At 70.7% G+C, this 55,966-nt stretch carries 53 protein-coding genes and 1 tRNA gene (2 of these 54 running past the window's edge); 24 read left to right on the top strand and 30 right to left on the bottom strand.

The features are described from left to right. From CK500_RS09690 to serB, 3 genes are all read right to left on the bottom strand, one after another. Window positions 1-555 carry the 5' portion of a Brp/Blh family beta-carotene 15,15'-dioxygenase gene (locus CK500_RS09690; RefSeq protein WP_095637024.1) on the bottom strand. It extends 549 nt beyond the left edge of the window, so 555 of the gene's 1,104 nt are visible here — the first part of the coding sequence; its start codon is at window positions 553-555; the stop codon falls past the left edge of the window. Next, on the bottom strand, window positions 548-1,390 hold the full coding sequence (locus CK500_RS09685; RefSeq protein WP_095637023.1) for a lycopene cyclase domain-containing protein: 843 nt from the start codon (window positions 1,388-1,390) through the stop codon (window positions 548-550). The genes CK500_RS09690 and CK500_RS09685 overlap by 8 nt, the downstream gene beginning before the upstream one ends. Before the next feature lie 116 nt (window positions 1,391-1,506). Continuing rightward, window positions 1,507-2,151, bottom strand: a complete 645-nt coding sequence (gene serB, locus CK500_RS09680; RefSeq protein WP_095637022.1) for a phosphoserine phosphatase SerB — start codon at window positions 2,149-2,151, stop codon at window positions 1,507-1,509. A gap of 98 nt (window positions 2,152-2,249) precedes the next feature. On the opposite strand from serB, the gene CK500_RS09675 reads away from it, so the two are divergent. Then, complete coding sequence (locus CK500_RS09675; RefSeq protein ID WP_095637021.1) at window positions 2,250-2,453, top strand: DUF7554 family protein; 204 nt, start codon at window positions 2,250-2,252, stop codon at window positions 2,451-2,453. Window positions 2,454-2,456: 3 nt separating this feature from the next. Continuing rightward, on the top strand, window positions 2,457-3,062 hold the full coding sequence (locus CK500_RS09670; protein ID WP_095637020.1) for a 2'-5' RNA ligase family protein: 606 nt from the start codon (window positions 2,457-2,459) through the stop codon (window positions 3,060-3,062). Between the two features lie 508 nt (window positions 3,063-3,570). Here the strand turns inward: CK500_RS09670 and CK500_RS09665 are convergent. From CK500_RS09665 to CK500_RS09655, 3 genes are all read right to left on the bottom strand, one after another. After that, window positions 3,571-3,783: a hypothetical protein gene (locus CK500_RS09665; protein WP_095637019.1), complete on the bottom strand. Its 213-nt coding sequence runs from the start codon at window positions 3,781-3,783 to the stop codon at window positions 3,571-3,573. Window positions 3,784-3,786: 3 nt separating this feature from the next. After that, a complete protein-coding gene (locus CK500_RS09660; protein WP_095637018.1) occupies window positions 3,787-5,214 on the bottom strand; it encodes a cytochrome P450 in 1,428 nt (475 codons plus the stop codon). A gap of 77 nt (window positions 5,215-5,291) precedes the next feature. Then, window positions 5,292-6,908 carry a methyl-accepting chemotaxis protein gene (locus CK500_RS09655; RefSeq protein ID WP_095637017.1) on the bottom strand — a complete coding sequence of 539 codons (1,617 nt, stop codon included), beginning with the start codon at window positions 6,906-6,908 and terminating at the stop codon, window positions 5,292-5,294. Between the two features lie 181 nt (window positions 6,909-7,089). Here CK500_RS09655 and CK500_RS09650 point away from each other — a divergent pair, with 181 nt between their 5' ends. The 4 genes from CK500_RS09650 to CK500_RS09635 all read left to right on the top strand — a co-directional run bounded on the left by CK500_RS09650 (window position 7,090) and on the right by CK500_RS09635 (window position 11,700). Next, complete coding sequence (locus CK500_RS09650) at window positions 7,090-8,865, top strand: excinuclease ABC subunit C (protein ID WP_095637016.1); 1,776 nt, start codon at window positions 7,090-7,092, stop codon at window positions 8,863-8,865. An 80-nt stretch (window positions 8,866-8,945) separates the two neighbouring features. Then, complete coding sequence (locus tag CK500_RS09645; RefSeq protein WP_198951539.1) at window positions 8,946-9,539, top strand: hypothetical protein; 594 nt, start codon at window positions 8,946-8,948, stop codon at window positions 9,537-9,539. A gap of 100 nt (window positions 9,540-9,639) precedes the next feature. After that, complete coding sequence (gene thpR / locus CK500_RS09640) at window positions 9,640-10,218, top strand: RNA 2',3'-cyclic phosphodiesterase (protein WP_095637014.1); 579 nt, start codon at window positions 9,640-9,642, stop codon at window positions 10,216-10,218. 183 nt (window positions 10,219-10,401) lie between these two features. Further along, window positions 10,402-11,700, top strand: coding sequence for a HEAT repeat domain-containing protein (locus CK500_RS09635; protein ID WP_095637013.1), 1,299 nt, complete (start codon window positions 10,402-10,404; stop codon window positions 11,698-11,700). Between the two features lie 48 nt (window positions 11,701-11,748). On the opposite strand, the gene CK500_RS09630 is transcribed toward CK500_RS09635, so the two are convergent. Both CK500_RS09630 and CK500_RS09625 read right to left on the bottom strand, forming a co-directional pair. Continuing rightward, entirely contained in the window at window positions 11,749-12,579 is an 831-nt protein-coding gene (locus CK500_RS09630) for a DUF7504 family protein (protein ID WP_095637012.1), read from the bottom strand. Between the two features lie 77 nt (window positions 12,580-12,656). After that, window positions 12,657-13,976: a hemolysin family protein gene (locus CK500_RS09625; RefSeq protein ID WP_095637011.1), complete on the bottom strand. Its 1,320-nt coding sequence runs from the start codon at window positions 13,974-13,976 to the stop codon at window positions 12,657-12,659. A gap of 291 nt (window positions 13,977-14,267) precedes the next feature. Here CK500_RS09625 and serA point away from each other — a divergent pair, with 291 nt between their 5' ends. From serA to CK500_RS09610, 3 genes are all read left to right on the top strand, one after another. Then, window positions 14,268-15,872 (top strand): phosphoglycerate dehydrogenase, encoded by a 1,605-nt coding sequence (gene serA, locus CK500_RS09620; protein ID WP_095637010.1) that lies wholly within the window; start codon window positions 14,268-14,270, stop codon window positions 15,870-15,872. A gap of 159 nt (window positions 15,873-16,031) precedes the next feature. Next, on the top strand, window positions 16,032-16,838 hold the full coding sequence (locus CK500_RS09615) for an N-acyl homoserine lactonase family protein (protein WP_095637009.1): 807 nt from the start codon (window positions 16,032-16,034) through the stop codon (window positions 16,836-16,838). Beyond that, the gene (locus tag CK500_RS09610; protein WP_095637008.1) at window positions 16,835-18,148 is read left to right on the top strand and encodes a hydroxyacid-oxoacid transhydrogenase; all 1,314 of its coding nucleotides are present in this window, start codon (window positions 16,835-16,837) and stop codon (window positions 18,146-18,148) included. Before CK500_RS09615 ends, CK500_RS09610 begins: the two co-directional genes overlap by 4 nt. An 84-nt stretch (window positions 18,149-18,232) precedes the next feature. Here the strand turns inward: CK500_RS09610 and CK500_RS09605 are convergent, their stop codons facing one another. The 6 genes from CK500_RS09605 to CK500_RS09580 form a co-directional block, all read right to left on the bottom strand. After that, window positions 18,233-19,999 (bottom strand): sensor histidine kinase, encoded by a 1,767-nt coding sequence (locus CK500_RS09605; RefSeq protein ID WP_095637007.1) that lies wholly within the window; start codon window positions 19,997-19,999, stop codon window positions 18,233-18,235. Between the two features lie 108 nt (window positions 20,000-20,107). Continuing rightward, on the bottom strand, window positions 20,108-21,391 hold the full coding sequence (thrC, locus tag CK500_RS09600) for a threonine synthase (RefSeq protein WP_095637006.1): 1,284 nt from the start codon (window positions 21,389-21,391) through the stop codon (window positions 20,108-20,110). A gap of 104 nt (window positions 21,392-21,495) precedes the next feature. Further along, entirely contained in the window at window positions 21,496-21,714 is a 219-nt protein-coding gene (locus tag CK500_RS09595; protein WP_095637005.1) for a DUF7569 family protein, read from the bottom strand. 44 nt (window positions 21,715-21,758) lie between these two features. After that, a complete protein-coding gene (locus CK500_RS09590) occupies window positions 21,759-23,516 on the bottom strand; it encodes a Na+/H+ antiporter NhaC family protein (protein ID WP_233139020.1) in 1,758 nt (585 codons plus the stop codon). Between the two features lie 149 nt (window positions 23,517-23,665). Beyond that, window positions 23,666-24,343: a uracil phosphoribosyltransferase gene (upp, locus tag CK500_RS09585; protein WP_095637004.1), complete on the bottom strand. Its 678-nt coding sequence runs from the start codon at window positions 24,341-24,343 to the stop codon at window positions 23,666-23,668. 132 nt (window positions 24,344-24,475) lie between these two features. Next, on the bottom strand, window positions 24,476-24,709 hold the full coding sequence (locus CK500_RS09580; RefSeq protein WP_095637003.1) for a hypothetical protein: 234 nt from the start codon (window positions 24,707-24,709) through the stop codon (window positions 24,476-24,478). Between the two features lie 58 nt (window positions 24,710-24,767). Here CK500_RS09580 and CK500_RS09575 point away from each other — a divergent pair, with 58 nt between their 5' ends. Together CK500_RS09575 and CK500_RS09570 are read left to right on the top strand one after the other, a co-directional pair. Beyond that, the gene (locus tag CK500_RS09575) at window positions 24,768-25,094 is read left to right on the top strand and encodes a hypothetical protein (protein ID WP_095637002.1); all 327 of its coding nucleotides are present in this window, start codon (window positions 24,768-24,770) and stop codon (window positions 25,092-25,094) included. A 129-nt stretch (window positions 25,095-25,223) separates the two neighbouring features. Continuing rightward, window positions 25,224-25,463: a hypothetical protein gene (locus CK500_RS09570; protein WP_095637001.1), complete on the top strand. Its 240-nt coding sequence runs from the start codon at window positions 25,224-25,226 to the stop codon at window positions 25,461-25,463. An 83-nt stretch (window positions 25,464-25,546) separates the two neighbouring features. Here CK500_RS09570 and CK500_RS09565 read toward each other — a convergent pair whose 3' ends face one another. Then, window positions 25,547-26,866, bottom strand: a complete 1,320-nt coding sequence (locus CK500_RS09565) for a CobW family GTP-binding protein (RefSeq protein ID WP_095637000.1) — start codon at window positions 26,864-26,866, stop codon at window positions 25,547-25,549. Window positions 26,867-26,985: 119 nt separating this feature from the next. On the opposite strand from CK500_RS09565, the gene CK500_RS09560 reads away from it, so the two are divergent. The 4 genes from CK500_RS09560 (at window position 26,986) to CK500_RS09545 (ending at window position 30,873) form a co-directional block, all read left to right on the top strand. Beyond that, window positions 26,986-27,192, top strand: coding sequence for a hypothetical protein (locus CK500_RS09560; RefSeq protein WP_095636999.1), 207 nt, complete (start codon window positions 26,986-26,988; stop codon window positions 27,190-27,192). 197 nt (window positions 27,193-27,389) lie between these two features. Further along, entirely contained in the window at window positions 27,390-27,686 is a 297-nt protein-coding gene (locus tag CK500_RS09555; protein WP_095636998.1) for a hypothetical protein, read from the top strand. A gap of 28 nt (window positions 27,687-27,714) precedes the next feature. Beyond that, window positions 27,715-28,722: an ArsA family ATPase gene (locus CK500_RS09550; protein WP_095636997.1), complete on the top strand. Its 1,008-nt coding sequence runs from the start codon at window positions 27,715-27,717 to the stop codon at window positions 28,720-28,722. 294 nt (window positions 28,723-29,016) lie between these two features. Then, window positions 29,017-30,873, top strand: coding sequence for a carbon starvation CstA family protein (locus CK500_RS09545; protein ID WP_095636996.1), 1,857 nt, complete (start codon window positions 29,017-29,019; stop codon window positions 30,871-30,873). A 71-nt stretch (window positions 30,874-30,944) separates the two neighbouring features. On the opposite strand, the gene CK500_RS09540 is transcribed toward CK500_RS09545, so the two are convergent. After that, window positions 30,945-31,613 carry a hypothetical protein gene (locus CK500_RS09540; RefSeq protein WP_095636995.1) on the bottom strand — a complete coding sequence of 223 codons (669 nt, stop codon included), beginning with the start codon at window positions 31,611-31,613 and terminating at the stop codon, window positions 30,945-30,947. Then, window positions 31,606-32,016, bottom strand: a complete 411-nt coding sequence (locus CK500_RS09535; protein WP_095636994.1) for a cupin domain-containing protein — start codon at window positions 32,014-32,016, stop codon at window positions 31,606-31,608. Before CK500_RS09535 ends, CK500_RS09540 begins: the two co-directional genes overlap by 8 nt. 139 nt (window positions 32,017-32,155) lie before the next feature. Between CK500_RS09535 and CK500_RS09530 the strand changes: the two genes are divergently transcribed. From CK500_RS09530 to CK500_RS09515, 4 genes are all read left to right on the top strand, one after another. Next, window positions 32,156-32,416 (top strand): hypothetical protein, encoded by a 261-nt coding sequence (locus CK500_RS09530; protein WP_095636993.1) that lies wholly within the window; start codon window positions 32,156-32,158, stop codon window positions 32,414-32,416. 115 nt (window positions 32,417-32,531) lie between these two features. Continuing rightward, window positions 32,532-33,218, top strand: coding sequence for a DUF5828 family protein (locus CK500_RS09525; RefSeq protein ID WP_095636992.1), 687 nt, complete (start codon window positions 32,532-32,534; stop codon window positions 33,216-33,218). Window positions 33,219-33,294: 76 nt separating this feature from the next. Then, window positions 33,295-33,537, top strand: a complete 243-nt coding sequence (locus CK500_RS09520; protein ID WP_095636991.1) for a hypothetical protein — start codon at window positions 33,295-33,297, stop codon at window positions 33,535-33,537. A 114-nt stretch (window positions 33,538-33,651) separates the two neighbouring features. Next, a complete protein-coding gene (locus tag CK500_RS09515; RefSeq protein ID WP_095636990.1) occupies window positions 33,652-34,029 on the top strand; it encodes a helix-turn-helix domain-containing protein in 378 nt (125 codons plus the stop codon). A 4-nt stretch (window positions 34,030-34,033) separates the two neighbouring features. On the opposite strand, the gene CK500_RS09510 is transcribed toward CK500_RS09515, so the two are convergent. Continuing rightward, window positions 34,034-36,175, bottom strand: a complete 2,142-nt coding sequence (locus tag CK500_RS09510; protein ID WP_095636989.1) for a S9 family peptidase — start codon at window positions 36,173-36,175, stop codon at window positions 34,034-34,036. Window positions 36,176-36,273: 98 nt separating this feature from the next. Then, window positions 36,274-36,882 carry an IMP cyclohydrolase gene (locus CK500_RS09505; protein ID WP_095636988.1) on the bottom strand — a complete coding sequence of 203 codons (609 nt, stop codon included), beginning with the start codon at window positions 36,880-36,882 and terminating at the stop codon, window positions 36,274-36,276. A gap of 207 nt (window positions 36,883-37,089) precedes the next feature. Here CK500_RS09505 and CK500_RS09500 point away from each other — a divergent pair. Further along, window positions 37,090-37,162 (top strand) — tRNA-Gln (locus CK500_RS09500). Between the two features lie 173 nt (window positions 37,163-37,335). Here the strand turns inward: CK500_RS09500 and cgi121 are convergent. The 3 genes from cgi121 to hisB all read right to left on the bottom strand — a co-directional run bounded on the left by cgi121 (window position 37,336) and on the right by hisB (window position 41,106). Beyond that, entirely contained in the window at window positions 37,336-37,938 is a 603-nt protein-coding gene (gene cgi121 / locus CK500_RS09495; protein ID WP_095636987.1) for a KEOPS complex subunit Cgi121, read from the bottom strand. Next, a complete protein-coding gene (locus CK500_RS09490) occupies window positions 37,935-40,418 on the bottom strand; it encodes an ATP-dependent DNA helicase (protein WP_095636986.1) in 2,484 nt (827 codons plus the stop codon). Before CK500_RS09490 ends, cgi121 begins: the two co-directional genes overlap by 4 nt. Before the next feature lie 91 nt (window positions 40,419-40,509). After that, the gene (gene hisB / locus CK500_RS09485) at window positions 40,510-41,106 is read right to left on the bottom strand and encodes an imidazoleglycerol-phosphate dehydratase HisB (RefSeq protein ID WP_095636985.1); all 597 of its coding nucleotides are present in this window, start codon (window positions 41,104-41,106) and stop codon (window positions 40,510-40,512) included. Between the two features lie 514 nt (window positions 41,107-41,620). On the opposite strand from hisB, the gene CK500_RS09480 reads away from it, so the two are divergent. Further along, entirely contained in the window at window positions 41,621-41,878 is a 258-nt protein-coding gene (locus CK500_RS09480; protein WP_095636984.1) for a DUF7561 family protein, read from the top strand. Window positions 41,879-42,281: 403 nt separating this feature from the next. On the opposite strand, the gene CK500_RS09475 is transcribed toward CK500_RS09480, so the two are convergent. From CK500_RS09475 to CK500_RS09465, 3 genes are read right to left on the bottom strand one after another with little or no spacing between them, the layout of a single operon-like run. Beyond that, the gene (locus tag CK500_RS09475) at window positions 42,282-43,424 is read right to left on the bottom strand and encodes an ABC transporter ATP-binding protein (protein WP_394338254.1); all 1,143 of its coding nucleotides are present in this window, start codon (window positions 43,422-43,424) and stop codon (window positions 42,282-42,284) included. Continuing rightward, the gene (locus tag CK500_RS09470) at window positions 43,414-45,255 is read right to left on the bottom strand and encodes an ABC transporter permease (protein WP_095636982.1); all 1,842 of its coding nucleotides are present in this window, start codon (window positions 45,253-45,255) and stop codon (window positions 43,414-43,416) included. Before CK500_RS09470 ends, CK500_RS09475 begins: the two co-directional genes overlap by 11 nt. 7 nt (window positions 45,256-45,262) lie before the next feature. Continuing rightward, window positions 45,263-46,570, bottom strand: a complete 1,308-nt coding sequence (locus CK500_RS09465) for a thiamine ABC transporter substrate-binding protein (protein ID WP_095636981.1) — start codon at window positions 46,568-46,570, stop codon at window positions 45,263-45,265. Between the two features lie 170 nt (window positions 46,571-46,740). Here CK500_RS09465 and CK500_RS09460 point away from each other — a divergent pair, with 170 nt between their 5' ends. After that, window positions 46,741-47,646 carry a hypothetical protein gene (locus tag CK500_RS09460; RefSeq protein ID WP_233139013.1) on the top strand — a complete coding sequence of 302 codons (906 nt, stop codon included), beginning with the start codon at window positions 46,741-46,743 and terminating at the stop codon, window positions 47,644-47,646. A gap of 60 nt (window positions 47,647-47,706) precedes the next feature. Beyond that, on the top strand, window positions 47,707-48,447 hold the full coding sequence (gene hisA / locus CK500_RS09455; RefSeq protein ID WP_095636980.1) for a 1-(5-phosphoribosyl)-5-[(5-phosphoribosylamino)methylideneamino]imidazole-4-carboxamide isomerase: 741 nt from the start codon (window positions 47,707-47,709) through the stop codon (window positions 48,445-48,447). 504 nt (window positions 48,448-48,951) lie between these two features. On the opposite strand, the gene CK500_RS09450 is transcribed toward hisA, so the two are convergent. Beyond that, a complete protein-coding gene (locus tag CK500_RS09450; protein ID WP_095636979.1) occupies window positions 48,952-51,306 on the bottom strand; it encodes an amino acid permease in 2,355 nt (784 codons plus the stop codon). Window positions 51,307-51,590: 284 nt separating this feature from the next. Here CK500_RS09450 and CK500_RS09445 point away from each other — a divergent pair, with 284 nt between their 5' ends. Beyond that, the gene (locus tag CK500_RS09445; protein WP_095636978.1) at window positions 51,591-52,703 is read left to right on the top strand and encodes a pyridoxal-phosphate-dependent aminotransferase family protein; all 1,113 of its coding nucleotides are present in this window, start codon (window positions 51,591-51,593) and stop codon (window positions 52,701-52,703) included. A gap of 30 nt (window positions 52,704-52,733) precedes the next feature. Here the strand turns inward: CK500_RS09445 and CK500_RS09440 are convergent, their stop codons facing one another. The 4 genes from CK500_RS09440 to CK500_RS09425 all read right to left on the bottom strand — a co-directional run. Continuing rightward, entirely contained in the window at window positions 52,734-53,045 is a 312-nt protein-coding gene (locus tag CK500_RS09440; RefSeq protein WP_095636977.1) for a hypothetical protein, read from the bottom strand. Window positions 53,046-53,054: 9 nt separating this feature from the next. Beyond that, window positions 53,055-53,354, bottom strand: coding sequence for a DUF424 domain-containing protein (locus CK500_RS09435; protein WP_095636976.1), 300 nt, complete (start codon window positions 53,352-53,354; stop codon window positions 53,055-53,057). Next, the gene (locus CK500_RS09430; protein WP_095636975.1) at window positions 53,355-54,257 is read right to left on the bottom strand and encodes a tetratricopeptide repeat protein; all 903 of its coding nucleotides are present in this window, start codon (window positions 54,255-54,257) and stop codon (window positions 53,355-53,357) included. 116 nt (window positions 54,258-54,373) lie between these two features. After that, window positions 54,374-55,966 carry the 3' portion of an SLC13 family permease gene (locus tag CK500_RS09425; protein WP_095636974.1) on the bottom strand. The gene runs 249 nt beyond the window's last position, so the window shows 1,593 of its 1,842 coding nt (coding positions 250-1,842); its start codon lies off the right edge, out of view; its stop codon occupies window positions 54,374-54,376.

Raw genomic sequence — 55,966 nt, 5'->3', positions numbered from 1 at the left:
CCCCACGACCCACTCCGCGACCAGCCGGTACTCCGCCGGGTGCGCGAGCAGGGGGACGCCCATCGGGAGCCCCCCGCGGACGACGAGGCTCAGCCACCGCTCCGCCGAGGTGGGGAGGTGCTCGACGCCCGCGAGCGCGAGCGCGGCCGCGTCCCCCTGTCCCCAGTGGAGCCACGTGAGCGCGACGAACCCGGCGAACGCGGCGACGGGCGCGAGGAAGAACGCGGCGACGACCGCTCCGCCGAGGACCGCGTAGGCGACGGAGACGACCGCGATCGACCGCCGAAGCGACACCCCCGGCGCCGCCCGGAGCGGAACGAGGTGGTCGACCGCGCCGTGGGCCATCCCGACCGCGAGCGTGCCGAGTGCGAACGTCGCGACGCCGAGCTCGACCGGAAACAGGGGGGTCGCGGCGCCGACCGGCAACAGCGCCGCGAGCGCCAGCGCCGGGTACAGCGCGAACCACCGGTCGACCGTCGATCGGGCCGGCTCGTCGCGCTCGCCCGACGCCGCCGGGTCGCGACGGGCGGTCGACCCCTTCGCGGGCTCAGTCATTGGCGGGTTCGCTCGCCTCCGGTTCGCCCGTCTCCGGTTCGGGTTTCGCTTCCGCCTCCGGTTCCGGCCCGGAGGTCCCCGTCGGCGACCCCGCCGCCCGTCCGCGCCGGTCGTTCCAGTCGAGCACCCACTCGAACAGCACCAGCCCGTTCACGGTCATCACGCCGGCCGAGGCGAAGAAGAGCAGCTCCTCGATCGGGAGCCCGAGGACGGCCACGCCGGTCGTGAGATCGGGCGAGAGCCGCCAGGTTCCCATCTCGATCGCGATCCGGTCCGCGACCCAGAAGTACGCGGCCGGGATCAGCGTCGCCGCGATCCAGACCCGCGGCGTCCGGGCCAGGTAGCCGCCGCCGACCGCCCACTGGAGCGCGGCGACCGGGCCGACCCACGCGATCAGCCCGCCGAGATAGAGGTACGAGGGGTCGAGGGAGACGAGCCAGAGCCCCGCGCCGACCATCGCGACGCCGGCGACGACGCCGGCGACCCGGGGCCGCCGATCGAAGTCGCCCTCGCGGAACGTCGGGTCGAACCCGATCAGGTGGAGCGCGAACGCGGTGACGACGGTCTGGACGGCGAAGAAGAGGTACTCGCCGAGGGGGATCGACAGCGCCCGAACGAGCACCGCGCCGTCCGCGTACCACCACGCGCCCCGCCGGATCATGTAGCTGATCCACGGGGTCGTGTACGCGTAGGCGATGGCGACGAGGATCGCGATCCCGGCCGTCGCCCGCCGCCGGCGAACGGGGTCGTACCGCGGCGCGACGTACCACAGGACCGCGACCACGGGGAGGCTGAAGACGAGGTGGAACTGGAGATACGTCAGCGTCGGCAGCATCTGCTCACCTCGGCGGCGCCGTTCATACCGTTCCGTTCGCTCCGCCGCTTATTAAGGACTCATCCACACAGTGTGGTCCGGGCGGGGGAGTTCCCGGACCCCCCGGCGATCGCCGACTACTCCGCGGGGAGCACGTCGTACCCCTCCAGCACCTTCCCGAGCCGGAACATCGAGGCGACGACGGCGTCGCACACCGGCCGGACCGCGTCCTTGGGGACGAACCCGATCGCGACCCCGGCCACCTCCAGCATCGGAAGGTCGTTCGCGCCGTCGCCGACCGCGACCGTCTCGGCCATCGGAATCCCCAGTTCGTCGGCGAGGGCCGCGAGCGCGTCGTCCTTCGTCCCCTCGATGAGCGGCCCCTCGGCCTCGCCCGTGAGCTTCCCCCCGGCCATCGGGAGGCGGTTGGCGACGATCGTGTCGGCCTCCACGCCCTGCTTCGCGAGCGCGCGCTCCACCCCGCGCTCGAACCCGCCCGTGAGCACGGCGACGTGGTGGCCCTCGGCCTGCAGGCGCTCGATCAGCTCGCCGGCGCCCGGCCGGAGCGCCACCTCGTCGAACGCGGCCGCGACCTCGTCCTCGTCGAGCCCGCCGAGCAGCTCCGCGCGCTCGTAGAGGCTCTCGGCGTAGCTGAGCTCGTCGTTCATCGCCCGCTCCGTGATCTCGGCGACCTCGTCGGCGACGCCCGCGCGCTCCGCCAGCAGGACCGTCATCTCGGAGTCGGAGAGCGTGCCGTCGAAGTCGAACGCGATGAGACTCATGGGTCCCGTTCGGCGTGGAGGGGTTTTGAAGCACCTGATCGCGCAAGGGTTCCGCGTCCCCGGTGGGCTTTTTCCCCGTCGCGGTCGTCGCCCTCGGTATGGACCGAACTGACGCGGACCGCGCCGATGTCGACGTCGACGACCTCCTGAAGGTCATCCTCGTGCTCGCGATCGCGTGGCTTCTCTTGGAGATCGTTGACACGGTGCTCGATCTGACGTTCGCGCTCGTCGACGCCATCCCGCGGCTGATCGTCGTCGTCATCGTCGTGCTGATCGCCTTACGGCTCGCCGACCGGATCTGAGGCGTGTTCAGCCTGAACGTCCCGATCGCGCCCGCCGTCGATCGGCTCGCGGCGGACCTCCAGTCGAAATTATCGGGGTTCGAGCGGGTGCGCGATCGCCACACGCTCGTCTGCAAGCGGTTCGGCGTCGCGGACGTGCCCGATCGCGTCGCGAGCGACCACCGCGACGGAAGCGGCGGGACCGGACCGGACGCGTCACCCGGTTCTCCCGCCGCCGGACCGTCGCCGCCCAAACCCGACGCGCTCGACGCCCTGCGTCAGGATCTCCACCCGCTGCTCGCGGGGACCGACCCCTTCCCGGTCGCCGTGACCGGGATCGACGTCTTCGACGCGCCCGCGTCGGGGTCGGGACCGGTGTTGTATCTGGCCGTCGAGAGCGACCCGCTCATCCGGGTTCATCGCCGGCTCTGCGCCGCCTACGGCGCGGTCGAGGGGATCGAGGGCGACGACTACACGACCCACGTTACCGTGGCCCGCGGCGGGAACCCCGAGCCGGGCGTCGTCGCGGGGCTGGTCGACGCCGAGTTCGAGCCGATCCGGTGGCGCGTCCACGCGCTCGACCTGTACGACCCCGAGTTCCGCGAGGTCGCCGCGACGATCGAGCTGTAAGCGGCCGCGTTCGGATCGGTCGCGGTTCGCTTCAGCGCCTCGGCCGCCCGCTTATAAACGGTTGTTGTCGGATCGGCGGTAAACGCCGCCAAAGCCCCAGTCGCTCGGCTGTACGCTGACACTTATAAGTAGTCGATCGACACGAACGCCACCAAAGCCCCAGTCGCTCGGCTGTACGCTGACACTTATAAGTAGTCGATCGACACGAACGCCGCCAAAGCCCCAGTCGCGAGGCGGGCGCACGTTCGCTGCGGTCCTCGGTCACTCGCTTCGCTCGTTCCCTGCGGTCCTTGCGTCACCTGCGCCCGCCTCGCGACTGCCCCTTTGGGTCCCGCCCCTCCGCAACCGCCCCGCACCTCACGCCTCCCCAGCCTCGTCGGTGGTCCTTCGCTTCGCTCTGGACCACCGACTCCCTCGCACGCGCTCCTCGTGGCCGCCCTTGGCGGCCACTCGGAGGCGCGCGCCACCGCCATCCGTTTAAGTGCCACGTCGCCGTCGGCGGTCGTTCTCAAATGTCGTCCCGCTTCCCGTCACCCTTCTCCGCGCCGTCGCACTCTCCCGGATCGTCGACCGCGTGATGCGGCCCGAGCGGCCCGTGCGTCGGGCAGACACCGGCGATCGGCGTCGCGTTGAGACAGCAGGCGCGCTGCCGACTCGCGACGGCGCCCCGGAAGAGGCGCTCGCCGCAGCGACGGCAGTAGGACGCCCCGTCGCTCGCCACGACTCAGCGCTCGCGGATCCGCATCGGCACCGGGTGGTCGGGATGCATCGTCAGCGAGCCGCGCAGCGAGAGGTCGGGGCCCTCGTACTCCAACTCGTACTGCGAGCAGACTTTCGCGAGGATCAGCTTGGCTTCCAACAGCGAGAACGACTTCCCGATGCAGTGGCGCGGGCCGCCGCCGAACGGGAAGAAGGCGAACCGCGGACGTTGACTCCGGCGCTCGGGCTCCCACCGGCTCGGGTCGAACGAGTCCGGGTCGTCGTACCAGCGCGACGAGCGGTGAACTACCCACTGCGAGCACATCAGCGCCGACCCCTCCGGGATCCGGTATCCCCCCAGTTTCACGTCGAGCTTCGGCTCGCGGAACAGGGTGTAAACGGGCGGGTACAGCCGCATCGACTCGTTGAGCACGCGCTCCGTGAACTCCATCTCGCGGACGTCGGCGGCGGTGGGGGCACCGTCCCCCGTTGCCGCTTGGGCCTCGCTCGCCACGCGCTTCCGGGCCTCGGGGTGGTTCGAGAGCAGGTAGAAGGTGTACGTGAGCGCGAGCGCGGTGGTGTCGTGGCCGGCCAGTAACATCGTCACCAGCTCGTCGCGGAGGTTCTCGTCGGTCTGCTCGCCGCGGTCGCGGGCGCGCAGCAGGACCGAGAGCAGGTCCATCGGGAGGTCGCCACTGCCGTCATCGCTCCCGCTCCCGCCCCCGCCCTCGCCGTCCCCCGCGGGGCCGCGCACCGCGACGCCCTCCGGCCCGGCCGGGTCGACGGCGGGGTCGCGTTCGGTTCCGCGCCGGCGCTCGACGATGCCGTCGATCACGGACTCGAGGGTGTCGACCGCGGCCGCGAACTCGCGGTTCTCGCGGGTCGGGGCCCAGTCCGGGATCAGGAAGCGCCGCGGGTCCGGCTCGAACCGGGCGCCGAGCGGCTCCAGCTTCTCCTGGACCGTTTTCACCTCCTCGTCGGTGATGTCGGCGCCGAACATCGCCGAGACGATGATCTTGACCGTGAGGCGAGCGACCTCCAACTGAATATCGACGACCTCCCCGTCGCTCCAGTCGGCGAGCTGCGACTCGGTGTGATCGACCATCGTCCCCGCGAGCGCGCCGATCCGGCGGCTGTGGAACGAGGGGTTCGCGAGTCGCCGCTGGCGCTGCCACGTCTCCCCCTCGCTCATCAGGAGGCCGTCGCCGAGCAGTCGGTCCATCGCGCCGTCGCCGAACTGCGGCTTGCGGTACCGCTCGGCGTCGGCGACGAGCACGCGCTCGATGTCGGCGGGGTTCGTCAGGAGGTACGTCTCGCGCGGGCCGAGGTCGAACCGAATGACGTCCCCGTAGCTGTCGGCGCAGGCGCGCATGAACGAGAACGGGTCGTCGGCGTACTGGCGACCGTTGCCGACGAGGGGGTCGCCGATGGGTCCGGGCGGCGTTGCGGACATACGAGAAGCAGGGTCTCGGCGGGGTTAAACGTTCGGCGGCAGAGAGAACGCGGAGGCGTGAGGCGCCGGCCGATTCGCTACTGACGGGCGTCCAGCCGCTCGACGCGGGTGATCAGCTCGTCGACGGCGAGCTCCTGGTCGTCGGTGGCGTCGACGATGCGGTCGGTCGCCTCCTCGGTGCGGTCGGAGCGCTCGCGGACCGCCTCCAGCGACGACGTGAGCTCCTCGACGGTCGCGGCCTGGTCGTCGGTGGTCCGCGCGACTTCGGCGACGCCGGCGGCGGCCTCGTCGACCGCGTCCGCGATGTCCTCGAGCGAGTCGAGCACCGTCTCGATCTCGGTGCCCGCGTCTTCGATGCGGTCGTGCGAGCGCTCGACGGCGGTGCTCGTCTCGTCGGACTGCGCCTGCAGCTCGGCGAGGCTCTCCGTGATCTCCTCGGTGTAGCCGCGGGTCTCGTCGGCGAGCTTCTTCACCTCCTCGGCGACGACCGCGAAGCCGTCCCCGCCCTCCCCGGCGCGGGCCGCCTCGATGTTGGCGTTCAGCGCGAGCAGGTTCGTCTGCTCGGCCACGTCGGAGATGACTTCGATGACCTCCTCGATGTCGTCCATGCGCTCCGAGAGCGCGCCGACGCTCTCGACGAGCTCGTCGCCGATCTCGACCACGTCCTCGGTCGCCTCGCGGGCGTCCTCGCTGGCGTCGAGCCCCTCGTCCGCGGCCTCGCTGGCCGCGACCGCGGCGGAGTCGACCTGGTCGGCCGTCGCGGCGACCTCCTCCATCCCCGCGGAGAAGGACTGCATCTCGGAGACGCTCTCCTCTAACAGCTCGTTCTGCTCGTCGACGTTCTCGGCGATGTCCGCGGCCGCGGTGCTGGCCTTCTGGACCGTCTGGTCGATCTGGCGGGCCTGCTCGTGGACGCTCTCGGAGAGGTCCTGGAGGTTCTCCGCCATCTGGTTGACGACGCCGATGACGCCCAGCAGCTCCTCGTCGAGGCTCTCGCACTCCTCGTGGCAGACGGCGCGGGCGTCGAGGTTCCCGTCGCCGATCGCCTCGGCCGTGTCGCGGATCTCGGAGACCAGCTTCTTCGTCGCGTCCCGCTGGTTGATGTTCTCCGTCCGGTCGATGACGACCTCGGTGACGCCGACGAGCTCGTCCCCGTCGTAGAGCGGGGTCGCCGTGAACTCGATGTGCTTCTCGTCGCCGTGGCGGTCGACCATCGTGCTGGTGTCGCGGTAGCGGGTCTGCGCCGAGCCGCAGCGCTCGACCCCGTACTTCTCGTCGGCGGTCTCCGGCGCGTCGAGCACCTTGTCGGCGAGGGTGTCGGCCCGTCGCCCGTCGGGGTAGAACAGCTCCGAGACGTGCGCGTGGCCGATCGCGTCCTCGCGATCGTTCCCCGTGAGCGACGCGATCGACTCGTTCCACTCGGCGACGTTCCCCTCGCAGTCCAGGATGAACGTCGGGACGCCGGTGGCGTTGAACACCTGCTCGAAGCCGGCGGCGGCGAGCGTCTCGGCCCGGTTGGCCCCGTCGGCCTCCGCGATGCTGTACGACTCGCCTTCGCTCGCGTCCGTCCCGAACGCCTCGCCCGACGGCCCCCCGGCGTCGGAATCGTCCACGACGACGCCGCCGTCCGGGACCGACCGCGAGTCCCGATCCCGACCGAACGCCCGTCGGAGCAGCCCTCGAAGTCCCGTCATATCTACGCGGGACTCTCCCAAGCACCCGGATAAACCGTTCCCCCCGTTACTCACGTTTGATAATTTCCCGCCCCGTCAGACGGCGAGACGGACTCGATGTCCGTCCCCGGCCTCGGTATCCTCCTGCGGCGCCGATATCCGCCCGTAGCGTTCAAACGCGCGCGGCGGCTACGCAGATTCGATGGACGCCGATGCCGTGCGCGAGCGGGCCGCGGACCTCCCGACCGAGCCCGGCGTGTACCAGTTCCGGGCCGGGGAGACGACGCTGTACGTCGGCAAGGCGGTCGACCTCCGCGACCGCGTCAGGTCGTACGCCGACCCGCGCTCGGGGCGGATCCGCGGGATGGTCGGGCGCGCCGACCGGATCGAGTTCGCGGTGACCGACACCGAGACGCAGGCGCTCCTCCTGGAGGCGAACCTGATAAAGCGGCTCCGGCCGCGGTACAACGTCCGGCTGAAAGACGACAAGTCGTACCCGCTGGTCGCCTTCTCCGACCACCCCGTCCCCCGGATCGAGGTGACTCGCGACCCCGAGGCCGGCGCGGTCGCCTACGGGCCGTTCACGGACGTGGGCCGCGTGGAGACGGTGGTGAAGGCGATCCGCGACGAGTACCGCCTCCGCGGCTGCTCCGACCACAAGTACGCGAACCGCGACCGCCCCTGCCTCGACTACGAGATGGGGATCTGCTCGGCCCCCTGCACCGGCGAGATCGACCCCGAGGGCTACGCCGAGGACGTGGCGGCCGCCCGCCGGTTCTTCGAGGGCGAGACTGGCGTCCTCGCCGACCCCCTGCGTCGGCGGATGGAGGCCGCCGCCGAGAGCGCGGAGTTCGAGCGCGCCGCGAACCTCCGCGACCGGCTGGAGGCGGTCGAGGCGTTCCACGGCGAGGGCGGCGAGGCCGTCAGCGACCGCACCGACGACCGCACCGTCGACGTGCTCGCGGCCGCGGTCGAGGGCGACACCGCCCGCGTCGCCCGGCTGCACAGCGAGCGCGGCCAGCTGGTCGACCGCAGCCGGCACCGGCTGGACGCGGCGGCGGTGGGTGAGGGCGGCGACGCGAGCGAAAACGCCGCCGACCCCGACGCCAACACCCCCGCCGCCGTCCTCTCGGCGTTCCTCGCGCAGTACTACGCCGAGCGGGAGTTCCCGGACGCGGTCCTCCTCGCCGAGCGTCCCTCGGACTCGGACGTGGTCGACTGGCTGGAGGCGGAGGGGGTCTCCGTCCGTGTCCCCGGCGCGGGCCGCGAGGCGAAGCTCGTCGAGCTCGCCCTGAAGAACGCCCGCAAGCGCGGCGGCCGCGAGGATCCGGTCGGCGCGCTCGGCGAACGGCTCGGCATCGATCGCCCCGACCGGATCGAGGGGTTCGACGTGAGCCACGCGCAGGGGACCGCGGTGGTCGGCTCCGACGTGTGCTTCGTCGACGGGAGCGCGGAGACGAGCGACTACCGCCGGAAGAAGCTCACCGACCGCAACGACGACTACGCGAACATGCGCGAGCTGGTCCGGTGGCGCGCCGAGCGCGCGCTCGCCGGCGAAGACGACCGCCCCGACCCGGACCTCCTCCTGATCGACGGGGGCGAGGGCCAGCTCGGCGCCGCGCGCGACGCGCTCGCGGAGACCGGCTGGGACGTGCCCGTCGTCGCCCTGGCGAAGGCCGAGGAGCTGGTTGTGACTCCCACCGGGACCCGTCGGTGGGACGACGACGCCCCCGAACTGCACCTGCTCCAGCGGGTCCGCGACGAGGCGCACCGCTTCGCCGTCTCCTACCACCAGACCGTCCGCGACGAGGTCAAGACGGTCCTCGACGACGTGCCCGGCGTCGGCCCCCAGACGCGCCGCCGGCTCCTGCGCCGGTTCGGGTCGGTCGAGAGCGTGCGCGAGGCCTCCGCCGACGACCTCACCGACGTCGAGGGGGTCGGCGACGCGACCGCCGAGACGCTCCGTGAGCGGTTGTAAGGCACCGAACTCTCCCGACGCGTGCGAGACCGCCTCACCCCCACCGAAGCTACTTACGGGTGACTCGGGAACTCCACGGCATGTCTCCGCCCTCTCCCTCCCGGTCGCTCAGGCGTCACTCGGTCCCGTTGGCCGTGTTTCTCGCGGTGGCGATCGCCGTGCTCGTCGCGCCCCCGATCGTGCTCGGCGAGGCGACGACGCGGACCTACGCCATCACCGCCGCGATCCTCATCCTCGCCGTCGGTTCCGCGTTCCCGTACGCGGCGATCGTCGCGCTGGGAACGCTTCCGCTCTCCTACGCCGGGATCGCGAGCTTCGCGGCCCCGCGGCCGGAGTCCGACGAGCCTCATCCCTTCTCGGCCGCCGCCGCCCTCCGGCACGCCGCCGCCGGTCTCGCGTACGTCTTGGCGTCCGCCGCGGTCGGCGCCGTCGGGATGGGCGTCCAGATCGGTCTACCGAGCGATCCCGGGGGGACCCCGGCGGTCTTCGGGCCCTCCTTCCTGCACCTCGGCGGCGCGCTCGTCGCCGTGATCTTCGTTTCCCTCCAGCTGTGGCGGTACGAGACGTCCCCGGGCGAACTCGCCGCGCGAACCGTCCTCGGGACGGTCGCCCTCGGAGCCCTCCTCGCGCTGTCGCCCGCCGTCGCCTTCTGGGCGTTCAACGGGGGCCTCTGAGCCGGAGTCGACTGGCGTCGTCCGATCGCCGCGCCGTCGAGCCGCAGACCCCGCCTTCACCGTACGCTTATACCCGATCTCGCCCAACTCCCGGCCGTCCATGCGCGCGTTCTTCGCCGCCGACCTGCCCGCGGACCTCGCGGATTCCGTCGCGGACGCACAGGCCGCGTTCGAGGGCGCCGACGGCCTGCGGTTCGTCGATCCCGAGCAGGCGCACGTGACGCTGAAGTTTCTCGGGGAAATCGGCGAGGACCAGACTGAGGCGTCCACCGAACCCACCCTCGACGACGTGATCGCGGCCGGCGAGCGCGCGGTCGAGACGGCCGATGTCGGCCCCTTCGAGTGTGCCGTCCGGGGGTTCGGCGTCTTCCCGAGCCTTGACTACATTTCCGTCGTCTGGGCCGGCGTCGACGCGGGGAGCGCGGAGCTGACCGCGCTCCACGAGGCCCTCGAAGCGGAAACGACCCAGCTCGGCGTCGATTCAGAGGAGCACGACTTCACCCCGCACGTCACGCTCGCCCGGATGAACGACGCCCGCGGGAAGGAGCTGGTACGCGAGACCGTCCGCGAGCGCGACCCCGACATCGGGCGGTTCGCGGTCGACGACGTTCGGCTGGTGAAATCGGCGCTGACGAGCGACGGGCCGGAGTACGAGACCGTCGCGTCGTTCGGACTGTAGCGGTCGGTGTCGCCGATCCCAAACATTGCGCCGATCGTCCTGACCGTCGATCGCCTCGACCGTCCCGACCGTGACGCCCGCGAGAACGACGAGTCCCGGAACGCGAAGGTGTCCCGACGAAATTCTCACAGATGATTCTCTCGGGGGCACGTTTAATCGCGGCGATGGCTGACATGTCAACAGATGAAGGACGACTCGCGATCGGACCGGACCGGCGACGAGCGCCCGCGAGCGTTCGCGCTGCTCGACGAGGAGAACGACGCGGCGACGCGCCTCGAGGCCGTCGAGGCGCTCGGGAACCCGTCGAGTTCGATGGTGGGTAGCGAGCGCCGGATCGCCGATCGACTGCTGCGAGTCGTGCTCACCGACGACGACGCGACGGTCCGCGCGGAGGCGATCGACGCGCTGTACTTCCACGGGGATCGGTACATCGATGAACTCGTCTCGCGCGTCGCGGCCGCGGTCCGGCGTCGAGACGGCGACGCCGACCCCGAGACGGTGTTCGCTCGGTGGCTGACGAGCGACCACGCGGCCTACCGGATGGTCGGCGCGACCGGGCTGGGTGCGGCGGGTCCCTCGGAGATGCGCGGCGCCGCGGACGCGACGCGGTCGCCGGACGCGGGGCAGTCTCCGGACGCGACGGACCGCCTCCGCGCGGCGTTCGACGACGACGACGCCCGGGTGCGGGCGCGGGCGGTGCGCTCGTACGCCGCCCGCGGCGGCGAGGCGGTCGCCTCGGTTCGCCCGCTGTTGCGCGCGCCCAACGCGCTCGTTCGGCGCGCGGCCGTCGACGCGCTGGTGTCGATCGGGACGACCGAGGCGACGGAGCTGCTGGCGGCCGCGGCCGACGACGGCAGCGACCGCCTCCGGAAGACCGTCGTCGAGCGGCTCCACGGCTTGGACCACCCCGAATCGGCGGCGATCCTGATCGACGCGATGCGGGACCCCTCACCGGCGGTGCGGCGCGCCGCGGCGGCGTCACTGGCGCGGCTCGTCGCGGATAGCGACGCGGTGCGGGGACGAGACGTGCGCGACCGGCTCGCGACCGACCGACCGTTTCGGAGCGACGGCGACGGCGCGGTCACGCGGCTGCTCTCCGAGGTCGCGTCGGACGGGAAGCCGGAGCGGGTCACCCCGGCGGCCAGGCGACACGCGATGTGGCTGTGCTGCGAGCTCGTCGAGCGCGACGGCGCGGGACCGAGCGAAACCGCCGTCTCGCGGCTCCTCGACGCGCTCGGGAGCGACGACCGGTACGTCGCCGACATCGCCGCCGCGTACCTCTCTCGGTCCGATGCCCCGGCGCTCGAACGGGAGGTCCGCCGGCTCGCCGGCGACGCCGAGGCCGATCCGGACGCGAGGGAGCGCGCGCAGTCGGTGCTCCGCCGGCTCAAGCGACGGACGGCAGCGTCGGCCGCGGACCGGTCTATCGAGTACGTCTACGTCCGGCGGCCCGTAGACTACACGGAGAAGCACGCCGAGTAGTCGGTCGCCCGACAGTCGAGGCCGCGGCGCCACGGCGTCGCGGGGTCGCTACCCCCGGCGCACGAACCGGCCGTCCTCGCCCGCGACCGTCAGGTCGATCTCGTCGTCGAGGAAGTTCAGCACCGTCGAGACGTTCGGGTCCGCGTCGGCGTCGACGTACAGCTGCAGGACGCCGCCGTCGTCGTCCAGCCGGGCCGAGAGCATCCGGACGAAGTCGCAGGCGGTCCGGAGGTCGAAGGAGCGCACGACCTCGTGGAACACGCTCACCTCCAGCGAGATCGCGTCGCCCGCGACCCGGTTGGCGTCGATGATCCGCGACACCGTCTCCCCGAGTTCGTCCGGTCCGAGCCGCGGGTCCAGCTCGACGACCTCGATGGGAATCTCGGAGAAGTCGAGGTCGGGCGCCTCCTCGAAGGGGTACGCCTCCGTGCTGACGACGACGGTTCGGCGCGGCCACGCGTCCAGCTCCTCGTGGAGCAGCCGGACGGTGCGCTCCGGGTTCGCGGTGACCGCGATCACCAGATCGCCGCCCGCGTGGAAGTGCGCGCGGAGCGCGTCGGCGTCCGCGCTGTCGACGGGCGCGGCGACCTGGACCGTCCCGTTCCACGAGACGCGGTCGGCGACGTGGACCCCCTCCTCGATCCGGTCGGCGACGTGCTCGTGGAGGTGCGCCTTGAACTCCTCGACCGCGCCGTCCGCGTCGTACGCCGTCTTCGTCGTCGCGCAGTACGGACAGTCCCACGTCGTCCGGAAGTCGGACCGGCTGACGGCCTCGGAGTGGTGCGCCAGCAGGTGCGTGCCGGTGACCTCGCGCATCGACGACCGGTCCGTCGTCCACGCGGCGAACCCGCATCGGTCACACCCCCATCGAGCCATCATGATCGAGAACGTATACCGTCAGATTCCCTCGGACGAATATGTATGTTGTGTTACGAGAGATCGTCGACGTGACCGGGTCATTCGGTTTCGTCGGCCCTCGCGTCGGCTGTCTCGACGCCGTCCGATTCGCTGCGGTCGCTCCCGGGTCCGATCCCCGGGTGCTCGACCCGCACTCGGGTCACTCTCGTCGCGGTCGCGCCCGTGACGGAGAGCGTCACGTCGCCGATCTCGACGCGGTCACCCTCGGCCGGGACCCGCCCGAGGTGCTGCGTGATCAGCCCCGCGACGGTCTCGGCGCCCCCGTCGATCGGGAGGCCCAGCCCGAGCGTCTCGTTGAGGTGGGCGACGGTCGTCCACCCCCGCGCGACCGCGGCGTCGGGCGCGACCACGTCGACGTGGTCGGTCTCCCACCGCCCGACCAGCTCGCCGACGACCTCCTCGACCACGTCCTCTAAGGTTACGATCCCCACCACCGCGCCGAACTCGTCGACGACGATCGCCATCCGGAGGTCGCTCGCCCGCATCGTCGCGAACAGCTCGTCGACCGGCTGGGTCTCCGGGACGAAGGTCGGCTCGCGGAGCGCGCTCGCGAGCGGCTCCCCGCGCTCGTCGGCGCCGACCGCGTCGCGCAGGTCGACGACGCCGACCACGTCGTCCCGGTTCTCGCCGTACACCGGCATGCGCGTGACGCCTTCGGCGGCGGCGGTCGAGACCGCCTCGGCGGGCGTGGCGGTGTCCGGCAGCGCGACCATGTCGGTCCGGGGGACCATCACCGCCGACACGCGGACCGACTCCAGGTCGAGGACGCCGCGGATCATCGCGCCCTCGTCCGGATCGAGCGCGCCGGCCGCCTCGCCCGAGAGGACGAGCGTCTCGATCTCCTCGCGCGTGAGGTACGACTCGATGGCGGATTCCCCGCCGGTGAACCGGTTGACGATCCCGGAGAGCGCCTCGAACACGTACAGCACCGGGCGGATGACCCGCTGGATCGCCACCACCGGTCTGGACACCCGCAAGGCGTGTTTCTCGGCGTTCGCCACCGCGTAGGACTTCGGCGCGATCTCGCCGAAGACGATGACGAACACCGAGGTGACCAGCGTCGACCCGGTCGCGGCCTGTCCCCCGGAGAAGCCGAACCGGACGAACACCGCGGTCGCGACCGACGCGGCCGCGATGTTGGCGACGTTGTTGCTCACCAGGGCAGTGACGAGGAAGCGGTGCGAGTCCTCTCTGAGCGCCGACAGCGCCCGCGCGCCGGGCACGTCGGCGGCGAGCAGGGAGTCGACGCGGTGGGTCGGGACCGAGAAGACGGCGAGCTCCGAGCTGGAGAAGAAGGCGCTTATCCCCGTCAACACGAGGATGGCCGCCACGCCCGCAAAGGCGATCGTGATGTCCATGTCGGCCCATGCGGGCGGATATAAAAGGCAGTACCGGAGCGTCCAAAAGCGGCATCGGCGCGTCGCGGTGAGCGCTCGCGAGCGCCCGCGATCGTGCAGGTTTCGGGTTCGGTCGTGAGCGAGCGACGACGGAGCTGGGGGATGTGAACCGAACCCGAACCGAGGTCTATACATGAATACGTATTCTCCAGTCGAAACGGAGGGGTAGATGCCCACGGACGCGGATCCGTTTGGCCGGCAAAACGGAGCGATGAGGAAAGGGTTAACCTCCCGCCGCCGGTGGAAACGCCCATGAAGGTACTCGTGACCGACCCCATCGCGGACGCGGGGTTGGACCGACTCCGAGACGCCGGCCACGAGGTCGTGACGGACTACGAGATCGAGGGCGACGACCTGCTCGACGCCGTGAGCGACGCGAACGCGCTGATCGTCCGCTCCGGGACCGACGTGAACGAGGCGGTCTTCGAGGCCGCCTCCGACCTCGTCATCGTCGGGCGCGCCGGCATCGGCGTCGACAACATCGACATCGAGGCCGCCACCGACCACGGGGTCATCGTCGCCAACGCGCCCGACGGGAACGTCCGGGCCGCCGCCGAGCACACGGTCGCGATGACGTTCGCCGTCGCGCGCTCGATCCCGCAGGCGCACGGCCGCCTCGTCGACGGCGAGTGGGCGAAAGGCGAGTTCCTCGGCACCGAAGTGAACAACAAGACGCTCACCATCGTCGGCCTTGGCCGCGTCGGCCAGGAGGTCGCCAAGCGCCTCGACTCGCTTGGGATGGATCTCGTCGTCTACGACCCGTACATCTCCGAGGAGCGCGCCGACCGGCTCGGCGCCGAGCTCGTCGAGGACCTCCACGAGGCGCTCGCGCGCGGCGATTTCGCGACGATCCACACCCCGCTGCTCCCCGAGACCGAGGGGATGATCGGCGAGGACGAGCTGGCCCAGCTGGAGGGCGGCTACCTGATCAACTGCGCCCGCGGCGGCATCGTCGACGAGGACGCGCTCGCCGAGGCGGTCGACGACGGCGTCCTCGCGGGCGCCGCGCTCGACTCCTTCGCCGAGGAGCCGCTCTCGGAGGACTCGCCGCTGCTCGACGTCGAGGAGGTCGTCGTGACGCCGCACCTCGGCGCCTCGACGGAGGCGGCACAGGAGAACGTCGCCGTCGACACCGCGGAGGCGGTGCTCTCGGCCTTCGCCGACGAGCCCGTCCTCACGGCGCTCAACGCGCCCTCCGTCGACGAGACGGCGTTCCCCCGGATCAAGCCGTACATCGCCGTGGCGGAGACCGCCGGCAAGGTCGCCGCGCAGCTGCTCGACGGCCGGATCACGGAGGTCGAGGCGACCTACGAGGGCGACATCGCCGCGGAGGACGTCGAGCTCGTCACCGCGAGCGCGCTGAAGGGCGTCTTCGAGCCGCTGGAGTGGCAGGTGAACGCGGTGAACGCGCCCCGGCTCGCCGAGGAGCGCGGCATCGAGGTGACCGAGTCGAAGACCCGCCAGACGGAGGACTTCCAGAGCCTCGTCCGGGTCACCGTCCACAACGGCGAGGACTCGATCGCGGTCGAGGGGACGCTGTTCGCGGGCGAGGACCCGCGCATCGTCCGGATCGACGGGTTCCGCGTCGACGCGGTCCCGTACGGTCACATGCTGGTCGCGCGCAACACCGACGAGCCGGGCGTCATCGGGCTCATCGGCACCGTGCTCGGCGACTACGACGTGAACATCGCCGGGATGTACAACGCCCGCGAGACGCAGGGCGGCGAGGCGCTCACCGTTTACAACCTCGATCAGGACGTGCCCGACGAGGCGATCGAGGCCCTGCTCGACGACGGCCGGATCGTCGAGGTCACCGAGATCACGCTGGACGACGCCGACGAGCGGCCGGCGGAGTAGCGAACTCCGAACCCCGAACTGCGGTCTGACCGTTCTCGACCCAATATTCGGCGGAAACGACGAGCCGTGGCGCCGCGATCCCGCGTCGATCGGCGTGCCGAGGAACCGGAACTCCGCCGGGATCATGTTTATGAATATTTATGATAGATGTCTAACCGTATGGTAGACGCGGAGGTCCACGTCATCGACCGCGGCGGGCTGTACTGCGACATGAACTACATGATGGAGGCGAACACGATCGGGAGCCGCGACGAGCCGAACCCCGACGCCGAGTACGACGAGATCCCGGTGTGGAACCTCGTCATCGACCACCCCGAGGCGACGATCCTCTGGGACACGGGCTCGCACCACGACGCGGCCGAGGGTCACTGGCCGGAGGGGCTCGTCCAGGCCTTCTACCCGCACGACGCGAGCGAGCACCGGCTCGACGACGACCTGGAGGCGGCGGGCTACTCGCTCGACGACATCGACGCGGTGTTCCAGAGCCACCTCCACCTCGATCACGCCGGCGGGCTGGAGTTCTTCGCGGGCACGGACACCCCGGTCTACGTCCACGAGAAGGAGCTGAAGTTCGCCTACTACAGCGCGAAGACGGACGAGGGGAGCGGCGCGTACGTCCTCGACGACTTCGACCACGACCTGAACTGGCGAGTCCTTCACCGCGACCGAGAGGAGCACTTCACCGACCTGGAGTTCGTCCGGTTCCCCGGGCACACGCCCGGGCTCACCGGCTCGGTGATCCACCTCGACTCCGACGGCACCGTGGTGTTCACCGGCGATCAGGTGTACATGGACGAGAACTACGAGGAGGGGACGCCCCTCGGCGGTCCCCTCGTGTGGGGGAAGACGGAGTGGGCCGAGAGCATGAATCGCATCCGCGAGCTGGAGCGGCGGCACGACGCCGAGGTCGTGTTCGGCCACGACCCGGAGCAGTTCGAGGCCATCCAGCCGGGGTGGGGAATGTGAGCTACGAGCGCTCCGTCTCCGCCGACCCGCACGAGCTCTCGCCGGAGACCGTCTGGGAGGTGCGGATGCCCGCGATCCGCGTGGGAGCGGGCGCGGCCGACGAACTCGGCTACCAGCTCGGCCAGATCGGGCTCTCCGGCGAGGGTCGCGGGCTGATCGTCACCGACTCCGACCTCGCCTCGCTGGGCCACGTCGGCCGCGTCGCTGACGAGCTGGAGGCCGACGGGTTCGATGTCGACGTGTACGACGGCGTCGAACGCGAGCCCAGCATCGAGGCGGTCGAGGAGTGTATCGCGTTCGTCCGCGAGGAGATGGGCGACGACGGGTACGACTTCTACTTGGGACTCGGCGGCGGCAGCTGCATGGACACCGCGAAGGCGACGCGGGCGATCGTCGCCAACGGCGGCGACGTACTCGACTACGTGGCCGCGCCGACCGGTGCGGGCGAGGACCTCACCGAGTCCGGTCCGCCGCTGATCCTGTTGCCGACGACCGCTGGAACGGGCTCCGAGATCTCGCCCGTGGCGATCCTCTCGGTGCCCGAAAAGGGGATCAAGGAGGGGATCTCCAGCACGCACGTCCGGGCAGACGCCGCGGTGCTCGATCCGACCCTCACCACGACGCTGCCGCCGGAGCTCACGGCGAAGACCGCCATGGACGCGCTCGGCCACGCGATCGAGGGGTACACCACCCACCGGTACGACGACCTCCTTCGACCGGAGGACCCCGCGGACCGCCCGGTGTACGCCGGACGAACCGGCTTCACGGAGATGTTCAGCGAGAAGGCGATCGACCTCCTCTCGTCGAACGTGCGCCGCGTCGTCAACAACGGCGACGACATCGAGGCCCGCGGCGCGATGCTGAAGGGCGCGCTGTTCGGCGCGATCGCCGGGCTCACCGCGGGCGCGAGCCTCGCGCACGCGATGGCGTATCCTGTCGGCAACAATTATCACACCTACCACGGGGAGACGATCGCGGCGCTCACGCCCGCGAGCACCCTCGGCTACAACGTCGCCAGCGACCCGCCGCGGTTCGCGAAGGTCGCCGAGATGCTCGGCGCCGACACCTCCGGGATGAGCACCCGCGAGGCCGCCGACGAGGCCCGCGAGGAGTTCGTGCGGCTCCAGCAGGACCTCAACGTGCTCCCGAGCGGGCTCAACGAGCTGGCGGGGATCACCGTCGACGACACCGGCGCGCTCGCCGAGAGCACCGTCGAGAGCCAACAGCGACTCCTCCGGTGTAATCCGCGACCCGTGACGAAAGAGGACGTCGAGGAGGTGTTCCAAAACGCGCTGTACAACTGGGAGTAGCGGACCGGCGAGTGCAGTCTGGCGCGACACCCGCCTTCGACGTCCCGCCTCCCCCCGCTGCCTACGTCGTCCCCGGGAGCGACCTCACGCCGACCCCGACCGACCGTCGCGCGACGCCGCCACGACCGCGTCGGGGTCGGCGACGACGGGGTCGGCCATCGACTCCAAGGGACGGTCACCGAACGAGACGACGACGGCGGCGCCGCCGACCCCCTCGTCCCCCCGGTCGTCGTCACCGGTCCCGGCGGCGCCGATCCCGACGGTCCAGCCGCGGGCGGCGGCGAGCGTCGCGACCGACGCCAGGCCGATCCCCGTTCCGCCGTCCGCGGTCGTGTAGCCCCGGTCGAACACGCGCTCCCGCTCCGCCGGCGGGATCCCCGGGCCGTCGTCGGTGACGGCGAAGCCCCCGTCGAGCGCGACCGCGGTCACGTTCGGCTCCGCCCCGGCGTGGACCGCGGCGTTCCGGAAGAGGTTCTCCAAGACGCTGCGGACCGCGGTCTCGTCCGCGTCGTACGTCTCGTCGCCCTCGATCCGCAGCGTCGCGTCGTCGGTCTCCGCCGTTCGCCACGCCGCCTCGGCGACGGCCGCAAACGAGAACGACGCGCCGTCACCGGTTGCGCCCCCCGCGTCGGGGTGATCGACCGCGGCGAGCGTCTCGTCGACGATCTCGAACATCCGGTCGTGGGCCGTCTCCACGCGGTCGATCGCCGCCTCGTCGCCCGCGCCCGCCAGTTCCGTGAACCCTTCCGCGACCGCGAGCGGGTTCTTGATGTCGTGTGCCAACGCGTGCGTCAGCGTCTGGAGCCGGTCGTTCGCCACCTCGAGGTCGCGTCGGTTCCGCTCCGAGTCCGTGACGTCTCGCATCAGGAGCACCGTCCCCTGCGAACGCCTGCCGAGCGCCGGCAGGCGAACGACCGAGAGGGAGACGAAGCGCGTCTCGCCGCCGACCGCGATCCGCAGCGGCTCGTCGGGGGCCGCTCCCCGGCGATACGCGCCGCGGATCGCCGGGAAGTCGGCCAGCGCGTCCGCGACCGCGGCGCCGACGACCGCGTCGTCGCCGAGCCACGCCCGCGCCGCCGGGTTCGCGTCCGCCACCCGGCCGCCGGCGTCGAGGACGAGGATCGGATCGGGGATCGCCTCCAGGGTCAGCCGTCGGGCGACGGGCGCGACCCCGAGGCTCCGTCCTCGGCGGACGGCGACCACGAAGGAGAGGCCCGTGAGGACGAACAGGAGCTCGGGCCGGAACGCGGGGCCGCCGCCGATCACGACGAACTGCGCCGCCCACGGCGCCCCGCCGCCGAGACACAGCAGCGCGGCGAACCCCCGGAACGCGGGCGCCGAGTCGTACACGCCGTACGCGAGGGCCCCGACCGCGCCGACGAGCAGGACCTGCGAGTAGAGCCAGCCGGCCCACCACGCCGGCCCGAGCTCTCGAGAGAGCACCGTCCCCTCGCCGTACGCGACCAGCTCCGTCCCCGTCCGGACCAGTCCGTGAACGTCGTTGGTCCAGCTCAGGAGCGTCAGGGCGACGAGCGGGGCCGCGAGCGCGAGGATCCGCCGCCGGGTGAGCCACGCGTCGTAGCCGAGGTACGACGCGACGAACGCGACGGACGCGACCGGAACGACGGCGGTCGCCGGGTATTGGACGTTGAGCCAGAACAGCTTCCCCGCCTCCGTCGCCGCGAGCGTCTCGCCGAACAGCCCCGCCGACCACCACGCGGTCGCCGCCATGAAGGCGATCGCCGCGCGACCCCCCGGTTCGTCCCGGAACTCGAACGCGACGGCGGCGGCGACCGCGGCGACGACCGCGGCCGCCGCCGAGAGGGTCGCCGTCAGCGGGATGTCGATCAAGTTGGTTCCCCTATTCGGCTCTGATATTTAATACAAACTGCGAGCGTGTCGCGTCTGAGAACCCGCGTCGGCATCCGACGCAGTCGCGCAGGTGTTCGGACGCCCGACTCAGTCGCGCAGGTGTTCGACGACCGCGTCCACGTCGTTCGGAACCGGCTCGGGGTCGCCGCCGGCCTCGTAGGCGGCGTCGGGGTCCTTTAAGAGGTGCCCCGTCGTCAGGCAGACGACCCGCTCGTCGTCGTCGACGACGCCCTCGCGGCGGAGCTTCCGGAGCCCGGCGAGACTCGCGGCGGAGGCGGGCTCGACGCCGACGCCCTCCTCGGCGAGGTCGCGCTGCGCGTCGGTGATCTCCGAGTCGCTCACGGCGACCGCCGTGCCGCCGGTGTTGCGGATGCCGGGGAGCGCCTTCGGCGCGTTGACCGGGTTGCCGATGCGGATCGCGGTCGCGCGCGTCTCGACCTCCTCCCAGCGTCGAATCTCGTCGTTCCCCTCTTCGACCGCCTCGACCATCGGCGCGGCGCCTTCGGCCTGCACGCCGGTCAGCTTGGGGACCTCGTCGACTTCGAGCGCGCCCGACTGGACCAGCTCGCGGAACGCTTTATAAAGCGCAGAGGTGTTGCCCGCGTTGCCGACGGGGAGGACGATCCGGTCCGGGAACGTCCCGTAATCGTCGCGGAACTCCTCTAAGATCTCGAAGCCGATCGTCTTCTGGCCCTCCAGGCGGAACGGGTTCAGGGAGTTGAGCAGGTACGCCTCGCCGCGGGCGGCCAGCTCCTGGACGATGTCGAGGCAGGCGTCGAAGTTGCCGTCCACTTCGAGGATGCGGGCGCCGTGGAGGCTCGCCTGCGCGATCTTCCCGGCGGCGACCTTCCCCTCCGGGAGGAGGACGAGCGTCTCCATCCCGCCGCGGCCGCCGTAGGCCGCGAGCGCGGCGGAGGTGTTGCCGGTCGAGGCGCACGCGAGCGCGCCGACGCCGAGCTCCTCGGCGACCCGGACCCCGACCGTCATCCCGCGGTCCTTGAACGAGCCGGTGGGGTTCATCCCCTCGTGTTTGATCCGGAGCGCCTCCACCCCCACGGACTCCTCGATGCGGGGCACGCGGTGGAGCGGGGTGTCGCCCTCGGGGAGCGTCACGCCCAGGTCGAAGGGGAGCGCCTCGCGGTAGCGCCAGACGCCGCGGTCGGGGCCCTCGGAGGGGGCCCCCGCGCCGAACTCCGCGAACGTCGGCGGGTCGGCGTAGCGCACCTCCAGGAGCCCGTCGCACTCGTCGCAGGTGTATCGGATGTCCTCGAAGGGGGCGAACGTCTCGTCGCACGCGATGCAGGCGAGCCACGTCCCGTCGTCGGCGCAGTCGGGCGCCGCCGGGGCCGGGGCGTCGATGGCGAGGTCCATTACGTCGCCGTCAGTGCCGCCGCGGCTTAAGACGGGCGGTCGGAACGGACGTTGCCGGGCGTGTCGGCAACGGATCGGCACCGGGCGCCGACGCCGCGGTCCCGTCAGTCGACGATGATCTCGGAGCTGTCGCTGTCGCCGTCGTCGCGGCCGGAGCCGAGCCGGTCCTGATACCGCTGGATCCAGTCGGCGAAGCAGTCGGGACAGAGCCGCTGGGTGTCGATGTTCGCCCGGTCGACGCTCAGCCGGACGGTGCGCGCGAGCGCGTCCGTGGTGGGCTCGCCGCAGCCGTCGCAGGGCTCGGTCGTCGGCGCGTCGCTCATACGGATCGGTCGCGCGGGCGGCTCTTAAAAGTACGTCGGCGGAGTCAGGCGCCGCCGCCGAGCGCGAAGAAGCCGGCCAGGAAGATCAGGTACGCGACGACGACGACGAGCGCGCCGGCGGCCACCGGCGACACGAGGGCGTAGCTCCCCTCGACGCCCGCGCCGCCTTTCGTCTCCGTCCCGTCACCCACGGCGTCGGCGGCGTCGATCTCCGCCGCCGTCGGCATCACCTCGGGGAGTCCCTTCCGGCGGGCGTCAATCCGGTTCAGCGCGAAGACGGCGACGACGGTGAGCGCGACCGCGAGGGGGAAGAGCAGGGTTATCTGCCGGACGCCCGCCGCGTACAGCCCGAGGACGCCGAGGGTGACTCCGGCGGCGGTGAGCGCGAACGGCACCTGCGTGTTCACGTGATCGATGTGATCCGCCCCGGCGAAGATCGACGACATCACCGTCGTGTCGCTGATCGGCGAGCAGTGGTCGCCCCAGATCGCCCCGCCGAACAGCACGCCGAGCAGGACCGGGAGGAGCTCGATCCCGCCGAGCTCGAGTCCGAGGGGAATGGCGAGCGGCGTGAGGATCGACATCGTCCCCCACGACGTTCCGGTCGTGAACGAGACCAGCATCGCCGCGAGGAAGATCAGAATCGGGAGGACGCCCGCCGGCACGCCGCCGCTGACGAGCAGGTCGACGACGTAGTCGGCGGTGCCGACCTGCTCCGCGGCGTGACCGATCCCCCACGCGAGGACGATGATCGCCGCGGCGATCACCATCGTCTCGAAGCCGTCGACCATCGTCTCGCTGGCCTCCTCGACGTCCATCGTCCGGAAGCCGACGGCGCCGGCGAAGCCGGTCACCATGAACGCGAAGGCGCCGTACAACAGCCCGAGCGCGACGTCGGTCTCCTCGAAGGACTCGGCGAGGCTCACGCCGGGGTCCGCGCCGCCGCCGAGCCACCACAGCGAGACGATTCCGACGACGATCAGCGCCACGAGCGGGAGGAAGAAGTTCGCGAGGCGCGGATTCGCCTCGCTGGGCTCGCCCACGTCGGAACTCACGTCAGAAAGCGGCGTCGCGTCGTCCCGGAGCGGCTTGCCCTCGGCGCGCGAGCGCCACTCGGCGTTCAGCATCGGTCCGTAGAACCGCTGCGTGAACGCGATCAGCCCGACCATGAAAAACGCCATGAAACAGTAGACGTTCCACGGGATCGACCGGATGAACAGCTCGAACGGCGTGACCCCGTAGTCTCCGGCGGTCGCGTCGATCGCCTCGAAGCCGACGACGATCATCGACACCTGAAAGCCGATCCAGTTCGATATCGGCCCGAACGTCGTCACCGGGGACGTCGTCGAGTCGAGCACGTACGAGTGCATCTCCGTCGACGTCTCGTTGCGCCGCGCGAGGTCGCGGGTCGCGTTCCCGGTCACGATCGTGCTCGTGTAGGAGTCGAAAAAGAGGAACACGCCGAGCGCCCAGGTCAGGAGCTGGGAGTCGCGCGCCGTGTTCACGTGGTCGGCGACCCACCGCTCGAGCGCGAGCACGCCGCCGGACCGGTAGATGAACGCCGCGCCGGCGCCCATAAAGAGGATCAACAGGAGGAACTTCGCGTTGAACGGGCTCAACACCACCTCGACGAGCCAGTCGTTCGCCAGCGCGGTCGCGGCGATCGGATTCCAGTCGGCGACGAGCAGCGCTCCGATCCAGACCCCGGCGAAAAGCGACACGAGCGTCCGGCGGGTGTACATCGCCAACGCGATCGCGACGAGCGGCGGCGCCAGCGACAGCGCTCCGTACGTGGTCGTCATCGGCTCCGGCTATCTCCGCGGGAATATATAAAGACGTTGGCGATGTCAAAAATAAACGGGAAATAGCAGAATGAACGTCCAGAACCACCCGCTAATGAACATTATTACGGAACTCTCGGTGATACGCGAGAATCGCGCGAACGGTCGCCTCAGACGGTCCGGAACGCCCGGTCCCCGGCGTCGCCGAGCCCGGGGAGGATGAACCCGTCGTCGTCGAGGCGGTCGTCGATGGCGACCGTCAGCAGGTCGGCCTCGGGTACCGACTCGCTCACGCGGACGAGCCCGTCGGGCGCGGAGACCGCCGAGAGGACGAACAGGTCCTCGAAGTCGTCGGCCTCGTTGAGGACGTGGTCGAGGACGGCGCACATCGTCGAGCCCGTGGCGAGCATCGGGTCCGCGACGATCACGGTGTCCTGGGGTCGGATCTCGGGGAGCTTCACGTAGTCGATGGTGATCGGGAACTCGCCGTCGTCGGTCATCCCGGCCTCCTCGTCGCGGCCGGCCGAGATGACGCCCTGCTTCGCGCGCGGGAACGCCTTGAGGAGCCCCTCGACGAACGGCGTCGCGGCCCGGAGCACGTTGATGATGACCACGTCGTCGAGCCCTTTCACGCGCTCGCCGGTCGTCTCCTCCAGGGGGGTCTCCACCGGGACGTACTCGGTCTCCATCGCGCCGTCGATGATCTCGTAGCCGCAGATCCGGCCGAGCTTCACGAGCCCCTTCCGGAAGGCGACCTGCTCGGTCTCGACGTCGCGGAGCCGCGAGAGGGTGTCCTTCGCCAGCGCGTGCGTGATGAGGTGCGCGTCGTCGCGATCTTCGATCGTCATTGTCGGGAACAGAGCCCCGTTCGAGTTAAAGGATGGCGAAACTCGCCGGTTCGTCGGCTCGCAAACGCGGTCTCCGGACGCGGTTCCCCGCCGTGTTCCGCGAGAGGCCCCGACTGCGGGCCGCCGGGGCGGCTACCGCAACACCGCCACGTACGTCAGCGCGAAGAGGATCAGCGCCAGCGTCGCGACGTTCTGGAGGGTGAGCGTGATGAACCCGAGGAAGTCGAGCCCCCAGACGACGACCCACGCGAACCACGCCGAGAGCACGGCGTTCATCGCGAGCACCACCCGCGGGTCGCCCGTCGACTCCTCGACGCCGGCTCGGATCCCCTCGTCGTCGCCCGGCGCTCCGTCTTCCTCGCTCATACGCCGACTGGCGCGTGTGCGCCACTTAGCTCTTGTCCGTCGGCGCCGTACCGCGGCCATGGTCCGGCCGCCACGCCTCCGCAACCGCCGCGGCGACCCCGTCGACCCCGTACCCTTCCTGGTGGCCGCGGGGCTGGCGTTCATGTTCGCCTTCTCGTTCGGGCCGATCTTCGGGACGGCCTACGGGCTGTCGCTCGGCGCGTCGCTGGCGGCCGCCGCGGCCGCGTTCGCCGGGGCGGGATGGGTCGCGTACCGGCAGCTCGTCCGGCAGGCGCCCGCGGTCGACGCCGGGCCCCTGCCGGCGGGGCCGCGGTTCGAACGCCTGGTGTACGCCGCGCTCGCGCTCGGCGTCCTCCTGATCGGACTCACGGTGCCGCTGCTTTGAGTTCCCACGGGGGCCGCGGTCGACCCGCTGGGGGTTCGCCGCGAGCCGGACGCGTGGGGCGAAAACGGTCGTGCGATCGGATCGCACGCCAGCGGGACGCTGAGGTGGATCGGCGTGCGAACTTCATTCATGGGTCTAATTGACACAGTCACCGACGCGCTGGCGGCCTCGACCCAGCGCGCGCCCGGAGACGCCGGCGGCGACGGCTCCGAGGGCTCGTACTGGTGCGACGACTGCACCGTCCGCGTCCGCGACGTCGAGGTCGACGACCGGGGGATCGACCGCGACGACGACGGGGTCCCCCGGTGTCCCGACTGCGGCGACTCGATGCGCTTCGAGCGCGCGAGCGGGTCCGGCTGCGCCTGCTGAACGCGACTCGCGTCAGCGGGCCGGATCCCGACTGACGAGCTGCGCCCGGAGCGACGAGCTGTGCCCGGAGCGACGCCCCGCGCTCAGGGCTCGCGGAGCGCGACCTCGGCGCCCTGTTCTGTCGGGAACGGCGCGGGGTCGACGGCGGCGGGGTCGTCGCCGATCGCGCCGCCGCCGAGGTCGGCCAGCTCCGCGTCCGTGAGGAGGGCGTCGTCGAGCCGGTCGACCAGCGCGGCCTCGTCGACGCCGGTCCCGATGACGACGAACTCGGTCCGGCGGTCGCCGCGCTCGTCGTCCCAGTCGAGGTCCGGGCGGTTCGAGCGCAGCATGTCGCGCTCGACCGACGGGAGGCCCGCGATCCACGGGCCGAGCGCGGTGACGCGGACCGACCGTGCCGCCTGCCCGACCTGCTGCCGCTGGTCGGTGCCCGCGACCCACAGCGTCCCCTTCGAGCGGACCACGTCGTCCGGGAGGTCGCGGAGGACGGCGGCGATCCGGTCGGGGTGGAACGGCCGGCGGCGGCGATAGGTGAAGGAGGTGACGCCGTACACCTCGTCGGGGTGGCGGTGGTCGTGGTCGTCCCCGTCACTCCCGTTGCCGTGACTTCCCTCCCCCTCGGCCAGCGCCCGCTTCCACCCCGGCAGGTCGCCGACCGCGCGCTCGTCGAACAGGCCGACGCCGAGGATCCGGTCCGGATCGACCGCGGAGAACTCCGTGACGACCGTCTCCGCGTCGGGCTGGAGCGCGCCCACGAGCTCGACCGCCTCGTCGATCTCCGCGTCGGTACAGAGGTCGGCCTTGTTACAGACGACGAGGTTCGACACCTCGATCTGTTCGACGAGGAGGTCCGAGAGGGGGCGCTCGGCGTCGCCCTCGTCGCCGTCGCCGCCTCCGTCGCTGTCTCCCCCTCCGTCGCCGCCTTCGACGCTCCCGCTTTCCCCCTCCGCGTCCGGGTTGACCCGCCGCTCCGGGACCTCGTCGCCCGCGAACGCGTCGAGGAACTGCCGCGTGTCGATCACGGTCACCAGCGCGTCGACCCGATACCGGGCCGCCGCGCGCGACTCGGTCGTGAACAGCCGAGCGACCGGCGCGGGCTCCGAAATCCCCGAGGACTCGACGACCAGGGCGTCGAAGGAGCGCTCGTTGGCGAGCCGCACCACGGCCGTCTCCAGGTCGTCCTGCAGCTCGCAGCAGATGCAGCCGTTCGAGAGCTCGGTGACGCCCTCGACGCCGACCTCCGACTCCTCGGCGATCAGCTCGGCGTCGACGTTCACGTCGCCCATGTCGTTGACGAGCACCGCGACGTCGCGGTCGCCGGCGTTCCGCAAGAGGTGGTTCAGCAGCGTCGTCTTGCCCGCGCCGAGGCTCCCCGAGAGCACGGTCACCGGGATCCGGTCGTCCATGGGGCCCCTCGGTCGGCGACTCCCTTCAACTCCGCGGGGAGGCGTCTCCCGAGACGGCGAGCGCCGTCCCGCCGTCGAAAGCCGATACGTTGATACGTCGCGCCCGCGGACCGCGCACCATGTTCCAGTACGTGTCCGCGGTGGGGATCGCTGCGACGGTCATGACGCTGCTCATGGTCGTCGCGATGCTGTACCTCGTCTGGGGCGCGATCGGTAACAGCGTCCATTCCCCCAGTCCCGGCGACAACGACAAGCCGGAGCTCGGCGAGGGCGACGACGCCGACGAGCCGCAGGGCGAACTCGCCGCCGACGGCAACTCGGCCTGACCGTCTCGCCCGCTCTCGCTTTCCCGTCCGCCTCGGCCGCCTCGCCCGCTCTCGCTTTCCCGTCCCCCCCGGCCGCCTCGCCCGCTCTCGCTTTTCCGTCCCCCCCGGCCGCCTCGCCCGCTCTCGCTTTTTCATCCGTCCCAGCCGTCTCGACCGCCCGCGACAGCTTTTACCGCGCCGGGGCATCACGATGGATCATGACGATCGCAGACCGGATCGCCGCCTTTCGGGCCGCGCTCGACGAGTGGCTCCGTGGGCTGTACCACGGGATGATCACGCACCCGGCCTACGAGAAGATCGAGAAGGAGGCGGAGGACGCGGAAGACGAGTTCATGCTCGCGTGTTTCCCCGACGCCTTCGGGATCCCCTCGCCGATCTCGTACTACACCGCGGAGCTCCTCCCGTACCTCGAAGACGAGTTCGAGGCGTGGGAGCGGCGGCTGTGGGACCGCGAGACCCTGATCGAGCGGAAGGGACAGCAGTACCACTTCTGATGACGGGACCGACCTCCGGGGGCCGGTGATGGAGCGGTTCGTCTTCTTCGGCGGGAAGGGCGGGGTCGGCAAGACCACCGTCTCCTGCGCGTACGCGTCCCGCTGCGCGAACGACGGGGTGCGGACGCTGGTCGTCTCGACGGACCCCGCGCACTCGGTGTCGGACGTGTTCGACCAGCAGTTCGGCGACGAACCGGCTCCGGTCGACGGGATCGATGGCCTCGACGCGATGGAGATCGACCCCGAAGACGAGATGCAGCGGCACCTTCAAGAGATCCGCGAGTCGCTCTCCGAGCAGGTGTCGGCGGCGATGGTCTCGGAGATCAACCGCCAGCTGGAGCTGTCGCACGGGACCCCGGGCGCGTACGAAGCCGCGCTGTTCGACGCGTTCGTGAGCGTGATGCGCGAGGAGGGGGAGGCGTACGACCGGGTGGTCTTCGACACCGCGCCGACCGGCTCGACGCTGCGGCTCTTGGAACTCCCCGACTTCCTCGGCGACTGGATCGACCGGCTGCTGTACAAGCGCAGGCAGTCGATCGACCTGTTCGAGAAGGCCGCGATCGGCGACATGGAGCCGCGCCGACTGATGGACGGCGACCCCGTCTTGGAGCGCCTCCAGCGGCGCAAGGAGTTCTTCGAGTTCGCGGGCGACACCATGCGGGAGGACGCGGCCTTCTTCCTCGTGTTGAACCCCGACCAGCTCTCGGTCAACGAGACGGAGCGGGCGATCGAGGGGTTCGGCGAGCGCGATCTGCGCGTCCGCGGGCTCGTCGCGAACAAGCTCACCCCCGAGCCCGACGACGACGAGGAGGGCCGCGGAGCGCGCTACCTCCGCGAGAAGGCGGCGACCGAACGCGACCGCCTCCGGCAGGTCCGCGAGCGGTTCGATCCCCCGCTCGTCGCCGAGATCGAGTCGCGGACCAGCGAGGTCCGCGGCGACGTGCTCGCCGAGGTGGCGGCCGCGCTCGACGTCGAGACGGGCGGCGACGGCGGCGACGGCGAGGTCGCCGAGGACCCCGCCTCCGCCGAGCGGTAGCCGTCTCCGGAGCCGACACCGGGTCGCAGTCCCGCTCGCGCTCGATCTCCGGTTCGTCACCACCGATTCCCGGTCTCCGTTCTCACCACCGGTTCCAGTCTCCGGTCCCCGGTACGCGGGCGCGCGGCGGCGACCGCGACCGCCGTCGCGGAACCTTTCATATAAGAATAAATTAAATAAACGCAATTCGACGGATCGAAATCGCGCACCTGCGGCGGGATCCGCCGATAGATCACTATTGAAGATAATACTTAAGTGGCCGATCGTGAATCGGTACCATGAGGGAGGGAACCTATGACAAGTGTAATTTGGATCGTCGTCGCTGTGCTCGGCACCTTCACCGTGGGGTACATGGGGTACTCCCGGTACCTCTCGCAGTTCGTCGAACTCGATGACGAACGGGAGACGCCGGCGCACAAGTACGAGGACGGACAGGAGTACGTACCGTCGAAGAAGCCGGTACTACTGGGGCATCACTTCTCGAGCATCGCGGGCGGCGCGCCGATCGTCGGCCCGATCACGGCCGGGGCCATCTGGGGATGGGTCCCGGCGCTTCTGTGGGTCGCCATCGGGAACCCCCTGATGGGCGCGGTCCACGACTTCATCTCGCTGTCGAGCTCGATCCGCCACGAGGGGCGGTCGATCGGGTACATCGTGGGGCAGTACGTCGGCGAACGCGGGAAGAACCTGCTGCTGTGGTTCGCGTTCCTGACGATCATCCTCGTCGTCGCCGTGTTCGCCCTCGTCGTCGGGATCGTGTTGAACGCGTTCCCGTCGGCGGCGACCGCGAGCTTCGTGTACATCGCGCTCGCGGTCGTGTTCGGCGTGTACCTCTACCAGCTCGACGGCCCGTTCATCCCGGGGACCGCCCTGTTCGTCGCCGGTGTGTTCGCGGGCGTCTGGGTCGGCATCCAGTACCCGTTCGCGTTCTTCCAGCTGGCGGGCGACGCCTCTCACACGGCGGGCACGTTCGTCCTCTTCGAGGGGAGCACGGGCTCGTGGGTGCCCGGCGCGGGCGCGCTCGGCGGTAACACGGCGGCCTGGGTGCCCGTCATCCTGATCTACGCGGTCATCGCGAGCGCGCTCCCGGTCTGGACGCTGCTGCAGCCGCGCGACTACCTCTCGTCGTTCCTGCTGTACGCGGGCGTCGGTGGCGCGCTGCTGGCGATCATCGTCGGAACGATCTTCGGCACCTCGTCGCAGCCGCTCGTGATCGACAGCAGCATCCAGCCGTTCCAGGGGTTCATGGGGGTCGACAGCCGGGCGCCGTACCCGCTTTTCCCCATGCTGTTCGTCACCATCGCCTGCGGGACCATCAGCGGGTTCCACTCGCTGGTCTCCTCGGGGACGACGGCGAAGCAGCTGAACAAGGAGAGCGACGCCCGGCTCATCGGCTACGGCGGCATGCTCGGCGAGGGGCTGCTCGCGGCGACGGCGCTGTCCGCGCTCGCTATCGCCGGATTCGCCTCCGACGCCGCGGCCGGCGGCATCGGCGGCGCGCTGCCGAACTTCGCGAGCGGCGGCGGGATCATCCTGACGAGCCTCGGCATTCCCGCCGAGTACGGCGCCCCGTTCATGGCGCTGGTGCTCGTGAGCTTCCTGCTCACCTCCACGGACACGGCCGCGCGGCTCGGCCGGTACATGATGGAGGAGATCGTCGGCACGAAAGGGACCCAGAGCGAGACCGGCTTCGGCGGCGGGATCGGCTCGTTCGCCCGCGGCCGGTACACGAATCCGGTCGTTCAGGGGCTGATCGCGTACGCGCTGGTCATCTCCGGCGAGTGGGCGACCCTGTGGGCGCTGTTCGGCAGCGCGAACCAGCTGCTCGCCGCGCTCGCGCTGCTCACCGGAACGGTCTGGCTCGCCAACTGGGACGAGACGAAACAGCTCGTCAGCACGGGCGTGCCGATGGCCATCATGGTCGCCATCACCGTGATCGCCTTGGCGTTCCTGGCGGGGTATCAGTGGCTGTTCGTCAACCTGATACAGGGCGGCGTGACCGGTATCGGCAACCAGATATCGATGGTCGTCCGCATCGCGCTCGCGGTCGTGCTCGTCTACCTCGCGCTGTCGCTCGTGCGCATCGGCTACGGCAACATCACGAGCGTTCGCGACGGGGACCGCCCGGCCGCGGAGCCGAGCGACGACTGACGCGAGCGACCGCCCCCGCTTCCGCGCCCTCCGCACGCTCCGCGGTCATTTTTCGGGAAAGCCGGCGACCGTCACCGCCAGAACCGCTTCGCGAGCCGCGAGAAGAACCCCTCGTCCGGCTCCGCGACCGGCTCCCACAGGCGAAACGCGCCGGCCACGTCGGCAGTCTCGCTCGCCACCAGCGACTCCTCGTCGGGCGCGACGACGATCAGATTCACCTCGTAGTGGCCGTAGTAGCCGAACTTCAGGAGCGTGCGGTCGCGGAACCCGTCGACGAAGTCGGCGACCGCCTCCGGGATCCGGTCCGCGACGAGCGCGACGGTGACGTCGGTGCCGTAGTGCTCCTCGTCGCCCTCGACGCGCTCGTCGGCGACGCCGTGAGCGAACTCGACGAGCCGCTCCAGCTCGGCGACCGACGGCGTGGAGACGCGCCGGGCGAACAGGAACTCCATCATGTCGTGGTCCGCGTAGCTCAGGGCGGGGTGGAGGAACTGCTTCTGGTTCCGCACCCGCATCTCGGCGGACAGCTCGAACCGCTCGCCGTCGACGACGACGTCGCGGTCGAGGTCGTAGCTGTACATCAGGCGGTCGGAGACGCGGTCGAGGTACTCGTCGTCGTACTCCGGGACCGCCTCGCGAATCTCCGCCGGCAGCTCCTCGGGGTCCCGCCGGGGCCCCTCGCCGGGCTGGGCAGTCCCGTCCGTCTCGGCGCCCTCGCCCGGCGTCGCGTTCTCACTCATCGTCGGCGTCGCCCGCCCCCGCGCCGTCCTCGTCGGGGTCGTACGCGACGGCGTCGTCGTCGGCCGGCGGCGCGCCGACCGCGAGCACGGTCACCGGGCCGTCGGCGTCCGCGGGGTTGTACGCGCGCTGGGGGCTCTCGGGGTCGACGACGAACAGGTCGTCGGCCGGCACCTCGTGGGTCCCCTCGGGCGTCTCCACCGAGAGCGTCCCGTCGAGCACGTAGAACGCCTCCTGTTGCGTCTCGTGGTAGTGGTACGCCAGCGGGAGCTGTTCGCCCGGCTCCGCGCGGAATCGATTGATCGCCGCGGCGTCGAGCCCGCCGGGCTCGGACAGCTTGCGACACTCGCAGGGGCGGCCCGACTCCGGGTCGACCGAGTCGACGTCGACGACGCGATATCCCATGCGAACTCGTTCCACGGTGCAGGTAAAAAGGGCGTCGGGAGGCGGTTCCGATTGCGCCGACCGCCGACCTCGACCGCGTCGAGCGGGTCCGAGGCGCGGTTTTAAGGAACTGAGCCGCCTACCCGTGGGTAGAGAGCACATGACAGACGAGACAGCCACATCGGAGCCGACCGACGCGACGATCGAAGCGGAGGCGTGCGGCCGGTGTTCGATGTCGACCGTCGTCGGGGCGGTGGCGGGCGACCAGAGCCCGGACGAGCGCGCCGAGCGCGACCCGTTCGCCGGCGAGCGGATCGAGGTCGACGAGTCGTCCATCCGCCGGATCTCGCCCGCGGGAGTCCTCGGCGACCTCAAAGACCGGATCAACGAGCTCGGTCGCCGGATCGCGTACGGGAAGTAGCGCCGCCGCCCGTCGACGCCGCTCCGGCCGCGTCGGAACCGCCGCCGCCCGTCGACGCCGGCTCACGTCAGTTCGGAGAGATTTATACGCGTTCGTTCCGTAGCGGGGCCAATCGATGGAAGAGAGCATCTCCGGCTTCAAGGTGCGCGGAGACTGGGGCGACGTGGTCGAACACGGGGAGCGGATCGCCTTGGCGCTCCGGGAGACGGGCGCCGACGGCGACGCGTTCCACGAGTTCGACGACTGGCGCCCGAAGTCCCACGAGCGCATCGACGAGGACGTGTCGGCGAAGACCGCCGAGCAGGCGTCCGTCAGCGAGGGGGAGGGCGAGCAGGCCGGGAAGTCGCCCGGCGAAGACCTCCAGACGGCCGGCGAGAAGCTCACCGAGTCCTACGAGAAGGTCGAGGAGAACGACACCGAGAGCGCGATGGAGAGGTGGGGCGAGTCGATCGGCCACGTCGCCCGCGCGGCCGACTCCGCGAGCCGCAAGGCGCTCCGGAAGGTTGAGGACACGGTGTACCGGAAGGTGATGACCCAGATGGCGCCGTACTACTTCGACAACGAGCTCGTCAGCGCCAACATCCAGGAGGTCGGCCGCGGCGAGGACGGCGAGACGTTCGTCTTCGAGGTGAACGTCAACGACGACGAGCTGAAAGCGGAGGTGAGCGACATCCTCGCCGAGTACGAGTCCGAGATCGACCGCTGGCACGTCGAGGCCGAAAAGCGGACCGAGGACGTGGCCGCCGCCGAAGGGGTCGAGCCGCCCCAGGAGGAGGGCGGGCCGGACTCGACGATGACCTGACCCGATCTCCCGCTCCCCGACGCCCCGCCGACGCCAACACGCCGAACTTAACTCGCGGAGCCGCGAACACACGCCAATGACCGAGGTACTCCGGGTGGCGGCCGGCGAGCTGTCGGTCGACGAGATCATCGACGCGCTCAACGAGGGCCGGCGAGTCCTCGTCGACGTCGAGGTCGCCGGCGGCGACCACGAGGTCGTGCTCCGGTACGACGGCGAGACCTATCACTGCGACACGCCGACGAACCTCCACCGCCACAGCGACGAGTCGGCGATGCGCGGCTGCGTCCGCCGGATGGGGTACGCCGCGGCGGACGACTGATCGCCGGCGAGCCCCGACCGATAGCTGGCCGGCGAGGCCGCTCGCGGTCGGGGGACGCTGCGACCCCACGGGCCGGATGGCGGCTTTTAACCCGTCCGCCGTCGAACGGAGTCCATGAGCGATCCCGAGATCGAGGACCTCGTCGGCGACGTCTCCCCGTCCTTCGATCACGTGCTCTCCTGCGTGTTCGGCGTCCGGGACCACGAGAGCCGCACGTACCTGACGCTGCTCGATCACCCGGGGAGCACCGTCGCCGAGCTCGCCGAGACCCTCGACCGGGACCGATCGAACGTGAACCGGTCGCTGTCGACCCTGCGCGAGAAGGGGCTCGTGGAGCGCCGCCGCCGCCTGCTCGACTCGGGCGGCTACGTCTACCAGTACACCGCGATCCCGGTCCCGGAGGCGAAACAGCGGCTCCACGACGCCTTAGACGAGTGGGTCGAGGGGGTTCATAGCGCGATCGACGCGTTCGACCCGGACGACCGGGAGTGAACGCCTACCCCTCGTCGTTCGACTCCTCGCCGCCCTCGCCGCCCTCGTCGTCCGCCGCGCTCAACCCCTCCTCGTCGGGACGGTCGAGCGCGCGCGGCGCGTCGTGGTGCTCGGAGTAGCCGTCGAACCAGCGGGCGATCCGCTCGATGCGGTCGACCACGTGGGCGGGCTCCCCCGACCGCGAGAGCTCGTGGCCCTCGCGCGGGTAGCGCACGAACCGCGTGTCGACGCCGTTCTTGCGGAGCAGCCGGTGGTACAGCTCCGCCGTGCAGATCGGCGTCCGGGTGTCGTCCTCGGCGTGGACCAACAGCGTCGGCGTGTCGACCGCGTCGGCGTGGCCGGTCGGCGACTGCTCCCAGAGCCACGCCGGCTCCTCCGAGGGGACCGCGTCGAAGTCCCCCTCGACGAGCTTGTAGGCGGCGTCCGTCGACCCGTAGAATCCGGTCAGGTCGTACACGCCGCGCTGGGAGACGGCCGCGCGGAAGTAGTCCGTCTGGCCGACCGTCCACGCCGTCATGAACCCGCCGAAGGAGCCGCCGGTGACGAAGGCGTTCGCCTCGTCGACGTACGGTCGGTCCGCGACCGCCTCGACGCCGGCCATCACGTCCGCGAGGGTGACCGCGCCCCAGTCGCGCTCGATGGCCTGCATGAACGCCTCGCCGTAGCCGGTCGAGCCGCGCGGGTTCGACCAGAAGACGACGTACCCGCGGGCCGCGAGCGTCTGGAACTCGTGCCACATCGTCCCCGCCGTCGACCACATCGCGTGCGGACCGCCGTGGATCTCGACGGCGAGGGGATATTCCCCTTCGGGGTCGAACTCCGGCGGCGTCAACACCCATCCCTGAATCTCCGTCCCGTCCGACTCGAACCGGACCTCCTCGGGCTCGCCCACAGCGCGCTCGGCGAGGTAGTCGGCGTTGAGCTCGGTCAGCCGCCGCTTCTCGCCGTCCCCGGCGTCGTAGACGAAGACGTCGCCCGGGTGGTCCCACTCGCTGGCGGCGAACGCGACGGTCACCTCCTCGGGGCCGGCGCCCGCCTCGCCGCCGACGGTACCGCCCGCCACCGTGCCGGGCCGGCAGAGCCGCTCGGGTTCGTCGTTCCCGTCCCCCGGGACGTGCCAGACGGCGGTCTTCCCCTCGTCGGGCGTCGCGAAGTACAGCGTCGCGTCGTCGGGGCCCCACTGCGGGGCGAGCGCGCGACCGACGCCGCGGTCGAGGTCCGCGGTGAGTTCCGTCACGTCCCCGCTCTCGCGGTCGAGCACGCGCAGGTCCGTCTGCCGCATGGACACCCGCTCCGCCTCCGCGTGGGTGAACGCGATCTGCCCGTCGCCGGTCGCCGCGAGCGCGGCGCCCCACCCCGTCGTCTCGTGGACGGTCTCGGTCTCGTCCGTCCCGAAGTCGTGTGCGCGGATCGCGATCTCGACCGAGTCGTCGGGGTCGTCGCCGACCGCCTCGGTGAAGTAGAGCGTCTCCGCGCCTCCCCACTCGGGCGCGCCGAAGTCGGCGTCGCCGTCGGTGACGCGCTCGATCCCCGCGGCCGGGTCGCCGCCGGTCGCGCCGTCGACCGCCGCGTCGGCGTCGGCGACGTAGACGTGCGACCGCCGGCCGTCGAAGTAGCGCTGTCCGGAGCGGTAGACGGTCCGGTCGATCACCCGCGGGTCCGGGTGGTCTTCCGGCTCGTACTCCTCGGGGACCGAGAGGTCCCGGTCGGCCTCGCGGTCCTCGGCCGTCACCGACTGGACGAAGGCGATCCGCTCGCCGTCGGGCGACCACGCGATCTCCGAGACGCCGCCGACGACGTCGGTGACCCGCCGGGCCTCGCCGGCGGCGAGGGGGAGCACCCACAGCTGTTGGCGGTCGTCGTCGGCCCCGCGGGTGGCGGTGAACGCGATCCGGTCGCCGGAGGGGCTCCAGCGCGGCTCCGCGTCGGCGCCCTCGGCGAGGGTGAGCCGGCGGGGGTCCTCGGCGGTGTCGCCGGCGTCGTCGCCTTCGTCGCCGGCGGCGTCGACGAGATACACCGTCGACTCGGTCGTCTCGCCGTCGATCGGCTCCTGCCGCAGGAAGGCGACGCGGTCGCCGTCGGGCGAGAGCCGCGGGTCCGCGGGCGTCGCGATGTCGTGGTAGTCGGCCGCAGTGACGCGCTCCATGCCCGCGGGTCGCCCGCCGGACTCAAAAGGGGTCGGGAGGCGGAAAGGGGCCATGAGGCGGAAACGGCGGAGCGGGCGGAGCTCCGTCCGCTGCCCGGCTACTCCGCGTCGTTGTCGAACGCCAGCGTCACGCCGTCGGCGTCGACGGTCGCGCCCGCGGCGCACACCGGGTGTTCGAAGTCGGCGCCGAGGAGCTCCGTCGCGGCCGCCGCGGCGTCGGGCGCCTCGGCGTCCGCGGCCGCGAAGTCGTACGGCTCGGGGCTGTCCGTTTCGTAGGTGGCGACGATGGTGGGCTCGTCGACGGCCTCGACGACGAGGCCGTCGCGGCGGACGACCCCGATCGTCGCGGTCTCGGCGCCGACGACGCCGGCGATACGGGGCGTGTCGTAGTCGTCCTTCTCGAAGTCGAGCGCGAGCAGGGGCGTCGCCAGCGCGTCGCGGGCGGGGTACCCCAGTTCGAGCTTCTCCGCGATCGGGTCGACGTGTGAGCCGTTGCCGACGACCGCCAGCGGCTCGTCCGCGGGGGTCCGGACCGCCCGCGCGCAGTTGTACGAGACGTACGGGTTGTCCGTCTCGGGCGCGTCCGGAGTGGGGCCGACCGTGAGCGTTCCGTCCCGGTCGGTCACGCGGCGGTTCGGGAACGAGCGCGAGGAGACGCGGTAGGCGCCGATACCGGGCGCGACGACGACGAATCGTCCGACGTACATACAGGTTCGTGGCTATCCGACCGGCTAAAGCGCATCGATATACGCACGTTCGGCGATCGGTCTCCCGGGGACGCTCGTCGCCATCTCCTCCGCCGGTCTCACACCCCCTCGCGCCCCGCTCCGCCTTCGAGATCCTGTGAACGCGTGACAGAGGGCCGGCGACGCGCAACGCTTACAAAGACCCACTGGCTATCGATGAGTGCGCACAGTCCATTGGGGTAGTGGCCAATCCTGTTGCCTTCTGGGGGCAACGACCCTGGTTCGAATCCAGGATGGACTATTCTCGCGGTTCGCTTCGGTCGGTTTTCGTCCGGCGCGTCGATCCGCTCGCCGCCGGGCCCGCGTCTCGATCTCCCTCATGGTCGCGCTTCGGCCCGGTCTCTGTCGACATTTCGACTGGAACCGAATCCCCGTCACGTACCGCGTTTTCCAATCGAAGCAAGGGGGTTTCGACTACTTCTCGACGTCCAGCAGCGCGACGCGTTCGCGGACGATGTCCGGGAGGTCGCCGGCGGTCGCCGCGAGCTCGCGCTCCCCGATGTCGTAGAACCCCCGGACCCGCTCCGCGTCGAACGCGGGCTCGAACTCGCCGCCTCCGGTGTCGGCCGCCGGCGACGCGAGCAGCTCCCGCACCGACGCGGCGGCCGCGTCGAGGTCCGCGTCGGGACGGTCCGCGCCCGGAACCCCTCCGAAGTCGGCGACGAGGACGACCGCGCGCCGCTCGCCCTCCTCGACGCCGAGCGCGAACGCCCGGTCGATCTGGCGTCTGCCGGCCGCGTACAGCATGACCTCGACGCCCGGATCGCGGGCGACGGCCTCGTCCCGAGCGATCGACCGCGCCGCGAGCCGGGTCGCCTCGCGGAGGTGTTCGGTCGAGACGACCAGCTCCGCGTCGAACGCCTGTACGACCGCGCCCGTCTCCGCCGCGATCTCGTCGAGGGCCCCGAGGAAGGCGTCGAGGTCGTCGATGGCCGCGGTGCCCGCGACGAGGCGGTGAGGCGGGGTCCGGTGGGGCGGATTTCGGTGAGACGAAGCCGAGTCGGACTCCCCGCTCATCGGAAATCACCCAGGCTCGCCTGTCCCTCGCCGTCGTCGTCGCTCGCGGAGCCGGCGGTCGCCGCCGCGGAGGCCGACTTGTCCGGCCGCACGTCGTCCATCGAGGGGTCCTCGCGGCCGGCGTGTTCGAGGATGCGCTCGGCGGTGCGCTCGCGCCCGCGGAGCGCGCCGAGGACGACCGCCTTGTCTGCCTCGCGGAGGTCCGCGCGGGTCTCGATCCCGGCCTCGAACAGCCGCCGGGCGCGCTTCCGGCCGACGTTGCGGACGCCGGCCAGGTCGAGCAGCTCCTCGCGGACGCCGTACTCGATGCGCTTTCTCGCCTCCCGGACCGCGACCACCGCGTCGCCGTCGATTCCCTCCACGTCGCGCGCGAGGGTCTCGGCCGCGCGCAGGAGCCACTCGGCGGTGTCGACCTTGCCGCGGATGTCGCCCGGGCCGACGCCGTACCGCTCCGTGATGCGGTCCTCGTCGACCTCGTTCGCCCAGTCCTCCAGCAGGCGGGCGGTCTTCAGCGACGCGAGCCAGTCCTCGAAGCGCACGTCCTCGTACTCGGAAGGCACGTCGCCGAGGAACTCCGCCTCGCGCTCGTAGCAGAGCTCGGTGTACTCCTCGCGGTCCCCCGACTTCAGGTAGAGCTCGTACATGTCGGGGGTGCGACTGACGAGGTGATAGCAGCCGAGCGGGGTGACTTCGGGGGAGTCCGTCGCCGCCTCGTCGGTCGCTTTCCCCCCTGTCTCCTCCGCTTCCCCTTCCACTTCCCCTTCGTCCGGCGAGCCGTCCTCGCCCGGCCGAGCGTACGTCCCGAACCCGGGCTCGTCGCCGTCGTCGCCGGTCCTGACGAACTCGCCGGCCTCTCCGTCGGCGCCCGCGGTCGCGGCGCCGGCGTCCCGGGCGACCGACCGGAGCCCGTCGATCATCTCGGCCGCGCTCATCGGGTCGAGGTAGAGCCGCGAGACGGTGTGGCCGATGCCGGTCGCGGTCAGACTCTCGCTTCCGTCGTCGCGGTCGCGCTCGACGAAGTCGTTGACGGCGAGGTAGTCGAGGACGGTGTCGGTGACGGCCGCGAGCCGCCCTTCGTCGTCGGTCTGGGTGGCGTAGAGGGTGTTGTCGAGGAAGGAGAGCAGGCCGTCGCGCGTGGAGGCGAACCCGGAGGCGACGGTGGCGAGCACGTGAGTCCGGAGCGCGGGCTCGGCGGCGAGCTTCGAGCGGACCGGCTCGGGGTCGGCCCAGAGGTACCGCTCGAACAGCTCCTCTTTTGTGTCGGCGTCGTTCGCGAGCAGGACCGCCTCGCCGTACGGGTCGAGGCCGGGGCGTCCTGCGCGGCCGCACATCTGGTGGACCTCCAAGACGTCTAAGGGTTTCATCCCGCCGAACTCCCCGTCGTAGCGGCGCCAGTCGCGGACGATCACCCGGCGGGCGGGGGTGTTGACGCCGGCGGCGAGCGTCGGCGTCGCGGAGATGCACTTGATCAGCCGGTCGCGGAACGCGTCCTCGACGCGGGCGCGGTCCTCGCTCCGGAGCCCCGCGTGGTGGAAGGCGGACCCCTTCTCGACCGCGTCCGCGAGGTCGGCGGCGGTGTCGGTGTCGGAGCCCGACCGGATCTCCTCGGCCAGCTCGCGGAGCCGGTCGCGCTCGTCGGTGGTGAGCCGCGGGCCGGTCACGTCGGTGAGCTTCCGGGCCGACGACTCGGCGTTGCGCCGGGAGTTGACGAAGACGAGCGAGGAGCCGCCCTGCCCGTCCTCCTCGGTGTCCAAGGCGTCGGCGACGAGCCGGGCGGTCTGGTCCTCGCCGCGCTCGACGGGGACCTCACGTTTGCTCCCGTCGGCGAAGTCGACCGCGTTGCCGAAGTGGACGCCCATCCGGAGGTCGATGGGCCGCCAGTCGGACTCGACGAGTTCGGCGTCGAGCCACTCGGCGATCACGTCGGCGTTGCCGACGGTCGCCGAGAGCGCGACCGTCTGGAGGCCGGGGTTCACCTTCCGGAGCTTCGCGAGGGTCACTTCGAGGGTGGGGCCGCGGTTCGGGTCGTCGACGAGGTGGACCTCGTCGCTCACGACGCAGGTGAGGTCGTCGATCCACGGCGCGCCGTTCCGGATCAGCGAGTCGACCTTCTCCGAGGTGGCGACGATGATGTCGCGGCTGGCGAGCCACTCGCCGTCGGACTCGTAGTTGCCGGTGGAGACGCCGACGGTGACGCCGAACTCCTCCCAGCGCTCGAACTCGGTCTTCTTCTCGCTGGCGAGCGCGCGCAGGGGGACGATGTACAGCGCCTTCCCGCCGCGCTCGACCGCGGAGAGCATGGCGAGCTCGGCGATCAGCGTCTTCCCGGAGGCGGTCGGGACCGCGGCGACGAGGCTCTCGCCGTCGGCGACGCCGGCCTCGACGGCGGCCTCCTGCGGGGGATACAGCTCCGCGACGCCCTCCGCTTCGAGCGCCTCGCCGACGCCCGCGGGGAGCCCGGCGAGCGAACTCGGTTGCATTACCGGAGAGTGGGCTCCGATCCGATTTAAACCGTCGGAACGGGGCGGTGGCTGGGATCGGCGGCCGGTGCGCCGTCGGCGCGGTCGCCCGCTACAGTTCGCCCTTCGTGCTCGGCGTGTCGCTGCGGCGCTCGTCGAGCCGCGTCGCGTCGTCGAGCGCCCGCGCGAGCGCCTTGAACAGCGCCTCCACCTCGTGGTGGGCGTTGTCGCCGCGCTCGATCTCGGCGTGGAGCGTCAGGCCGGCGTTGTGCGCCAAAGACATCGCGAAGTGGTCGGCCATGACGCTCGTGAACTCGCCGATCGACTCCTGGGAGAATTCCCCCGAGAACTCGTAGTACGGGCGGCCGGCCACGTCGACGACGACGCTCGCGACCGCCTCGTCGAGGGGGACGCGCCGGTCGGCGTACCGCCGGATGCCGCGCTTGTCGCCGAGCGCCTCGTCGAACGCCTCGCCGAGGCAGATCGCCACGTCCTCGACGGTGTGGTGGTCGTCGATCTCGAGGTCGCCGTCGCAGTCGACCGTCAGGTCGAACAGGCCGTGTTTCGCGAACGACGCCAGCATGTGGTCGTAAAAGCCGATCCCGGTCGAGACCTCGCTGTCGCCGTCGCCGTCGATCGCGAGAGTGAGGTCGATCGTCGTCTCGCTCGTCTCGCGGGAGACGGCCGCGACCCGGTCGTGCTCGCTCATACGTGACCGTCACGGGCGGTTCTTAAGGGAATTGCGGGTGTGGCGGGGTTCGGATCGGAACGAGAGGGGAGCTCCGTGGGGGTAGCGAATTCGTTACTGAAGGGTGTGCGGTGGCGCGTGCCTGCGAGGCCGCCTCGCGGCCGAACCAGCACGCGCGAGGGACGCGGTGAGCGCTCGGAGAGCGCGAACCGCGAGGCTGGGGAGGTGTGAGGCTGTGCGGTACTGTGCGGGGCGGGATTCAAAGGGGCAGCCGCGAGGCGGGCGCAGGCGACACAAGCACCGCAACGAGGGAGCGATAGCGACCGAGTGAGGAGCGCAGCGAGCGTGCGCCCGCCTCGCGGCTGGGGCTTTGGACGTGTTCGCCGTCGATCTGCAGTCCGCGATTTATAAGCGAGCGGCTGGGGCTTTGGCGGTGTTCACCGTCGATCAGCCGGCAGCCACGTATGATACTTATAAGCGATCGTCGGAGTCTCCGCGGCGACACGCATTAGCGCTCGGAGCCGCAACCGGTGGTATGGCCTCGGAGTCCTGTGACGTCTGCGAGCGGTCCGTCAGGATCGCCGGCGGGATCGGCGACCTGTGGAACTTCGCGTTCGAGTCGACGCAGGGACTGACGCTGGAGCTGACCGACGGCTCCGAGTTCTTCCTCTGTTTCGAGTGCATGGAGTCGCTCCCGGACGACCACGAGCCGACCGCCGACGACGTCGCCGCCCTCCGGGAGCGGACCGAGCCCGTCGAGGACGACGGGAACCACTTCTGGCACTGGAAGTAGACGGCTTGGAGCGCGTTTCCCCGGTCGATCCCCTATAAATCGTTGTTACCGGAGCGACGGTGAGGCCTTCCAAAGCCCCAGCCGATCACTTATAAATAGCTACGATCAGATCGACGGTGAACACCATCAAAGCCCCAGTCGTGAGGGCGGCGTACGCTCGTTGCGCTCCTCGCTTAGTCGCTCACGCTCCTTCGCTGCGGTGCTTACATCGCCTACGCCGCCCTCACGACTGCCCCTTTGAGTCCCACCCGACCGCAACCGCAGCCTCACGCCTCCCCAGCCTCGTCAGTCGCCCTCCGCGTCGCTCCGGGCGACTGACTCCCTCGCGCGGCGCTCCTCGCGCCCTTAAGAGGGCGCTCGGAGGCGCGCGCCACCGCCTCGTTCAGTTATAAATCGTCGTCCGTCACGCCTCGTCGCCGTCGATCACGTGCGCGTCTTCGGGATCGAAGCCGACGACGACCTCGCCGGAGAGCGGGTCGCGCGTCCGGACCACGAGGTCGCGCCCGCCCCAGTCGAGCGTCACGCGGGTCGTCTCGCCGAGGAACTCCGCGCTCGCGACGGTCGCGCGGACCCGGTTCTCGCCCTCGCCGATCCGCAGGTACTCGGGGCGGACGCAGAACGCGAGGCGGTCGCCGGAGACTACTCCCTCGTCTGCCTCGACCCGCAGCACCTCGCCGCCGACGTCGACGCCGACGGTCCGGGAGGCGTCCTCGTCCCCGGCCTCTCCTCCCTCCACGTCGACCACCCGCCCCGCGAAGACGTTGTTGTCGCCGACGAACTCGGCGACGAAGCGGCTCGACGGCTCCCGGTACACCGTCCGCGGGGGCGCGATCTGCTCCGGGCGCCCGTCGCGCATCACCGCGACGCGGTCGGAGATCGCCAGCGCCTCCTCCTGGTCGTGGGTGACGTAGACGGTGGTAATTCCGAGCTCCGACTGGATGCGCCGGACCTGCACCCGGAGGCGCTCGCGGAGCTGCGCGTCGAGCGCGCTCATCGGCTCGTCTAAGAGGAGCAGATCGGGACCGGGCGCGAGCGCGCGGGCCATCGCGACGCGCTGCCGCTGCCCCCCGGAGAGGCTCTCGGGGTCGCGGTCGGCGGCGTCCGGGAGGTCCACCAGTTCGAGCAGCTCGGCGACGCGCTCGTCGCGGCTCGTTCCCTCGGGCGGGTCCGCGAAGTTGAGCCCGTATCCGACGTTCTCGCCGACGGTCATGTGGGGGAACAGCGCGTAGTTCTGGAAGACGACGCCCACGTCGCGGTCCTCCGGGGGCACTCCGGCGACCGACTCGCCCGAGAAGCGGACCGTCCCCGTAGTCGGCTCCTCGAATCCCGCGATCAGCCGGAGGGTCGTGGTCTTCCCGCAGCCGGAGGGGCCGACCAGCGTAAAGAACTCCCCCTCGCGCACGGCGAGGCTCACGTCGTCGACCGCGGCGGCGTCGCCGTAGCGCTTGGTGACGCCGTCGAGCTCGACGGCCGGGGGGTCGTCGGACGGAGCCCCGTCGCTGTCGCCGGCGGCGTCCGTCGAGTCGGCGCCCCGCTCAGAGCCCACGCGTCTCACCTCCGAGCCGCTCGATCACGACGAAGCTGAGCCCGGTCACCACGAGCAGGACGACGCCCATTGCGGTCGCCGGTCCGAGCCGGCGCCCGATGAACCGTTCGATGGCGACCGGCATCGTGTACGCGTCGGCGCCGGTCGCGAGCACCACCGTCGCCGTGAACTCCCCGATCGAGATGGCGAACGCGAACGCCGCGCCCGCAACGACCCCCGGCCAGACGAGGGGGAGCTCCACGTCGCGGATCACCCGGGCCCGCGACGCGCCGAGCGCCCGCGCCGACTCGATCAGCGAGCGGTCGAGCCCCTCCAGCCCGGGCGCGACCGTCCGGACGACGAAGGGGTAGCCCGCGACCGCGTGCGCGACGACGATGGCGGCCGCGCCGGTCGCCGCGAACCGCCAGCCCGCGATCTCCACGCCGAAGACGAGCCCGCGGAGGAGCCCGAGCCCGACGATGATCCCGGAGACGGCGAGGGGAGCCATCGCGGCCGCGTCGACCAGCTTCCGCCCGCGGTACCGGCGGGTCGTCAGCACCGCGACGACGACCCCCATCGGGAGCGCGAGCAGGGTCGACGCCGACGCGAACGCGAGCGAGTTGCGGATCGCCGGCCACGGCCGCACCTGAAACGCCGCCCCCGTGCGCTGGCGGTCGAGGAGGAACCGGTAGTGGTCGAGCGTGAGCGCCCCGTCGCCGCCCGTGACGCTCGCGAGGACCATCGAGGCGAGCGGCGCGAGAAAGAGGAGCGCGGCGACGGCGGCGTAGACGGCCAGGCCCGCGCGCGGCAGGAGCTCCCGCGCCGTCGGCGTCGAGGGGAGCAGCGACTTCCGGGGAAGCGGCCGCACGCCCCGTGAACTGACCGCGTTGCGCGCCTCGTAGCGCAGGTACGCGAGGAGCACCCCGAGCGAAATGAGGAGCTCGACGATCGCCAGCGCGGCCGCCTCCGCGTAGTTCAGGTCGCGGACGAGCCGGTAGACGAACACCTCGACGGTCGCCAGCTCGAACCCGCCGAGCGCGAGCACGATGGGGAAGGTGCCGAACGTGAACACGAAGGTGAGCGCCGCGCCCGTCAGCACGGCGGGGTACACCTGCGGCGCGACCACGTCGAAGAACGCCCGGACCGGTCCCGCGCCGAGGCTCCGGGCGGTCTCGACCGCGCTCGCGTCGACCGACTCCCACGCCGCGGTCGTCACGCGAGCGACGAGCGGCGCGTTGTAGAACGCGTGGGCGATCACGATCGCCTGAAGCGTGAACATGAGGTCGACCGGCGGGAGGCCGAGCGCGCCGAGGACCCGGTTGAGGGTCCCGTTGGCGCCGAACGTGGCGACGAAGCCGACGGCGACCATGATCGAAGGAAGCACGAACGGGACGATCGTCAGCGACCGCAGGGTCCGCCGGCCGGGGAACTCGAAGCGCGCGAGGAGGTAGGCGGCCGGGAGCCCCAAGGCGACGCTGGCGACCGTCGACAGCGCGGCCTGGTACGCGGTGAAGCCGACGATCCCGAGCCTGCGGTCCGGCCCGAGCAGGGCGCGCGCGACCGCGAGCGGCGACTCGCCCGCGAACAGGCGGGCGAGCTCCCCGAAGTAGAAGGGGTCGCGGAGCAGCTCGGCGAACACGGCGAGGGTGGCGACGCCGTCGACGACGACCGCCTCGATCAGGACGGTGCCGACCGGGTAGTAGAACGCGGCGACGAGCACGGCGCTCGTGACGACGGCGAGCGCGGTCAGCAGGCGCCCGCGGAGGCGTCGGGCGACCCGCTCGCGGAGGGGTCGGGTCGCGGGCGAGTCGTCGGCGCCGCCGGAAGCGGCGCCGCGGCTGGCGTCCGACACGCCGCCGTCAGTTCCCGGCGAACTGCCGCTCCCAGTCTTCGACCCACTCACCGGCCGAGCCTTGGAGCTCGTCGTACGTGAACGTCACCGGTTCGGCCGGCTCCTGGGCCAGGTCGGCGTAGTCGTCGGGGAGCTCCGCGGTGTCGGTCGCCGGGAAGGCGACGTTGCGCTGTGCGATCTCGCCCTGCACGTCCGGCTCCAGCATGAACGACATGAACTCGCGGGCGAGCTCGGGCTCGTCGGCGTCGGCGAAGACGGCCATCCCCTCCGGGTTGGCGTACGCCTGATCGTTCAGGAACCGGATCTGGTGCTCTTCGAGGGGCTCGCCCTCCATGTCCGCGAACACCTGGTCGGTCGAGTAGGAGACGACCATCGGGGCCTCGCCGTTGCTCCAGGCGGTGTAGGCGTCGTCCCACGAGCCGAGCACGCGCACGTCGTTGTCCTGCAGCTCCGCCCAGTAGTCGAGGTAGTCGTAGTCCGCGTCGCCGTCGCCGCCCTCCACCGACCCGTCCGGCCCGTCGCCGAACCGGTGGACCGTGTGGAGCAGGAACGACCGTCCCGTCGAGGAGCCGCCGGGGTTCTGCGCGATGAGCGCGCCCGCGTGCTCGTCGTCGAGCAGGCCCTCGAACGTCTCCGGCGCCTCGGTCGCGGTGCCGTCGTACACGAGGCTCACGTAGCCGGTGTCGAAGGGGACGGCGCGGTCGAACGGGTCGAACAGCAGCCCGTCGCGCACGTCGCCGAACCCGTCGATCTCGCCGCGCTCGGCGAACAGGTCGTCGTCGAGCGCCTCGTCGACGCGCACGAGGTCCTCGGTGGTGAGCCCGACGTAGAGGTCGGCGTCGATCGACACGCCGGAGCCCGCGCGCTCGACGTAGTAGTTCACCTCGTTGTCCGGAGTCGCCCACTCCAGCTCGGCGTCGACGCGCGACTCGAACGCCTCTTTGAGCCACTCGCCCGGGCTCACCGACGGCGCGTCGATGAAGCTGCCGTAGGTCGCGACCGTCAGCGTGGGGGTCTCCTCGTCGTCGCCGTCGTCGCCGTCTTCCCCGTCACCGTCACTCCCGTCGCTTTCGTCCTCGGCGTCGGAGCCGTCAGAGCCGTCAGAGTTGTCGCTTCCGTCCCCGCCGTCCGTCGGCTCGGCGCTGCACCCCGCGAGCGCGACGGCCCCCGCCGCGCCGCCGAGCGCGAGGAACCGGCGCCGCGTGGGGCGCCCGCCGCGTCCGCCGGCGAGTCCGGAAGCGGGATCGAGGGAATCAGCCTGCCGGTCGTCCGGAGCGTCGCGCCGGTCCGTCTCGGTCGCGTCGTCGTCGGTCATTACCGAGTAGTTACACCCAGTGATTACATAAGGGATCCGTGTCGGCGGCGGAGGGTCGAGGTCGGGAGCGGCGCCGAGAGCGACGGGAGCGAAACGCACCAACGAGGCGGCGTATCAGCCTCGATAGCGCCGGCGACACCGATATACCGCGTCCCGACCTCCGTCGTTCCATGAACGAGAAGCCGACCGGACGGCAGACGCCGGGGCCGATCGAAGGCGGTGAGGGGTCGACCGGTGGCGGTGACGGGTCAATCGAGGGCGGGAACGGGTCGATCGGGGCCGGAAACGGCGTCACGCGGCGGCGCCTGCTCGCGGGCGGCGCGGCGGTCGCGGTCGCGGGGCTGGCGGGCTGTCTCGGCGGGCGCGACGGGCCGGTGCCGGCGCCGACGGTGACGAGCGATCGGATCGACGACTGGCGACAGATAGACGAGTCCGAGAGCACGGTGTTCGAGCAGTCGTACGGGCCGGTGACGGTGACCGCGCTCGAACACACGCGGATCTACGAGTACGTCGACGTCGCCGAGGCGCTCGCGGAGACGTTCGACGCGAGCGGGTCGCCGGTGGTCTTCTTCGCCACTCGGATCGACGTCCGGCCGGCGATCGACAGCCTCCCGGCCGAGGTCGGGCGAGAGCGGCTGATGGAGGAGGTGGAGACCGCCGCGGTCGACGCGTTCCGCTCGCAGCTCCGGAACAGCGGCATCGAGAACGTGGAGATCGTCGACGAGGGGACGACTACGGTACGGAGCGGCCACACCGCTACGGCGTGGCGGCTGGAGGGGGAGTACGCCTTCGACGGCGAAGTCCCGCTCCCCGACGGGTCGACGACGAGTCTCGGCGAGACCGTCGAGATCGAGTCGCGGCTGGGCGTCTGGCACGACGGGACCGACGTGTTGGTCGCGGGCGGCGCCTACCCGACGGACCCGCTGATCGAGGTCATCGACGACGCCCTCCCGGACCTGGCCGACGCGGAGACGGTCGTGACGGAGCTGGCGGACGAGGAGACGGCGGACGCGCTCGCGACCGACCCCGCCGCCTTCGACGAGGACGTCTCGCAGCTGCTGATATCGGTGGAGTGAGGCTCCGAGGGGAGCGAACGAACCGACCGGTTTAATCGGCACGCGCGGCTCTGCCCGGGTATGAGCCACTTCCCTTCCTTCGAGGTGATCCCCGCCGTCGACGTGCAGGACGGCGAGGTCGTCCAGCTGGTCGGCGGCGAGCGCGGCACGGGCAAGCGGTACGGCGACCCCGTCGAGGCCGCCGACCGCTGGATCGAGGCGGGCGCCGAGACGCTCCACCTCGTCGACCTCGACGGGGCGTTCGAGGGGGAGCGCGTCAACGCCGACGCGATCGAGGCGGTCGTCGAGAGCGTTCCGGACGGGATCGGCCTCCAGCTGGGCGGCGGGATCCGGACCGCCGAGGGCGCGCGCGACCTCCTCGATCTGGGGCTCGACCGCGTGATCCTCGGGACCGCGGCGGTCGAGTCGCCCGAGATCGTCGCCGAGATCGACGAGACCCACCCCGGAAGCGTCGTCGTCAGCCTCGACGCGAAGGACGGCGAGGTCGTCGTGAGCGGCTGGACCGAGGGGACCGGCCTCGACCCCGCCGAGGCGGCCGCGCGCTACGAGGCGCTGGGCGCCGGCGCGATCCTGTTCACGAACGTCGACGTGGAGGGACAGCTCGAGGGGATCGACCGCGACGCGGTCGAGAGCGTGGTCGACGCGGTCGATATTCCGGTGATCGCCTCCGGCGGCGTGGCGACGACCGACGACGTGGTCGCGCTGAAGGCGGCCGGCGCGGCCGCGGTCGTCGTGGGGACCGCCCTCTACGAGGGCGCGTTCACGCTCCGGGAGGCGCAGGACGCGGCCGACGAGGCTTAAGCGTCTGAGGGAGAGGCTGTCGTCGATCGCTTATAAGTAGTTGATTGCGGATCGACGGTGAACACCGCCAAAGCCCCAGCCGCTCGGCGATACGCGATCGAAACCTCCGCGGTGAACGCCACCAAAGCCCCAGCCGTGAGAGTGGCGTAGGGGACGTAAGCACCGCAGGAACGAGCGCAGCGAGTGACGAGGAGCGCAACGAGCGTACGCCGCTCTCACGGCTGCCCCTTTGAATCCCGCCCCGCACAGTACCGCACAGCCTCACGCCTCCCCAGCCTCGTCGCTGGCGACTTATAAGGCGCCAGCGACTCCAGCGAGGGACCGGAGGTCCCTCTGGCAGCCGGCGCGGAGCGCCGGCGACCTCGCGCGTGCTGTTCGGCCGCGATGCGGCCTCACAGGCACGCGCCACCGCACATCTCTTTTGAAGGGGATCCACCGTTTCCGCGGTCACTGATAAATCGCTCCCGCCGACCGGAGCCGCGTGTCCGGCCGCCGGCTCGCACCTCACTTCTCCGCGTCGCCGTCGCCGTCGAGCTCCGGCGTCGACGGCTCCGGTTCGACGCCCGTGTCGGCGGGCGTCTCGTCGGTCTCGACGATGTCGTTCGAGCGCGCGCCGCTGCCGAACAGCCGGGCGCGGATCCCGCGCTCGCTGCGCTTCTCCGCGAGCAGGACGGAGCACTCCACCTCGTTCAACACGTCCAACACGAGCGATCCGGTGACCAGCCGCGAGAGCAGCCCCTTCTCGGTCGCGCCCACGATGAGCATCGTGGCGTCGCGCGCGGCGCGCTCGATGGACGCCTCGACGTCGCCGCTCTCGACGCGCAGGGTTGCGTCCGAGAGACCGTGGTCGTCGGCCCACGCCGAGAGGAACGCCCGCCCCTCGGCCTCGTCGTCGGCGACGTGGAGCAGGGTGACCTCGCTGTCGAACTCGGCCTGGAGCATCTTCGCGACGGCGCCGGACAGGTCCGAGGCCGGACCGCCGGCGGTCGGCACCAAGATCCGCGAGGCGTCGAAGCCGCGGTCGCGGAACACGAGGAAGTCGGAGGGGAGCGAGTACGCCAGCTCGTCGACGGCGGACTCGGCGCGCCCCGGCGCCCCGTGGGAGTCCTCGCCCCAGCCCATCACGGTGAGGTCGGCGCCGTAGGTGCGCGCGGCGTCGAACACCTCCTCGAACACGCGGTGCGATAAGACGACGTGGGTCTCCACGTCGACGCCGAACGTCTCGGCGTCGTCCCTCGCGCAGTCGAGCAGCTCGTGTGCCGACTCGTGGGCGCCCCGGTCGCGGGCGGCCTCCAGCGAGGTCTGGTCGGGCACGTTCGCGATGTTGACGGCGACGACTGTCCCGTTCCGCTGTTTGGCGATCGCCGACGCCAGCGTGATCAGGTGCTCCTCGGTCGCGGGGTTCGCGAGCGGCACCATCACCCGGTAGTCGCCGCCGCTTGGCTGGACCGAGGTGGCGGCCGACACGGCCTGTTCCGGCAGGTCATCGGAGCGGTCGAGGATCCACCGACCGAGAAGGCCGGAACGCTCGACCTTCCGGCGGGCGTACAGGAAGTACCACAGGATCGCAGCGACGATGAACGCCCCCGCCAGTCCGACCTCGACGGCGCCGACGAACGGGAGGAGCCCGAGCGAGAAGACGATCCCTGCGATCGGGGTGAGCGGATAGAACGGCACTTCGAATTCGGGGTCGTACTCGGCGATATCCGCCTCACGGAAGACGATGAGTGCCACGTTCATCAACGCGTACACGACGAGATGCAGTACGCTCGCGGCCTTCGAGAGGATCTCGACGTCTTGACCGAGTGCCGCGATAAAGACGATGATCATGATCCCGGTCACGAGGATCGAACGGTACGGGGTCGCGAACTGCGGGTGGATCTGATTGAGCCAGTTCGTGACGATCTTGTCGCGTCCCATCGCGAAGTTGATCCGTGCGGACGCGAGGATCGACGCGTTCGCACTGGAGGCGGTCGCGAGTAGCGCGCCGGCGGTCACGATCGTCACCGCAGCCGCAGTGACCGCGGGAGAGTAGGCTCCCGAAAAAGCCACGTCAGTGGCCTGCGTCAGCGGCGCGTCCGTACTCAGTTCCGGCCACGGAACCACGCCGAGCATGATACTGACGAGGATGGCGTAGATCACGGTGACGATCGCAACGCTCCCGATGACCGCGCGGGGGAGGTTCTTCCCGGGGTTCTTGAGCTCCTCGGCGACGGTCGCTATCTTCGCGTACCCGAGGAAGGAGACGAACACCAACGCCGTGCCGGGGAGGATCGCACCGTATCCCTTCGGTGCGAGCCCGTCGGTACCGGCGAGCGTCGCGTAGTCGAACGAGAGCCAGCCCTGTATTGCAAACAGTCCGAGGATCACCAACAGCCCCGTGACGATTACCGTCTGGACACCGCCGGTCTCCTTCGCCCCGACGTAGTTCACCAAGACGAAGATGCTCCCGGCGATCAGCGCGCCGATCTGGATGTCGGTGAGGAACCAGAATCCAGGGATCGGCGCGAGCGTCGCCAGATACTGTCCGAATCCGATACTGTAGAACGCAGAGGCAAACGCGAGTCCCATCCAGTCACCCATCCCAGCAATTGACCCGAAAAGCGGACCGAGCGCGCGGTTAACGTAGTAGTACCCGCCGCCGGCCCGTGGCATCGCCGTTCCGAGCTCCGAAACGGAGAACGCGTTCACCATCGCGATTATCCCCCCGACAATGAACGAGACGACGACAATGGGACCTGCCTCTCGGGCTGCGAGGCCCGGTAGCACGAAGATCCCGGCGCCGATCATCGTCCCGATACCGATCGTCATCGCCGAGACGAGTCCGAGGTCCTTCGCGAGCTCCTCGTCCCCGCTCACGGCGGACCACCTCGGACGGTTGTAACTCCTCGGGCGTGTGTCATACCCTGTTTCTCTCCTCCGCCGGTATAAAGCCGGCTAATCCGGGCAACGCCGTGGGATTCTCGAACCGATCAACGCCGTGGGATTCTCGAACCGATCAACGCCGTGGGATTCTCGAACCGATCAACGCCGTGGGATTCCCGAACCGATCGGCGTTCACAGCGCGTCGCCGCCGCGATTTTTCGAGCGTATCACAAGGAACATACCCGCACGCGTCCCTCTCCCACACAACAGGTGATCCCGTGACCGAGAAACGCGAATACCGCGACGACTACGACGACAAGACGCTGTACATCCCCGGCCCGACGGAGGTCCGCGACGACGTGATCGAGGCGATGGCGGAGCCGATGTTCGGCCACCGGATGGACCGGATGACCGACCTGTACACCACCATCGTCGAGGACACGAAGACGTTCCTCGGCACCGACAACGAGGTCGTCATCCTCACCGCCTCCGGCACCGAGTTCTGGGAGGCGTCGACGCTGAACCTCGTGGACGAGAACATATTAGTGCCGACCTGCGGGAGCTTCAGCGAGCGCCACGCCAACGTCGCCGAGCGGCTCGGCAAAGACGTCGACCGGCTGGAGTACGAGTGGGGCGAGGCCGTCAAGCCCGAGGACATCCGCGAGCACCTCGAATCGTCGGACAAACACTACGACGTGGTCGCGACCGTGATGAACGAGTCGTCGACCGGCGTCCGCAACCCCATCGAGGAGATCGGCGACGTGGTCGCGGAGTACCCGGACACGTACTTCGTCGTCGACGCCGTCTCCGCGCTGGGCGGCGACCACGTCGACATCGACGCACACGACATCGACGTGATCTTCGCGTCGACCCAGAAGGCGTTCGCGATGCCGCCAGGGCTCGCCGTCTGCGTCGTCAGCGACGACGCCTACGACCGCGAGGTCGAGAAGGGCGACTCCTCGTGGTACGGCGGCTTCCGCCGCACCATCGACTACTACGACCGGAAGGGCCAGACCCACTCGACCCCCGCGATCCCGGTCATGTTAGCGTACCGCAAGCAGATGAAACACATGCTCGAAGAGGGCCACCGCGCCCGCGACGAGCGCCACCGCGAGATGATGGAGTACGTCCACGACTGGGCGGACGAGCACTTCGCGATGTTCCCCGAGGAGGGGTACGAGTCGCAGACGGTCGCCTGCATCGAGAACACCCAAGATATCGACGTCGCCGCGACCATCGAGCAGGTGAGCGAGGAGTACGACATGGCGTTCTCGAACGGCTACGGCTCGCAGCTCGGCGAGGAGACGTTCCGGATCGGCCACATGGGCGAACACACCGTCGAGAGCGTCAAGGAGCTCACCGACGCGATCGAAGACGTCGCGGACCTGTAGCGCGGGCGCCCCGGTCTCACTTCGGCACTGCTACCCGTCTCGCCGCGGCTCCACCAGATCGATCCGGTACCGCCGTCCGCCCGAATGCGTCTCCTCGACGCCAACGACGACGAACGACTCCTCGCCCACGTCGATCATGTCGCCGGGCGACAGGGGGCCGTCCTCGCCCGACTCCCCGCGCCGTCGCCGGTTCTCCCTCGCGCGCCGGTCGGTGTCGCCGACGACCTCGGGGCCGACGCTGATCGTCCCGCGTTCGGCCGCGATCACGCGGTTCCAGAACGCGTCGGAGGGCGGTCGCGGGCCGAGCCGCTCCGCCAGCTCCGCTCGCGTGAGTCGCTTCATACGCGCACCTCAGAGCCAGAGCAGTTGTGCGTGTCGGGTCTCGTCGAACTCCAGGACGGTCTCCTCGTCGACGAGCCCGGCGTCGACCGCGACGCCGACCGCCTCGGTGCCGACGATGTTCGCGACCTGCGCGCGGTGGAGCCCCGCGACGACCTCCTCGGCCGTCGCCTCGACCGCGTCGTCGCCGCCGTAGAACTCCTCGCTGACGGTGATCGTCGCGCGCCCGTTGTCGTACGTCTCGCCGAGGCAGTCGGCGTCGCAGACGGAGACGAGCCGCCCCTCGGCGGTCTCGCGCTCGCGGAGGAGCATTCAGAAGCCCTCTGGCCCCTCGCCCTGGAGCTCCCGCTCCGGCTCCTCGCGTCCGCCCTGCCCGCCGCGACCGCCGGCGCCGGGCTGCCCGCCGGCGCCCGGTCGCCCGCCGGGGGCGCCACCCTGACGCCGCTGGCCGCCGGGACCGGGCGCCTGTCCGGTCTGCTCTTCGATCAGCTCCTCTTCGGTCTCGCGGCGGAGCTCCTCGGCGCGGTCGGCGACCTCCTCGGCCTGCTCGTGCTCGCCGGCCTCCTCGAGCGCGCGGGCCTTCTCCTCTAACACGTCCGCGTTCCGGTAGCCGAGGCGAATCGCGTTGTCGAAGCAGCTGACGGCGTCCTCGGCGAGCCCGCGCTCGACCAGCAGGAACCCGCGGTTGTACCACGCTTCCGCGAAGCGCGGGTCGGTCTCGACCGCGCGCTCGGCGTGTCGGAGCGCCTGCTCGCCCTGTCCCGACTCCCAGAGCGCGTACGCGAGGTTGGTCTCGGCGGTCGCGGCGTGCTCGGAGTCGTCGTCGATCCGCAGCGCCTCCTGATAGGCGCCGATCGCCTGGTCGAACTCCTCGAGCTCGGCGTGGGCCGCGCCCTTGTTCACCCACGCCTCCTGGGCTTCAAGCGAGTCCTCCTCGGCGAAGCTGGCGGCGCGCTCGAACGTCTCCGTCGCCTCCTCGAACCTGTTTATCCCCATGTACGACAGCCCCACGTCGATGAGTCGCTCCACGTCGACGGCGTCGCTCTCGACGTTCCGCCTGTCCATGATGTCGGTGAGGACGCGGGAGTCGACCGGGTCGACCGTGTTCGGGTCCGCGTCGATCTCCTCGGGGTCGAGGGTGAACTCCTCGTAGCCGGCGTCGACGCCCTGCCCGGCGGAGAACTCGTGGCGGTCGTCGTCGCGTTCGTCGGTCATATACCCGGTTTTGACGGTCACGAGGCGTAAGGGTTGCGTCGGCGGGTCGAGGGCGGGTCCGCCGGTCCCCGCGCGTCCGGCGGGATGGGGCAGCCGCCGAAACGGGACGGGCGTCGCTAGACCCCCCAGATGGCGGCGATACCGGCGGTCGCGACGACGGCGAGCAGCAGTTGGAGCGGTCCGCCGACGCGCAGGAAGTCGGCGAACTCGTATCCGCCCGGCCCGTACACCATGAGGTTCGTCTGATAGCCGACCGGGGTCATGAACGACGTCGCGGACGCGAACATCACCGCGAGGAGGAACGAGAACTCGTTCGCACCGAGCTGCGTCGCGGCGTTCACGCCGACGGGGATCATCAACACCGCCGTCGCCACCGGGGTGATCACGCTCGCGAGCACGCTGGCGACCGCGTACAGCGCGAACATCACTCCGATCGGCGGCAGGACGCTCCCCGTCGAGACGAGGAACTCGGAGACGAGCGCGGCGCCGCCGGTGGACTCCAACGCGACGCCGAGCGGGATCACCCCGGCCAGCAGGAAGATCACGTTCCACGAGACGGCGTCGTACGCGTCCGCGGTCGTCAGACAGCCGGTGGTGACCATCGCGACGACGCCCGCCAGCGCGGCGATCACGATCGGAAGCACGTCGAACGCGGCGAGGCCGACGACGCCGGCGAGGATCCCGACCGCGATCGGCGTCTTCGGGGACAGGGGCGCGAGCTCGTCGGCGTCGGCGTCGGCCAACCGATCGAGCGCGCGCTCGTCGGCGACGACGAGGTCACCGGTGTCGGTGAAGTATCGGACCGACGCCGGCGTCGTCCGCACGAGCAGGAGATCGCCCGCCTGTAACGCGTAATCAGAGAGATCGGTCCGCGTCAGCTCGTCTCCGCGACGGACCGCGAGCACGGTGGTCTCGTGGAACTCGTGGAGGCCGGTCTCGGAGACGGTTTCGCCCACGAACGAGGAGTGCTCGGGAACGACCGCCTTGGCGAGTATCCCGTCGGTCTCGGCCGACTCGAACGTCGCTTCCGTCACGGACCTCCGCGGTCGCCGGCCGAGTCCCGTTCGCTCGCGAAACCGGTTGACATCCCGGAGTTCGCCGTGAACGACGAGCAGGTCGCCGGTCTCGATGATCCGGTCGGAGTGCGGGCCGGCGTACGCCTCCCCGCCCCGCCGCACCTGTAGAACGCGGACATCCGGATGCTCGGTGTCGAACGCCTCGACCGACTGGCCGACGGGAGCGGCGTCCGGTCTGACGTACAGGAACGCGAGATAGTCGCTCAGATCGAACTCCGCGACCGGGTCGCTGTCGACCGGGACGCGAGCGGGGGTGAGTCGCCACCCGACCGTGAGCAGGTACGCGAGCCCGACGGCGAGGAGGACGACACCGAGCCCCGTGAACTCGAACATGCTGATACCGTTCCGGCCGTCGATGAGGAGGCGAGCGAAGTCGCTCGCGAGGATGTTCGTCGAGGTCCCGATGAGGGTCAGCGTTCCGCCGAGGATGGCGGCGTACGACAGCGGGAGCAGGAGCTTCGAGGGGCTCAGATCCGTGTCCTCCGCGAGTCCGGTGACCATCGGGATGAACACCGCGACGACGGGCGTGTTGTTCACGAATCCCGCGATCGGTCCGGTCGTACAGACGGTCGCGACGAGGGCGCGAAACTCCCGTCCGGCGGTGAAATCGGCGAGATACACGCCGAGACGCTC

The organism is Halorubrum salipaludis (genome assembly GCF_002286985.1).
Lineage (GTDB): Archaea > Halobacteriota > Halobacteria > Halobacteriales > Haloferacaceae > Halorubrum > Halorubrum salipaludis.
Note: the sequence above shows the minus strand (reverse complement) of the source record. Positions and strands in the feature narration are given on the sequence as shown.

Bases quoted from the DNA above. Each gene is read 5' to 3' on its own strand.
- hisB (WP_095636985.1), bottom strand. From the start codon at position 41,106: ATGAGCGAGCACGACCGGGTCGCGGCCGTCTCCCGCGAGACGAGCGAG.
- serA (WP_095637010.1), top strand. From the start codon at position 14,268: ATGAAGGTACTCGTGACCGACCCCATCGCGGACGCGGGGTTGGACCGA.
- CK500_RS09630 (WP_095637012.1), bottom strand. From the start codon at position 12,579: ATGATGGCTCGATGGGGGTGTGACCGATGCGGGTTCGCCGCGTGGACG.
- serB (WP_095637022.1), bottom strand. From the start codon at position 2,151: ATGAGTCTCATCGCGTTCGACTTCGACGGCACGCTCTCCGACTCCGAG.
- CK500_RS09515 (WP_095636990.1), top strand. From the start codon at position 33,652: ATGAGCGATCCCGAGATCGAGGACCTCGTCGGCGACGTCTCCCCGTCC.
- CK500_RS09440 (WP_095636977.1), bottom strand. From the start codon at position 53,045: ATGAAGCGACTCACGCGAGCGGAGCTGGCGGAGCGGCTCGGCCCGCGA.
- CK500_RS09660 (WP_095637018.1), bottom strand. From the start codon at position 5,214: ATGTCCGCAACGCCGCCCGGACCCATCGGCGACCCCCTCGTCGGCAAC.
- thrC (WP_095637006.1), bottom strand. From the start codon at position 21,391: ATGGACCTCGCCATCGACGCCCCGGCCCCGGCGGCGCCCGACTGCGCC.
- CK500_RS09625 (WP_095637011.1), bottom strand. From the start codon at position 13,976: ATGGACATCACGATCGCCTTTGCGGGCGTGGCGGCCATCCTCGTGTTG.
- CK500_RS09520 (WP_095636991.1), top strand. From the start codon at position 33,295: ATGACCGAGGTACTCCGGGTGGCGGCCGGCGAGCTGTCGGTCGACGAG.
- thpR (WP_095637014.1), top strand. From the start codon at position 9,640: ATGCGCGCGTTCTTCGCCGCCGACCTGCCCGCGGACCTCGCGGATTCC.
- CK500_RS09435 (WP_095636976.1), bottom strand. From the start codon at position 53,354: ATGCTCCTCCGCGAGCGCGAGACCGCCGAGGGGCGGCTCGTCTCCGTC.
- CK500_RS09430 (WP_095636975.1), bottom strand. From the start codon at position 54,257: ATGACCGACGAACGCGACGACGACCGCCACGAGTTCTCCGCCGGGCAG.
- CK500_RS09505 (WP_095636988.1), bottom strand. From the start codon at position 36,882: ATGTACGTCGGACGATTCGTCGTCGTCGCGCCCGGTATCGGCGCCTAC.
- CK500_RS09510 (WP_095636989.1), bottom strand. From the start codon at position 36,175: ATGGAGCGCGTCACTGCGGCCGACTACCACGACATCGCGACGCCCGCG.
- CK500_RS09590 (WP_233139020.1), bottom strand. From the start codon at position 23,516: ATGACGACCACGTACGGAGCGCTGTCGCTGGCGCCGCCGCTCGTCGCG.
- CK500_RS09650 (WP_095637016.1), top strand. From the start codon at position 7,090: ATGGACGCCGATGCCGTGCGCGAGCGGGCCGCGGACCTCCCGACCGAG.
- CK500_RS09675 (WP_095637021.1), top strand. From the start codon at position 2,250: ATGGACCGAACTGACGCGGACCGCGCCGATGTCGACGTCGACGACCTC.
- CK500_RS09595 (WP_095637005.1), bottom strand. From the start codon at position 21,714: ATGAGCGACGCGCCGACGACCGAGCCCTGCGACGGCTGCGGCGAGCCC.
- CK500_RS09535 (WP_095636994.1), bottom strand. From the start codon at position 32,016: ATGGGATATCGCGTCGTCGACGTCGACTCGGTCGACCCGGAGTCGGGC.
- CK500_RS09570 (WP_095637001.1), top strand. From the start codon at position 25,224: ATGGGTCTAATTGACACAGTCACCGACGCGCTGGCGGCCTCGACCCAG.
- CK500_RS09555 (WP_095636998.1), top strand. From the start codon at position 27,390: ATGACGATCGCAGACCGGATCGCCGCCTTTCGGGCCGCGCTCGACGAG.
- CK500_RS09565 (WP_095637000.1), bottom strand. From the start codon at position 26,866: ATGGACGACCGGATCCCGGTGACCGTGCTCTCGGGGAGCCTCGGCGCG.
- upp (WP_095637004.1), bottom strand. From the start codon at position 24,343: ATGACGATCGAAGATCGCGACGACGCGCACCTCATCACGCACGCGCTG.
- CK500_RS09480 (WP_095636984.1), top strand. From the start codon at position 41,621: ATGGCCTCGGAGTCCTGTGACGTCTGCGAGCGGTCCGTCAGGATCGCC.
- CK500_RS09685 (WP_095637023.1), bottom strand. From the start codon at position 1,390: ATGCTGCCGACGCTGACGTATCTCCAGTTCCACCTCGTCTTCAGCCTC.
- CK500_RS09540 (WP_095636995.1), bottom strand. From the start codon at position 31,613: ATGAGTGAGAACGCGACGCCGGGCGAGGGCGCCGAGACGGACGGGACT.
- CK500_RS09645 (WP_198951539.1), top strand. From the start codon at position 8,946: ATGTCTCCGCCCTCTCCCTCCCGGTCGCTCAGGCGTCACTCGGTCCCG.
- CK500_RS09655 (WP_095637017.1), bottom strand. From the start codon at position 6,908: ATGACGGGACTTCGAGGGCTGCTCCGACGGGCGTTCGGTCGGGATCGG.
- CK500_RS09545 (WP_095636996.1), top strand. From the start codon at position 29,017: ATGACAAGTGTAATTTGGATCGTCGTCGCTGTGCTCGGCACCTTCACC.
- hisA (WP_095636980.1), top strand. From the start codon at position 47,707: ATGAGCCACTTCCCTTCCTTCGAGGTGATCCCCGCCGTCGACGTGCAG.
- CK500_RS09575 (WP_095637002.1), top strand. From the start codon at position 24,768: ATGGTCCGGCCGCCACGCCTCCGCAACCGCCGCGGCGACCCCGTCGAC.
- CK500_RS09580 (WP_095637003.1), bottom strand. From the start codon at position 24,709: ATGAGCGAGGAAGACGGAGCGCCGGGCGACGACGAGGGGATCCGAGCC.
- CK500_RS09550 (WP_095636997.1), top strand. From the start codon at position 27,715: ATGGAGCGGTTCGTCTTCTTCGGCGGGAAGGGCGGGGTCGGCAAGACC.
- CK500_RS09635 (WP_095637013.1), top strand. From the start codon at position 10,402: ATGAAGGACGACTCGCGATCGGACCGGACCGGCGACGAGCGCCCGCGA.
- CK500_RS09615 (WP_095637009.1), top strand. From the start codon at position 16,032: ATGGTAGACGCGGAGGTCCACGTCATCGACCGCGGCGGGCTGTACTGC.
- CK500_RS09530 (WP_095636993.1), top strand. From the start codon at position 32,156: ATGACAGACGAGACAGCCACATCGGAGCCGACCGACGCGACGATCGAA.
- cgi121 (WP_095636987.1), bottom strand. From the start codon at position 37,938: ATGAGCGGGGAGTCCGACTCGGCTTCGTCTCACCGAAATCCGCCCCAC.
- CK500_RS09560 (WP_095636999.1), top strand. From the start codon at position 26,986: ATGTTCCAGTACGTGTCCGCGGTGGGGATCGCTGCGACGGTCATGACG.
- CK500_RS09525 (WP_095636992.1), top strand. From the start codon at position 32,532: ATGGAAGAGAGCATCTCCGGCTTCAAGGTGCGCGGAGACTGGGGCGAC.
- CK500_RS09490 (WP_095636986.1), bottom strand. From the start codon at position 40,418: ATGCAACCGAGTTCGCTCGCCGGGCTCCCCGCGGGCGTCGGCGAGGCG.
- CK500_RS09465 (WP_095636981.1), bottom strand. From the start codon at position 46,570: ATGACCGACGACGACGCGACCGAGACGGACCGGCGCGACGCTCCGGAC.
- CK500_RS09460 (WP_233139013.1), top strand. From the start codon at position 46,741: ATGAACGAGAAGCCGACCGGACGGCAGACGCCGGGGCCGATCGAAGGC.